Source organism: Halanaerobium sp., from assembly GCF_003070835.1.
The window spans coordinates 1-43,877 of the sequence record NZ_QBLR01000007.1; the positions used below are offsets into that span (position 1 = coordinate 1).

Here is a 43,877-nt window from a genome sequence, read left to right on the forward strand (position 1 = left end):
TCTTTAATTTCCTGAGTATTACCTGAGGTCTCACCTTTATGCCATAATACCTGGCGAGAGCGGCTGTAAAAAACTGTTTCACCCTTTTCTAAACTCAAGTTAAGTGACTCTTCATTAACATAAGCTACCATCAGCACATCTTTAGTCTGATAATCTTGAACAATAGCAGGCATTAATCCCTGCTCATTATATTTGAAATCAATCTCTTCTATTTTTTCAATTACTTCTAACACTCAACCACCTATCCTTTCTACATTAAAATATTTAAACTCTATTTAAATCTAAATTTCTATAAGCACTTAATCTTTATTTTCTTTTTTCAATTCTAACCGGTATTTCTGCTTTCACCAGCTCAGATTTGACATCCCTAATAGCAATTTCTCCAAAGTGAAAAATGGAAGCTGCTAATGCTGCATCGGCTCCTGTTTTCTTAAATACATCAATAAAATGCTGAATACTGCCGGCACCACCGGAAGCAATCACTGGAATATTAACTGCATCTGTCACAGCTTTTAACATTTCCAGATCAAAACCATCTTTGGTTCCATCAGAATTAATGCTGGTCAGCAAAATTTCTCCTGCTCCCAGCTTTTCCAGTTCTTTGACCCATTCAATTAAATCAATTCCAGTTTCTTTACTGCCTCCGTGAACAAAAATTTCCCAGCCCGCACCAGAATCTCTTTTAGCTGCATCAACAGCTCCGACAATGCACTGTGAACCAAATTTAAGTGCACCTTCGCGAACCAGATCTGGATTTTTGACTGCAGCCGAATTTATTGAAACCTTATCCGCTCCTGCTCTTAAAATAAACTGCATATCTTCTACTGTTCTGATTCCACCACCAACTGTCAGCGGAATAAAAACTTGGGCCGCAACCTTTTCAACCAACTTAGCTAGTGTTTTACGCTTTTCCTTGGTTGCGGTAATATCTAGAAAAACAAGCTCATCTGCACCTAAGTCGTTATATTCTTTAGCAGACTCTACCGGATCACCAGCATCTCTTAACTCAACAAAATTTACACCTTTAACCACCCTGCCGTCTTTGATATCCAAACAGGGGATAATTCTTTTTTTAAGCATTTTTTTCACCCAGCTTTGTTAAAACTTCTTCTAAATCTACTTTATTCTGATAAATAGCCTGGCCTGTAATTGCTCCATAAAAATCTGCTGCTGCTAAATCATATAAATCCTGATTGGAGCTGATTCCACCTGAAGCAATTATATTTAAACTAGTTTCTTTTTTTAATTTTTTTAAACCTACAAAATCTGGTCCACTGAGCATACCGTCACGACCTATATCAGTATATAATATATATCTGACCCCCAGAGCTTCCATTTCTTTGGCAAAAGCAAGCATATCTTTTTCACTTGCTTCCAGCCAACCTGAAGTTGCAACTTTACCATCTCGAGCATCTATGCTTACTAAAATACTTTCTGCTCCAAATTCTTCAATTATTTCTGATAGAGTATTAGGATCCTTAACTGCCAAAGTGCCAATAATTGCTCTTTTTACTCCTAGCTCAAGCAGGTGTTTGACATCCTCTTTTTTGCGGATTCCGCCACCGGTCTGAATCTTGAGCTCAGTCTCTGCTGCAATTTTTTTGATTACATTAAAATTTTTGCTTTTACCTGCAGAAGCACCATCTAAATCAACTAAATGAAGCCACTCTGCTCCTTTAGCTGCAAAGTCCTCTGCAATCTGAAGTGGATTCTGGCTGTAAACAGTTTTGCGATCAAAATCTCCCTGCTTCAGCCTGACCACCTCTCCTGCCTTTAGATCAATTGCCGGTAATACTATCATCTATAACAGCTCCCTAAAATTCTCTAAAAGTTTAATTCCATTATCTCCGCTTTTTTCAGGATGAAACTGAAAAGCGATAACATTATCTTTTTTAATAACTGCTGGAACAGTAGTTCCATATCCAACTGTGGCCAGCACCTCATCTGTAACTTCAGCTAACTGATAGGAATGAACAAAATAAAAATGAGGATTTTCGGGCAGGCCATTAAATAATGGATCATTTTTAATTATTTCCAGCTGATTCCAGCCCATATGTGGAATCTTATAGTCCGTCTCCATTTTGATAACATTTCCTTTGAGCAGACTCAGACCAGCTGTTTTTTGATCTTCAAACCCCCACTCAAATAAGAGCTGCATTCCCAGACAGACCCCTAAAAATGGTCTACCTGTGACTACAAATTTTTCTATAAAATCAACAAAATTATTTTCTTTTAATCTTTTCATTGCGCCCGGAAAAGCACCTACACCGGGTAAAACCAGACCTGCATATTTATCTAGATCTGCATTTTTTCCTTCTTCTAAAATAACTGTTTCTTCCCCCACAAATTCAAGAGCCTTTTGAATGCTTTTTAAATTTCCGGCTCCATAATCTATAATAGCAATCATTTAAAGCACACCCTTTGTGGAAGGTATTTTATCTGATTCTATTTTAACTGCCAATTTTAGTGCTCTAGCTAGAGCTTTGAAAACAGCCTCAATCTGATGGTGGCAGTTTTCCCCGTGCAGTATCTCTAAATGAAGTGTAATCCCTGCATTAAAAGCAAAGGCCCGCATGAATTCAACTACCATTTCCGAAGGGAAATCTCCAACTATTTCTCTTGTAAATGGAAGCTCAGTATATAAATATGGACGGCCGCTGATATCAACAACTGCCCTCACCAGTGTTTCATCGAGCGGAACTAGAGCACTGCTGAAACGAGCAATTCCTTTTTTGTTGCCAAGAGCCTTAGCAAAAGCTGTACCTAAAGCAATACCTGTATCTTCTATACTGTGGTGAGTATCAATATGGATATCTCCTTTAACAGAAAGCTCCAGATCAATATTACCGTGCCGGGCAATCTGTTCCAGCATATGATCAAAAAATCCAATTCCAGTTTTAATTTCACTCCTACCTTCTCCATCTAAGTTTACACTTGCAATAATTTCCGTTTCCTTTGTTTTACGCTGCTCTACTGCTACTCGATCTCTACTCATTATAAACCACTCCTAATTTTGCTCTTTAAATTCTGCAAAAGCTTCTAAGACAGCCTCATTTTCTTCTTGACTGCCGACAGTAATTCTAATTGCTGCCGGCTCAGTATCATAAGATCTGATCTTAATTTTTCGCTGATTCAAAATCTTTTTGAATTCGAAAGTCTTTTCACCTTCTATGTAAATAAAATTAGCCATCGAAGGATAAAGCTGCCAGTTTTGATACTGATTCAAATTTTGATAAAGCTTCTGCCGTTCTTTTTTAATAAATTCAATTCTTTCTTTTATAATATCATCATTATCGAGTATTAAACAAGCCAGCAGATCAGTTAAAGAGTTTAAATTATATGGTTTTAATACTTTTTTTAACTCTTCAACTAAAACTTGATTCCCATACAAATAACCAAAACGAATACCGGCCAGCCCAAAAGCCTTAGAGAAAGTTCTAGTCACTGCTAAATTAGGGTAGTCTTTGATATCAGGCATTAGATCAATCTCACTAAAATCTGCATAGGCCTCATCTACTATCACTGGTCCAGCAAAATAATCAGCTAGCTTTAAAATCAGCTCACGTTCAATGATTTCTCCAGTCGGATTATTTGGAGAACAGAGAAAAATTAGTTTGGGTTTCAATTTATCTATTTTAGCTTTAAGTTTCTTAAAATTAAATTCTTCATCTAATGAAATTTCTTCATATTGACCACCGTTTAATTTAGTAAAATATTTATACATCGAAAAAGTTGGAGCTTGTGAAAGTACTAAATCTCCGGGTTCAACAAAAGTTCTGATCAGCATATCAAGAATTTCATCTGAACCATTACCTGCTATAACTTCTTTGGTGCTTACATCTTTATCCAGCTCTCGGCTTAAATAATCAGCCAGAGTTTGATGCAGGCATTCCGAATAGATTTCTGGATAGCGATTTATATCATACTGATCAAATTTTTTCTTAAATCTTGTTTTAATCTCTTGAGGCAGATCAAAGGGAGATTCATTACCTGAGAGATTTATTTCAACCTCAAAATTTTCTTCTTCTCCATAGTAAGGAGAAATCGCTTTAACTTCTGGCCGCAGCAGCTCTTTTAAGTTTTGCTCTTTTTTATTCAAATTATTACTGCTCATAATTTCCTCCTTTAGTTTTTAACACTTTTGCAACAAAAATCTTTTTTTAAATCAGCTATTTTTTTCTAATCATTTATTTTTGTTTTCTAATCCTAACTGAATTTGCATGAGCGTCAAGTCCTTCTCCTTCTGCTAGACAAATCACATCATTACTTGCTTCTTTAAGTGCCGCTTTACTGTAGTGAATAAAGCCTGAGTACTTAACAAAATCTCGCACAGATAGTGGTGAAAAAAATCTAGCTGTAGAATTAGTAGGCAGTACGTGGTTTGGACCAGCATAATAATCACCTATTGGTTCAGGAGTATATTCTCCTAAAAAGATTGAGCCTGCATTTTCTACTGCCGGCAGCAGCTCAAATGGATTTTTAACTGCCAATTCCAAATGTTCAGGTGCAACTAAATTAATCATTTCCATTGCTGCTTCCGGATTTTTAACTTCAATCATCAAACCAAAATTTTCCAGGGATTCTTTGATAATTTCTTTATTACTCATCTTTTCAATTTGCTTTTCTAGTTCTGCTTCTACTTTTTCAATCAGCTCCGGTGCATCTGTAACCAAAATTGAAGATGCCAGTGGGTCATGTTCAGCCTGACTCATTAAATCAGCTGCTATGTAAGCTGGATTGGATTCTTTTTCTGCCATAATCATAATTTCACTAGGACCAGCAATCATATCTATTTTCACTTGTCCAAAAACCAATTCCTTAGCCATTGAAACATAAATATTACCAGGGCCAACAATAATATCAACACCTGGAATTGTTTCTGTTCCATAGGCAGCTGCAGCTACTGCCTGTGCTCCACCGACCTTAAAGATTCTATCAGCACCTGCAATTTCTGCCGCTGCTAAAATCACCGGACTTACCTTACCCTCTTTGTCAGGAGGAGTAAACATTATAATTTCTTCAACCCCGGCTACTTTAGCTGGAATAACAGTCATTAAAACAGAAGATGGATAGGCTGCCCTGCCTCCCGGTACATAAACTCCTGCTTTTTTAAGCGGCCTACAGACCTGACCGGTAATAATTCCAGGCTTTTTCTGCTTCTGCCAGGATTTATCCTTTTGTTCAGCATGAAATTCTTCTATATTAGCAGCTGCATTTTTTAAAGCTTCTATAAAATCAGCATCAACTTCTTTTAAAGCAGCTCTAATTTCTATCTCAGTTACTTCTAGTTCTGAAGCTTCAAATTCAATGCCATCAAAACGAGCTGTATAATCTAAAACTGCCTGATCTCCACTTTCTCTTACCCTCTTAAGTATATCTGCGGCAACATCTCTATATTTCGCTAAGTTATCACCGGATCGACTATCTAGTAATTCTTTAACTTGTTCAACATTTTTTCGGCCATCTTTGATTCTTTTAATCTTAAGCATTATTACCATCTCCATTAACTACTTTATCTAAAGCTTCAATAATAATTTCAATTTCTTTTTGTCTTGTTTTCATACTTACTTTATTCACAATCAAACGTGCAGATAAATCTCTAATACTCTCATAAACAACAAGTCCATTCTCTTTTAAGGTTCTGCCTGTTTCTACAATATCTAAAATAGTATCAGCAAGTCCGGTCAATGGAGCCAGTTCAATTGATCCATTTAGTTTAATTATTTCTACTGGTTCACCTTTATTTCTGAAATACCGACGAGTGAAATCAGGATATTTAGTCGCAACTTTTCTCTCCAGTAAGCTATCTTTCCGATCTGGTAGTCCTGCTAATGCAAATTCACAGACCCCATATTTTAAATCTAAAACCTCATAAAGATCACGATTTTCTTCTAATAATGTATCTTTACCTACTATTCCTAAATCAGCTGTACCATATTCTACATAAATTGGTACATCCGCTGGTTTTACAAGTATAATCTCTAGTTTTTCACTTTCTATTTCAAAAATCAATTTGCGTGATTTTAGCATTTTCTCAGGTAAATCATAATCAGCCTGGCGGAAGAGCTTAACTGCTTCTTTAGCCAGTCTTCCTTTAGCCATGGCAATACAGAGATTATCCATTATTCCCACTCCTCTATTTTATTTAAAATAAGATACTCCAATGCTTCCTTCTTATTTTTTTGAATTATAGCTTCTTCTCCATTATTTTTTCTTAATTCTAATTCATCAACTTTTAGGTAAATCTTATAATCCACCTGCTGAAAATCTATATATTCTCTATCAGCCCTATTATATACTTCTGCTACAAAGCCAATATTTCTTAAATCTTCTGCAAGTTCATAAGCAAGTTTAAAATCTTTTTCTTTTTCAAAGGAAATCAAAAACCTTTTTTGTGATTTTTCATTGAAATTATCGGTTTTATTTAGATAATCAAGAAGGTTTTCTATTTCTAAGGCAAAACCAACTGCTGGTTCTTCAACTCCAAATTTTTCTGTTAAGTTATCATAACGACCTCCACTGGCAAGCAAATTACTATAGCCTTTTGCATAACCTTTAAATATAAGGCCTGTATAATAGCCATGACGAGAAATCAACATCGGATCAAAAGTGACATATTTAAGAGTGTTAAAAATTTCTAATCTATTAAATAATTCTTCCAATTTCTTTAAAGCTTCCTTTGTATCTCTTGATAAAGGCATATTTTTTAATTCTTTAACAACTGCTTTAGGATCACCAAATAATGAAGGCAATCTCAACAATACTTGTTCTGCATTTTTAGTAAGCTCAATATCGTTAATATAATTTTTTATTCCAATTTTATTTTTGGCAGCCAACAGCTGTCTCAAATCTCTTTTTTCGTTTTCCTCAATTTCTAAGTCTGTAAATATTTCATTTATTAAATCAGCATGACCTATATCAATCATTGGTTTTTCTACTCCGACTTTTTTCATTGTTTTGATTAGAAGTAAAATCATTTCTAAATCAGATTCCAAACTTGCTGAACCAATCAGTTCAACTCCAGCTTGAGTTTTTTCTTTAAGGCTTAAGCTTTGAGAGTTTTTAGATTGAAAAGCTGAACTTAAGTAAGAAAATTTTAATGGACGTGGACTATCCTGAAAACGACTTGCCGCCAACCTAGCAATTGGCATTGTCAAATCAGGTCTTAAAACTAAAATTTGTCCTTTATCATCAACCACTTTAAACATTTCACTTTTATCAACCAGACCCTCAACATCTGCATATAACTCTAAAGACTCAAGAGTCGGAGTAATTACTTCTCGATAGGCATTTGCTTCAAAAACCTCTCTAATTACTTTGTAAATAGTTCTTCTCTTTCTTAACTCTGCTGGTAAAATATCTCTGACACCTTCTACAAATGCATTCATCTATGTTGCCTCCCGTTTATTATTTTAGTTCTTTACCGTATTAAAGTAATAAAATGTTGTATTAATTATAATTATATTTTTGTCAGCTGTCAAGTTATTTAAACAATTTCTTGTGATATCTTAATTTTAACACTATTTAACAAAAAAAAAAAGATGAAACTAAATTCTGATCTGATAAATTAAATCATTCTAATCTATCAAATTCAGAATCGTTTCATCTTTACTAATATCTAAACTTTATTTATAATAAATTTTCTAAAATATCTATAATATCTTCTTTACTTACAGGGCGTGGATTACTTTTTAACATTACTTTTTCTTCTAGAGCAAGTTCTGCAATCTCTTCTAGATTTTTAACTCCAAAATCACTTAAAGTACTATGGATCGAGATATCAGAAACCAAATTACGTACTTCTTCTATTGAGCGATGAGCTGCTTCCATTTCAGTCATTTGACTTGTATCTACACCCATTAAACGAGCGATATTGGCAAATTTAGCTGGATTAGAGATTAGATTAAAATTCATAACCTCAGCTAAAATCATAGAATTAACTAAGCCATGAGGTATTTTATATTTACCTCCTAAAGGATGAGCAATAGCATGAACTAATCCTAAACCACAATTACTAAAAGCTATTCCTCCAAAAAGACTAGCTAAAGACATTCCTGTCCGGGCATCCATATTATCAGGATTACCAACTGCTGGTCTTAAATTATCATTAACCATCTGAATTCCTTTAGTTGCAATCATTTCAAAAGGTAAAACTGCATCTTTAGAAGTATAAGCTTCTACACAATGACTTAAAGCATCCATTCCACCAATAGCAGTTAAACTTGCTGGTAAGGTTCTAGTTAATTCTGGATCCACAATACTTATTTCAGGCGCTAACTCATCTGAGGTAGCTGCAAATTTATGTTTGTTATGCGAATCAGTAATAACTATAGTCTTAGTTACTTCACTTCCAGAACCAGAAGTTGTGGGAACAGTAATTAAAAGACATTGGCGGCTAACTAATTCAGCCTCAGTATCCATTTTTTCGCTTTCTAAAGCTGATCTAATTGCTTTAGCACTATCAATTGGACTACCACCACCAACAGCTAAAATTGCATCAGCCTCTTCTTCAACTGCATATTTTACACCTGCACTAACAATTGCTAAAGTTGGATCAGGCTCTACTTGATCAAAAATACAATAATCTACTTGATCAGCTAAAACATCTGTGACCTTAGCTAAAATACCAGCTTGTTTAATTCCTTGATCAACTACAATCATTAATTTTTTTCTATTTTCTTTTTTTAAAATGGCAGGGATTTCTGTAATTTTATTTCTACCAAATTTAATTTTTGTCTTAATTTGAAATTCAAAGTTATAAGCGTTCATTTTTTTCTTCCTCCCCTACTTATAATAATGTTTTAAATAAATCCTTATCTGGAGAAGAAATCATTATCTTATTATACAGCATACCATTATTTTCATTTGCTGCTGCTCCAGCTTCTAATGCCTGTTCAACTGCACCAACATCACCACTAAAGGTTACATATGCTTTACCTCCAAGTCCAGTTGCTAATCTGACCTGCATTAAATTAATTTCTGCTGCTTTAACAGCTGCGTCGGCTCCAAAAATAGCACTGGCAACACTAAAATATTCTAAAACTCCGACTGCATTTACATCTCCGATCTCAGTTGTTCCATTCATTGCACTTAAGAGCTGATGATGAATTCTTGGTATCACCATATGATCTACTAAAAAAGGACCACTACCTGCAACTCCACTCTCAACTGAAGCATTAACCGAACTAACACTACCTGAAATTAAAACAGTATATTTACCAGGACAGGTCGGTTGGGCCATAATAATTTCAATATCTGCTGCTTTTTTCATTATGTCTGCGACTTTAATTCCTTGACTTATAGAATTAAATTCGAGCAAGCCAATTGCTATAATCATGATACCACCTCATCCTTAGCTTTAAGTTTAATATATTGATCATTAACTTCTACTATTTGAGCATCTAAACTTGCATGAATATTAACACTTAAACTATCTGCTTTTGCTGCTGCCAAAAGCTCTCCTTTTTTAACAACTGCTCCTTTTTCTAAATTAAAAACAGCGGGCGCTCCAATATGTTGTTTTAAAGGAATCTTAACTTCTTTAACATCTACTTTTAAAGTTTCTGCTAAAGCTTGATGATCATATTTATCTAAATCTAACCTGGCTGTTTGTCTAGCAGTAGGAATTTTACGATAATCACGCATTGGATGAGCTTTTAATTGATCTTGACTGCTCTCAAATTTTTCTTTAATTTTATTTTTAAAATAAACATTAACTAAGCGTGGTGAAAGTCCCATTGGACAGGCATACAATTCGCAAATTCCACATTCACAGCAGATTTGAGCTTCTTTTAAAACTTCTGCATCTTCATTATAAGATAAGGCCCTCATAATCCGATGTGGTTCTAGCTCATGTCCAATTAAATAGCGAGGACAATATTCAGTACATAAACTACACTGAATACAGGCTGCCTTAGCTTTATTTTTAATATGCTCAATACTCTGCTTATTTCTTTCTATGACAAAATTATTCCGAGGCACTACAATTATTGCCCCATCAGTTTTAGTAATTACTGCCTGATCTATTTCAGAACCAACTAAATTAGTTCCCATCATTGGCCCTCCAACTATAACTGCATAATCATTAATTGTACTGCCACCAGCAGCTGCTATACAATCTTTAACTGAAGTTCCAAGTGGAACCTGAATAATTCTTGCTTTACTTACTTCTCCTAAAACTGAAACATATTTATCAGTTACTGGCACATCTTTAACTGCCCGATAACTATTATATAAAGTACCTACATTTGTCACTACTACTCCAACTTGAAGTGGAATTCCACCTTCAGGTACAATTCTTTCTGTAACCTCATAAACTAAAATTTGCTCATCACCAGCTGGATAATAACTATCCATTAAAAATAATTCTATGTTTTTATAATTTTTTTCTGCAATTATTTTTTCAAGACAAGTAATTTCTTTAGTATATTTCTTTTTAGTAGCAAAAACTATTTTTTGAGCTCCAATGTTTTCAGCAATCATTACTATTGCTTCCAAAATTTCAGCTGCAAATTCTCGCATCAAAAATTTGTCTGTCTGTAATAATGGCTCACACTCAGCCCCATTGATGATTAGATATTCTGCTTCACAATCATATTTAATATGGGTTGGGAAGCCGGCACCACCGGCTCCCACAACACCCGCCTTAGCTATTTTTTCAATTATATTCATAAAAACTACTCCTTTTATGAAAACTAATTTATGTTTTCAGAAACTTCACTTTCACTTTCAGTCTCAATCTCTACTTCTACCTTATTGGCAATATAGAGAGCAAGCATTACAGCTGTAACACCAGCTACTAATTTACCAACTATCATTGGAAATATCATTTCTCTATTTACCCCAGCAGTAAAACCTAAGTGATCTCCGAAAACAAAGGCAGCACTTACAGCAAAAGCTACGTTTAATACTTTACCTTTATCTTCCATCTTATGCATAATTTTAAACATTGGAATATTATTTGCCATGGTTGCAATCATCCCAGCTGAACCATTTTCTTCCATACCAATTGCTTTACCAGCTTTAAGTAATGGCTTTTTAAATACTTTAGTGATAAAATGAACCATTGGGAAAGCTCCAGCTAACATAATAGCTATACTTCCTACAATTTCAATTCCATCCCAAACAGGTGCCATACCAGGGATAATAACAATCCCTGTTAAAGTTTCAGTAATAATAGCAGCTGTTCCAATAGTAATAACAATTACTACTCCTCTACCAAAATGAGTAAAACCTTTGATCATTTTTTCTGGCATTCTCCAGAGTCCAATTGCTATTAAAGCCGAAACTAAAATAATAGGCAATAAGTTACTAAGGATCATTGACATATTAAAACCAGCTACAAAACCACCAACTAAACAACCGATTGGAATAGTGATAATACCAGCTAAAACACCTTTAGCTAAAAACTGGTGATCTTCTTTATCAATAATTCCTAAAGCTACAGGAATTGTAAAAACAATTGTTGGACCAAGCATAGCCCCTAAAATCAGACCAGAAAATAAGCCAGCTTCTTGAGTCTGTGCTAACTCCATAGCCAGAGGATATCCACCCATATCATTAGCAAGTAAAGAACCAGCAAACATAGCTGGATCAGCACCTAAAAATGAATAAAGAGGAACAACGATTGGTCTTAAAATATTAGCTAAAACTGGAGCTAGAGATACTACACCAACCATAGCTACTGCCAGAGGACCCATAGATTCTATACCTTCATCAAATTTAGCACCTAAACCATACTTATTCCCAATAATTTTGTCTAAGGCACCTAAGATCATGAACAATACCATAATATGGACAATAATTTCATTTATACTCATATTTTTTTCTCCTTTTTACTGTATTTTGTGATTTAAATTAATTTTAAAGTTATTCAGCACTTTCAGGGCTTTGAGGTAAAATTGCATCAAGTTCAGAATGTGGTCTTGGAATAACATGCACAGAAACTAACTCTCCAATATTAGCTGCTGCTGCTGCACCTGCATCTGTAGCTGCCTTCACTGCACCGACATCTCCTCGAACCATAACTGTTACATAACCACTACCAATTAATTCTTTACCAATTAAAGTAACATTTGCTGCTTTAACCATTGCATCTGCTGCTTCAATTGATGCTACCAAACCTCTTGTTTCTACTTTTCCTAACGCTTCTCTAGAAGCCATAATAAATTCCTCCTTAAACTATTTTAGCTAAAATACTTTTTGTGATTTTTTCTTTTTTTTCTGCACTAAACTGCTCTGTAGTTAGTTCTTCAATGATTTTTATAATTTCTGCTTTTAATTCTTCTTTTTTAATGTATTTACATCTTAATTTTTTTTCACGAATTAAATCTTTAGCTCCTGGGGTAATTAAATCATCTGCGAAAATATAAATCAGTGATGACTCAGCTAAAGCTTTTTTATTTAAAGTTTTTTTAGTAGTTAAATTTTTTGCCACTTTTATCCCCTCACTTAATTTCATTCGGCTAAAGAAAATTTTTAGTCATCTTTAAATTCTGGACTAATCTCAACTTTGTCTATAATTCCAATAATTGAAGCATCAACTGGTAGATCTTCTTGACATAGACTACGACGTGCTGAACTACCATTAACAACTAAAACAGTTTCGCCAACTCCAGCTCCGATTTGATCAACAGCTACAAAAGTAGATTTGTTAATTTCACGGCTGCTGTGATCTAAAGGCTCAACGACCATAAACTTAAATCCATTTAAGTTTTCGTCTTTTCTAGTTGCCCAGACATTACCAATTACTTTACCAATAATCATTGTACACTACCTTCCTTCTATATATTCTATCTCAATTTTTTGATCTTTAATATAGTCTTTTGCCAGTGCGGTTACTATACTACTTTGGGAAATTTCAAATTTAGAATGATTTTTTTGATAAAGTTTTTGAATTATAGATAAGTCAATCAATTTTTTATCAAGTCTAAAATATTCGCTCTTTGTTTTAGTTTCTAAATGATTAGGAGTAGAATTTTTAGACTCTTTTTTAATTTCTAATTCAGCTGCTAATTGATTTAAGCCTAGAAAAACAAAGCCATAACTTTTTAATTTTTCCTCAGCTTTAATTAATTTATCATATAAGGCTTGAGGTACATTACCATGATAATTGCGGTAACTTAGACCCTCTTCAATTATATAAATATTTTTACCCTCAAACAGAAATTTAACTATAAATTCAAGTTGAGCCTCAACTTGAATTAATTCTGAAAGTTCAATTAAGCTTTTAAGATCCAGCTGGGTAATAATTAAATTTTCAACAGCTGCAAAATCAGTAATTTCATTTTCTGCTTTTAGTTCAATTAATTCATATTTTTCTCTAAGAGACTGAGCAAATTGAAAATCTGCTTTTTGACTTAATAAAATCTTTTCTTTCTCGAATTCATTTTTTGAGTTGTCAGATTGATCATTCAATTTTTTTAAAACTTCTTTCACAATAGTTTCAATAAATTCTTCTTTTTGCAAAGATAATCACCTCCGACTTTAAAATTAAAAACAGTTTAAGGCTATACCAAGTGGGGTCACTAAAAAGGGATTTTCTGGTTTAAAGCTTTTAATTGCTGTTTCTGATTCAATAGCTTTTTCTATTCCCTTTAAACAGCTAGTACCTCCAACAAGATATAATTCTTCAACTTGATGCTCAGCTGCTTTATCTTTTACTATACTTCCAATTTTGTTGAGCACTGGCAGTACAATAGAATAAACATTTGCTTGTTTGGCTGGATCTACTTTTAATTTATCTGCTTCTGCAAAATCAATTTTATAGTTACCAGCTATAGTTAAAGTTAAATGAGTTCCACCTGTTGCTTCATCAGCAGTTTTTGCTAACTCACCATCTTCGAAAATAGAAATACCAGTTGTGCCACCACCAATATCAACTACTGCTCCATTTTCTACATTTAAAACAGAGTTAGCTGCTGATGGCTCATCTAAAGTATTTAAAACTTCCATTCCTGTTGCCTCTACAACATGTTTATGAGTTTTACTATCAGCTTCAGATGTTTCTGATGGAACTGCAATAGCAGCTTGTTGAAGTTCTACTCCAAGTCTGTTTTCCAGTTTTTCTTTTAGTCTTCTAACTATAGTAATTGCTCCCATATAGTCAACAACTAAACCATCTCTGACAACTTCGGCTGCTTCTAATTCGCAAGCTAAAGGTTGATCGTCAGCATTTAAAACAACAATTCCAATATATGCTGTTCCAAGGTCTACCCCTACTTTAAGCTCGGCAGCATTTAATTTTTTTCCATCACAATTGAGGTTCTGATGTCGACTTGCTTCAACTTTTTTTACTAACTCATCTACTCTCTTTAAATCAATCATTAGCATGTTTTCCTGTTTTAATTACTTTACCACAATCACCTTTTTGTAATAAACAGGCATTAGCTTCATCATAATCTAAATGCATATTCAATTTGTAATTTTCATTTACCCTTACTAAAACATCTTTGAAAATTACAGGTCTGCTTGTTAATGCCTCAACATTAACAATTTCTCCATCTTCTACATCTAGTTTAGCTGCGTCTTCTGGAGTCATGTGAATATGTCTTTTAGCAATAATTGCACCTTCCTCAAGTTTAACTACATTTTTAGCAGATGCAATAAAAAGAGAGGCTGTATCTTCAGTATTACCAGATAATCTTAAAGGTGCTTTAACTCCTAGACCAACTGCATCAGTCTGAGAAAGCTCTACCTGTGTTGACTCTCTAGCTGGTCCTAAAACTGCAACATTTTCAACTACACTTTTGGGTCCAATTAAACGCAGTTTCTCTTCTGCCAAAAATTGACCTGGTTGAGAAAGTTCTCTGCGAGGATTTAATTGATAGCCTTCACCAAATAATTTTTCAACATCTGCTTGACTTAAATGTATATGTCTACCTGAGGCCTCAATGGGAATTAAATTTTTCTGATTGTCTTCACGCATTTTCAAAATCAAGTTTTTAATTTCTTTTCTTAATGAATGCTCTTCCATCAAATCACCTCTTTTTCATATTTTCCAGCTTGATACTTACACATCATTACATAAAAAACACTACTCATCCTATTTAAAGCTTTAATAATATCTGGACGCTTAATTCCTTTTTCATCTCTAAAAGCTTTAACTGCTGCAATTTCTACCTCACGTACAGAACTACGCAAACTATTTAATTTAATTAAAATTTTTCCTAGATCTGGACTTGGCAAAATATGTTTAACAGAAAAATATTTTTGTGGATTATGCGATCTTGCCCTTATTTCAGCTGCTGTGAGACCAATTATAGTTTCTAACTTAAATTCCTGATCTCTTACTTCAGCTGCTAAGATGTTTCTCATAATCTCTAGGCTTTCTTCTAAGTCCTGATAAAGCCCAGGAATTTCTTCTGTTTTAACTACTAGCATCACTTCTAAAATTTGAGATTGGAAACTATCCAATTTACCTCGGTATTCAATAAGTGGATGATCTTTGTAAACTAATTTATTAGCAAATATCTGAGTCATAGCTTCCGGTTTTTCTTTAAAATAAGCTCCAGAATAATATGATTGATATTTAAAATCAGCTGACTTTTTATCAACTTTAGCTCTACCTTTGCTAATTTGATCTGAATCATTTGTTTTTGTTTCTGACTGATCTTTAGTTTTTTCTTGATTAAGTTCTGCTTTTTTTTGCTTTTCACCAGGTAATTCTATTTTTTTATCTCTTAAATACTGGCGAGCAGAAGGTGTAATAATAGTGTTTTCTTTGATCTCTAAATTTTCTAAACCACTTTTTTTAGCTAGTTCTCTAAGTTTACTTTCGGTTATTAAATCCACAGTAAATCATTCCTTTTTTAATCCGGGCCAAACAACTTAATGCTGGCCCGGCTAAAGTATTATTTATTATTTTTGTGGTAAAATAATTTCAACTTCATTGTGTGGTCTTGGAATTACATGAACAGAAATTAATTCTCCAACTCTTCCTGCTGCTGCTGCGCCAGCATCTGTTGCTGCTTTAACTGCACCAACATCACCTCTAACCATTACAGTTACAAGTCCGCCACCTACGTGCTCTTTACCGATTAAAGTAACATTAGCTGCTTTCACCATTGCGTCTGCTGCCTCTACTGATCCAACTAAACCTCTTGTTTCGATTAATCCTAATGCGTTTGAATTTGCCATTATATATTCCTCCTAAATTTATTTTTGAGTTAATTTTTCTAAAATCTTATCAATTATTATTTCTAATTCTTCATCCCCACTATTTTTTAAATCAAAATCAGTAATTTTAGTCTGCTTAGTTTCTAAATCTCTAACTCCATAAGCAATGCGTCTCCGATCAAATAAGTTAAGTGGTGTTATATTATCAGAAGTTGCATTACCACCTTTAGAACCACAACCTAAGGTCATTGAAGGTGCAAGATTAGTTGTTGCTCCAGTTGCTCCAAGAGCTGTAGGTGTATTAACTAATATTCTGGAAGTAGGTTTTTTTAAAGCGAAAGCCCTAATAACCTCTTCATTTTTACTATGAATTCCTAACGAATGTCCAAGTCCACCATAGTTTAAAATATCTATTGACATTTCACAGCCTTCTTCCCAATCATCTACTGTATAGAAGCCTAAGAGTGGCGCTAATTTTTCTCTAGAAAATGGATGAGCTTGACCAACACCATCAGTTTCGCTAATTAAAACACGGCAATTATTGGGAACCTTAATCCCTGCTAATTCAGCAATTTTTTTAGCTGACTTACCAACTATAGCTGGATTAAGCCCACCGTGCGCCAGTTGGATAGTTTTTTCCACTTTTTTGCTTTCATCTGCATCGAGAAAGTAAGCATTTTCTTTTTTAAATAGTTCAACTACCTCATCTTTAATGCAGCTTTCTACTACAACTGACTGCTCAGAAGCACAAATTGTTCCATTATCAAATGTTTTACTCTGCATGATTCTCTGAACTGCTTTCTCTAAGTCAGCACTTCTTTCAATAAAGACTGGCACATTACCAGGACCTACACCTAAAGCAGGAGTTCCAGAGCTATAGGCGGCTTTTACCATTGCTGAACCACCAGTAGCTAAAATTAAGGAAACATCTTCATGACTCATTAATTCACTTGTACCTTCTAGACTAACTATATCGATACAATTTATCAAACCTTCTGGAGCACCTAATTCTACTAATTTTTTATTTAAAACCTCTACACTTTTTTGAATACACTTTTGAGCAGAGGGATGAGGACTAAAAACAATGGAATTAGCTGCTTTTAAAGAAATTAAAGATTTATAAATAGTTGTTGAAGTTGGGTTAGTAGAAGGAACTAAAGCTGCAATTACTCCCATTGGACTTGCAATCTCAGTTATTTTCTTTTCCTTATCATCCCTAACAACACCTACAGTTTTCATATCTTTAATATAATCCCACAGTTTAGTACTAGCCAGTAAATTTTTTTCTATTTTATCTTCTACTATACCCATTCCTGTTTCTTCAACTGCTAATTCAGCTAGTGGTTTTGCTTCTGCAGCTGCAGCCTTTGCTAATTCAGCCACTAGGTTATCTATTTCTGCTTGACTATATTCAACCAATTTTTTTTGTGCTTTTTTTGCCTTTTGAACTAAATTCCTTGCCATCTGAATTGACTTTAAATCTCTATCCTCTAACACTAAATATCACTTCCTTTTCTTTTAGCATCTAATATTGCTTCAATTAATTCTTTTTTGCGGGCATATTTAATTTCTTTATTAGTTAGTTTAATATTTTTTATTTCTCTTGCCAAAGAACGAAGCTCAACTACCTTATGCTCTTTTAATTCTTTTTTATTCTGCTTAGATTCTAAACTAGAATCTTGCTGATCATTAGCTTTAGCTTTATTTTTACTTTTAACTTCAGTTTTATTCTTTGCTTCTAATTTTTTGTCAGTTTCAACTTCATTTTCGGCTTCAACTTCAGCTTGATCTGACTTTTCTACTTTTTGTTCTTCCTGCTCAGTTTCAGAGCCAGTTTTTGATTTAAAACTGTTATCTCCTAAAATAGAATCGAGCTCTGCTGCCGGACGTGGAATTACATGAGTTGAAATCAATTTTCCAACTCTGGGAACTGCTGCTTCTGCAGCATCAATTGCTGCTTTGACAGCACCAACATCTCCTATTATTTCAATTGTAACCAATCCACCTCTAACTTTTTTGCAGGCTGAAAGGCTAACATTAGCAGCTTTTAAGCAGACATCTGCAGCCTCTACTGAAGCTGTGTAACCATATGTTTCTATTAGTCCAAGTGCAGTATTGCTCATTTTAACCTCTCCTTATAATTAGTAACTTACTGGATTATCAGCAACAGATTTTACTGCTGCAGCAAATGCATCACAAGCTGCTTTACAGGCTGACTGACTTCCAGTTAGTAAACCTCCACCAAAGTTTGTTTCAGATGGGGGACCAAAGAAAGTTACCATTTCAACATTAGCTGCTTTTAATGCAGCATCTAAAGCATAAATTGATTCAATCGGTGGTGCAATTAAATAAGCAATTGCCTGGCCTTCTGGAATTCCAGCAGTTTCTGATAAATAGGTACCAGTTCTAGAAACACAGTGATTATAATAGCAGATGCTTCCATCTTCATTAGCACTATAAAAGCAAGCATCATTTTCAATGAACTGAACAGCTGCATTTAAACCACTTTTCACTTCAGCAGGACTAGGACCAGCAAGAATTCCGATAAACTCACCTGCTAATTTTTGGCTTGCATTATCTGCCCCACCATAAAATGAGGTAGCATAAACAACATCTACCATTGCTTTTTTAGTTGCTTCATCAATAGCTGTATAACCAACATCATCAATATCACAGGTAATCATACCTACACTGCGCTGCTCATCATTTAACTTTAATTCTTTTTTTAAATCAGGACTAACATTAGGAATTAATTTAACACTTAAAACTTCTCCATATAAGGGATCATTTCTCATAACTAATTTTCCTCCTTTAATTAAATATCTAAATCAAGTCCACTTGCCTTTTGATCTAACATAGCTTTAATAACATCTGCAATATGTGCTCCTGCTTCAACTGCTGGAGTACCACCAGAGTGAATATTAGAAATAACTGTTCTATTTGCTTCTGGCATACCTACTTTTGCATCATAAGCCATATAACAGCTCATACTTTCGGCAGTTGCTAAACCAGGGCGCTCACCAATAAGAACACAACTTACATCAGCATCTAAGCATTCTGAAATTGCATCCATAGTTGCTACTCTACCGTATTTAACAAAGAAAGGAGTTCCAATTTCTAAGTTATAACCTTCTAGACCCTGCTTAATTGCTGGGAAAACATCTCTTAAATTAGCTTCAATTGCTGTAGAACTTAAACCATCCGCTACATAAATTTGTACTTTAGGCTTGTCTTTACAATTTTCTTTAATCTTAGCTAAGTTTTCTTCATCAAATTGACGACCTAAATCAGGTCTAGTTAAAAACTCATCTTTATCCTGACACTTAGTCTGAACTCTAAATAAGTCCATTTCTTCGATGATTTCATCTGAAACATCAGTAAATACTGCATCCATTGCAGCTGCATGGTCAGATCTAAATCTTAATAATGTCTGAGTTTTGTAACGAGGTCCGGTTCTCCAAACACCAAGTCTAGCAGAAGTATTAGCTTTTAAATTTAAAATTGCTTTTTCATCTGCAGGGTTTGGTACTAAAAGTTCCTTCTTTAAATCTACTTCAGTAATATCAGCAATAACTCCACTTTCTACTTCAGTACTTGTACCTGAAACTGCTGATTGTACTTCATTTTCTACTTTTTCAACTGTCTTAGGATTATCTGCTCCAACCTCTTTTAAAACTTCTTTAACAATATCTCTTAAATCTCTTTCAGATATCATTTACTTCACCTCTCCATTTTTCAAAAATATAGAAGCATCGCCAGCTTTATCTGTTAATTTACCATTTTTCATAATTCCCATCTTTTCTAACCAAGCTTCAAACTCAGGGATAGGTCTTAAGCCAACAGTTTCTCTAATTGCTTGTGCTTCATGGTAACCAGCAGACTGATAATTAAGCATAATATCGTCACCAACAGGTACTCCAATTAAATAGTTACAACCAGCATTTGCTAAGAGTACACCTAATCTTTCTAAATCATTTTGATCTGCTTTCATGTGGTTTGTATAGCAAACATCTACACCCATTGAAATACCACTTAATTTACCCATAAAGTGATCTTCTAAACCAGCTCTAATCATTTGTTTACCATCATATAAATATTCTGGTCCAATAAATCCTACTACTGTGTTAACAATAAATGGATCAAATCTTTTAGCAAGACCATAACATCTAGCTTCCATAGTTAACTGGTCTGCTCCAAAGTGAGCATCTGAAGAAAGTTCTGCTCCCTGACCTGTTTCAAAATACATTACATTAGGACCAGTTGCAGTACCTTCTTTTAAAGCAAGCTGTCTTGCTTCTTCAATTAAATCTGCAGTTACACCAAAAGCTTCATTTCCTTTTTCAGAACCAGCAATACTTTGGAAAATTAGATCAGCTGGTGCTCCAGCTTTAATTGCCTTCATCTGAGTTGTCATATGTGCTAAAACAGATATTTGGGTTGGAATTTCCCATTCTCTTTTAAATTCATCAAATTTATTTAAAATAGTAGTAACACTACTCTGACTATCATCAACAGGGTTTAAACCTAAAACTGCATCTCCTGCACCATAAGAAAAACCTTCCATCATTGAGGGAATAATTCCATCAATATTATCTGTTGGGTGATTAGGCTGTAATCTAAAAGATAAAGTTCCCGGCTTACCAATAGTAGTATTACAATGAGCTGTAACTACTATCTTCTTAGCACCATAAATTAAGTCAAGATCAGACATTAATTTTGTTACTGCTGATACTATCTCACTTGTTATACCACGACTGATTCTTCTAATATCACTTCCATTAACCTCATCACTTAAAATCCATTCTCTTAGTTCAGAGACAGTCCAATTTTTTATTTCACCATATATTCTTTCATTAACATCATCCTGAATGATTCTAGTTACTTCATCTTCTTCATAAGGAACAACAGGATTATTTCGAAGGTCTGCTAAGCTTAGATTTGCCAAAACTGTTTTAGCTGCAATTCTTTCAGTTACAGACTCAGCTGCTACACCTGCTAATTGATCTCCAGATTTTATTTCATTAGCTTTACCCAGCACCTCCTTTACACTATCAAACTGATAAACATCGCCAAATAATTTACATTTTAATTTCATATTCTCAAACACTCCTCATTTTATTATTTGCCAAAAATTAAAGTCTTAATTATTACTGGCACTACTTTTCCTTTAGCCAAGGGTTTACCAATATCAATATAATCGCCATTATTTACTTTAATCCCATCTAAAGAGATAACATCTTCTTTTTGACCCAAAAGACGATTAATTGTCTGCCCTAAAACTTTAGCAGCATCATTTTCTAAAATTATAATTAAAGGAAGTTTATTTGAAATAATAGTATCCATTCCACTAACTATAATTTTGGCTAATTCGGTAATTTCTTTAAAAGAAAAATTGCTTTTTCCTTTTAAAGCTAGAGCAACTGGCTGTAGTTCTTCTTCTAAATCAAACCAATCAAGTTTTTTCTTGATTATTTCAACTAAATCAGCTGGCTTATTTGCTTCTTCTTTAGCTGTGATTTTCAAGATCGGAACATTCTTAAGCGGAAACACATCTCCATTATAAGTAATAGTACTACCGCTAATATCAGTAGTATGACTCCCAGCTCCTACTACTGTAGCTCTAATTGTCTCTTCTGCTTTTACTATTTTATAATCTTGGTAAAGTGGAGAGTGAGTTATTTGTTGGGCCAAAAGTATACCAATATCATTAAAAGCAAAGATGTTTTCTTCTGGCTCAATTTCTTGGCCTATATAATCAGCTACTCCTCCAGAAAATGAGATATAATCTGGCTCAATTTTCTGGCTTAAACCGTGATTAGTTATTAAGTACTGATAAAGGTCACTTTTTTCTTCTGCAGCAACTGTTTCGACTAAGATTGCTGCCATTTTTTCGGTTATCTTCTTCAGCTCAGACTGTTTTAATTGAGTATTTTCTTTAATTTTAATCCCAATTTCAGCAGCTAACTTTTTGATTTTTTCGGCTACATAAATTATTTGATTATCTTGATCAAATTTAATTAAACGACCACCAATATCTAAACAAGTTGTATCAATAATCTCACCTGAATCAAAAACGGCTATGTTTGTAGTACCACCTCCTATATCAAAATTAATAACTATTCTATTTTCTTTTTTTGATAACTGGGCTGCTCCTGCTCCTTTACCAGCAATAATAGATTCTAAATCTGGACCAGCAGTTGCTACCACAAAGTCTCCTGCTAAATCACTAAGCTGCTCAGAAATCAAGCTAGCATTCTTTTTTCGAGCTGTTTCACCAGTTATAATGACAGCTCCAGTACTAACTTTTTCTTTATCAACTCCGGCCTCTTTAAATTCTTTTTCCACAATTTCTTTTATCTTTTCACCATTGATTTCAGTTTGAGAAATTAAAGGGGTAAAATAAATATCACTTTTATAAATAACTTTTTTATCAATAATATTAATTCTAGGGACGGTAAATCCTGAAGCCATATTTTCTAAAGTTATTTCACTAAATATAACTTGAGTTGTTGAGGTACCAATATCAATGCCAACACTTAAAATTTTATCCAAGTTCTCACCTCCAAATTTAACTAGGGTTTTAACTTTTTTTATAAAAAATAGGCCAGCTTAGGATAACATCTAAACATAGTTATCCCTAAACTGGCCCCATTGCCTTTGCAAAACACTTCATCGTGTTTTGTCATTATTTATTTGTTAATTTTATAATTTAAATTAAATTTCATTTTTAAAATCAAAAACAATTTTAGTGCCTTGTTGACTAGATTCCAAATCTAAATGCCCATCTAATTTATCAGCAACAATTGTTTTAACAATTTTAAAACCTAAACGATTTTTTTTGATTTTTTGAATATCGAAACCTATACCATTATCAATAATTGAAATATTAGAATAATTGTTACCATGATAAATTTTAACTTTAATTAAGCCATTTTCCTGTTTTTCAAAAGCATGTTTTAAAGAATTTTGCAAAAGCTCATTGACTACTAAAGCAATTGAAGTTGCTTTTTCAGAATCAACAATAAAATTATCTCCTAATAATTTAATCCTAATATTTTTCTGTTCATTCAAAAAATAAGCAGATGTGTTTTCAATAATTTTATTTAAAATACTTTTAATACACACTTCATTTATTTCATTTTGCGAAAGTATATCATGAGTAACTGCAATACTTAAAATTCGATTAATACTTACGATTAAAGCCTGTCGACCTTCTTCATTATCCACTCGACGTGCTTGTAAACGAAGCAGACTAGCTATCATCTGCAAATTATTTTTTACTCGATGATGAATTTCTTCTAAAGCTACTGATTTTAAAACTAATTTTTTTTCTTTTTTCTTAACCTCAGTAATATCCTTAATCAACATTACCAAACCAGCAATTTGCTTTTCACCATACATCATAGAATAATTAACTTTTAAAATCATATTACTTAAACTAACCTCAAACGTTTCGGTTGAATTTACCTCAATTGCTAACTCTCTAAACTGCTTTTTGCCAAGAGTTATATTATTAAAGTGCATTCCTTTAATCTTATCTTTATAACCGAGATCAGAATATAATTTTTGGGCAACTGTATTGGCATATTTAGCATAACCTTGATTATTAAAAATAATAATTGCATCATTAATATAATTAGCAATCACATCTTCAGATTCATCTAGTGAGAGCAAATCTGAAAGCTGTTCTGTTGTTTCGGTTAAAATTTCCATCTGCTTATTCTTTTTAATATCAGCTGTAATATCGCGCTCCATAATTAAAACTGCTATTATCTTACCTGCTTCATTTTTTATTGGTTCTACGTTTTGCTTTACTTTTTTATTTTCCTGAGTCAAAGCTTTTAAATCTCTAGTAGCGACTCCTGTTTCCATTGTTCTAACAGCAGCTGGCTCGTTAGTTCTAATTGCTAATTCACCAACAACAGATCCCTTATAATTCGAAATAGTTTTTGCTCCCCGTGGTTTTGCCTCAGCTACAACTAAGATAGCATCAGGATCATCAATTGGACAATCAATAAAAACATCAGCTTTAACTAAATTAGCAATTCTCGGTAATTGCTCAGCCAATTTTTCTAACTGTTCAATATCTTGTTTACTAAGCCGAGTCTGCTCTTGACAAAGCTTTCTTAGCATATTATTCACCCATGCAATTACTATTTATAATAATCACATGCGCTATCTCCTTCATTGAACAGCGTTTATCCATACTTAATTTTCTGATTTTATTATATGCTTCTTCTTCTGAGAGGCCATCAGAATCCATTAAAATCCCTTTGGCCCTACTAATTAATTTTCTTTTTTCTAACTTGCTTTTTAAAGCCTTTATATTTTCTTTGATATTGATCATTTCTTCGCCTTTAGCAATGGCAAGTTCTATTACAGGTAATAAACTTGCTCTATCTATTGGTTTAACTAAATAACCCATTATACCTACCTCTTTTGCCTGACTTATAAAATTTTTATTACTATATGCCGTTAAAAATACTATTGTTTCAGCTAACTCTTCTTCTTTAATTATTCTAGCTGCCTTAATCCCATTTAGAAGTGGCATTTTAATATCAAGTAGAGCAAGATCAGGTTTGTGTTGACGACAAGCTTCAATAGCATCAAAACCATCCGAGACTTCAGCTACCACATTGTAACCTTCCTCAGTTAAAATCTCTGAGATATCCATGATAGTAATAGGTTCATCATCGGCTATTACTATTTTCTTCCCCATAGTTTTCCCCTTTCTTACCTAGTTCATTTTATTTTTAAATATTTTTTTAAATATTTTAACCCTTCTTGACTTATAGAGCTAATCTTGAAAATCTTATTAACCCCGGCTCTTTTTAAACTTTTTTCTGCGTTTTCCAGATCAGCATTTTCTTTATCTATTTTACTTATAACTCCAAAAACCTCCTGATTAAAAGTTTTAGCGAAATTAGGCGGAAATACACTACCTCTATCAGTAGCATCTTGCACCAAACCAATTTTCTGACATTGATCTACTGAAGAAATGATAGCACTATAATAACGCCTGCTTTCTATATATTCACCGGGTGTATCTATAAAATCTGGATAATATTCCATTGCTTGTGTTTTATTATACCTTATTTCTTCCGAACTTAAAAACTGAATTAAAGTAGTTTTACCACTACCACTTTTTCCAATCAACATTGCTTTTTTCATTTAAATACTCACCTATTATTATGTCCGAGTAATTTTAGCTGGTGTAAAATCAAGTATATTTTCTAAAATATTCATGATTTCCACAACTGATGACTCTACACTTGCTACATCTCCAGTAATTACCAAAGAACCACTAAATCGATCTATAAATCCTATTTCTATTCCAGCTGCCTTTGTAGCAACATCAGCTGCAATTATTGAAGCTTCACTGGGAGTGATAGTCAAAATTCCTATTGCATCATTTACCTGATCAACTAGCCCCAATTTTTGATAAATACCCTCTTGAGGATTAGCAATTATATGTGCTAACGTTACCTGTTTACCAGGGACAAATTCTTGAATTATCCTCTGTTTTTCTACAACTTCTTTTTTTTCTCCCATAAAAACCCCTCCATCTAAAAACTATTCCTTAAAATAGTAAAAGCCTGTATAAAAAGGACATGAATATCCCTTTTCTACAAGCTTCTTTGCTTTATAGTTTAAATCACACACCATTGTGTAATCACTTATTAATTTTTCTTAAAAAAATTGTATCACAAGTAACAAATAAAAGCAAGAGCAAAAAATAATCTTCTGAATAACAAAATAATCTCTGCTATAAAAATGATAAGTTACGTTTATCTATATTAGAACATTAGAACAATTAGCTCTAATACTCCAACTTAAATTCTTTCTGTTTAAAATATTAGAGCTAAGCTCTTGCACAATAGCATAACTATTTCATTTGGATTAAGTAATCTATTTAAAAATAATTTATATCTTTTTGTTCTTCTAATCTGTCTGTTGCAGGTGGTGGAGTAATAGACAGTTCTGTTATTTCATTTCTCCATTGCTCAGTCATTTCTATATCAAGTGCTCCGAGAGATCCTTCTAATTGTTCTAAATTGCGGGCTCCTATAATCGGAGCAGTAATAACCGGATTAGACATCACCCAGGCTATTGCTAAAGAAGCTGGCACAACACCTTTCTCTTCAGCATGATTGCTGAAATCTTCCGCAATTTGATAATATTCTTTTAACCCATAGCGGGCTGCATAATCTTCTCTTTCTACTAATCTTCCTTTATCTGGTCTCTTAGCTTTACCATATTTGCCGGTTAAAAGTCCGCCACCTAAAGGACTGTAAGAAACAACTCCTAAATTTTCTGCCTCAGCCATTGGTAATATTTCAACTTCTGCCTGCCTTTTAGCAAGATTATACATTGGCTGTACACATTCAAAACGAGCCAAACTTTCCCTTCGAGAAACTCCCAAAGATTTTTCTATCTGCCAGGCTGCCCAGTTGCTGACTGCTGGATATAGTATCTTACCTTCTTTAACTAAATCATCCATTGTTCTTAAAGTATGAATCATATCTGTTTTAGAATCAAAACTATGTACAAAATAAAAATCTATCCGATCAGTCTGTAATCTTTTTAAACTTTTTTCTACGCCTAATTTAATATGACGTCGAGAAAGTCCTTTTGCATTAACATCTGAAGCAGTTTTTCCAAAAATTTTAGAAGTGATAACTAATTCATCTCTACAATTATTTTCCCTCATAAATTTACCTAATAATTCTTCAGAGCGCCCCTCATTATAAACATCTGCTGAATCAAAAAAGTTAATTCCTCGCTCAAGTGCGGCTTTAAACATTTTACGAGACATTTTTTCATCAGCAATTCCACCAAAAGGCATTGTTCCAAAACAAAGTGGAGAAACCTGGACCCCTGTTTTACCAATAGTACTATATTCCATTATTTACCCCTCCCAATTTACTAATTACTATTACCATTATATTCAATTTGATCTTTGATTACAAATTATTCTCTTTTTAATTTTTTAATAATTATTTTTTAATTACTTCATTTGATTTTCTAACTTTTTATACTTTATATTATTTTAATAATCTTAAAAATTATGCTATGATATTAATATATTAATTATGCAAATAAACTAGTTGCCTAACTTTTAGCATTTATAAAAAGGAGAGATTACTATGTTTTTTGATTATCACCTGCACTCACATTTTTCAGCTGATTCAGGTATGAAAATGGACGACCTCTGTCAGGCTGCTATATTAAAAGGCTTAGATGAAATAGCTATTACTGACCATCATGATATTGATTATCAAGATAACAAAATAGAGTTTTTAATAGACAAAGATAAATATTTAAAAGAAATAGAAAAAATGCAGAAAAGATATGAAGGTGAGTTGGTTATAAAAAAAGGCATAGAAATGGGGATTCAGTCTCATATTCTTCAAGAATGTGATAACTATCTGGCTAATAATTTTGACTTTGTTATTGGGTCTTTTCATACTGTTGAAAAATCTGACTTATATAATGGCGATTTTTTTGAGGGCTACAGTCAATGGGAAGCTTATATTAAATATTTAAAAGCTGTACTTAAAGTAGTTAAAGAATATGATAACTATAATGTTATCGGCCACCTGGATATTATTCGTCGTTATGGCAATTTTGAAAAGCAGCCAGACTTGATGGAAAATAACGAAGCTGCAGGGTTAATTAAAGAAATTTTAAGAATGATAATAAAAAAAGAGCGGGGCTTAGAGGTAAATACATCTGGTTACCGAATTGATGGCAAAAACCCACTCCCCAGTTTTGATATTTTAAAACTCTATTATAAACAGGGAGGAAAGATTTTAACTATAGGTTCTGACAGCCATAAAACTGCCACCATTGCTCAAAAATTTGATTTTACAGTTTCCAAACTTAAAAAAATTGGATTTAAGTATTTAACAACTTTCAAAAACATGAAACCTAAATTTCACAAAATATAAAATCGCAGGAGATTTAACTCTCTCCTGCAAGACTTTTTAACAATTTTGCTGTATCTTCTGGATCTCTAAGATAATATTCTGCTTCTGTATTTAAATCATCTTCATTCTGGACATAGATTGTGATTCCATCTTTTAAAACTTTAAAAGCATCTTCATCAGTCCGATCATCCCCAATATAAATTTTTAAAACCTCATTTATATCTGATTTCTCTCTGATCTGATCACTAATATAATTAACAGCTTTTCCTTTATCCCAGCCCTTAGGCCTGATTTCTATAACTTCCCGGCCAGAAAGCAAATGATAGGCTGTGTTTTCAAATAAAGCTTTCAAATCTTTTTCTGCTTCAGCCTGCTTCTTTTCAGAATCAAAATGCAGGGCCAGCCCAAAATTTTTGTCTTCTAAACGCACATCTACCGCCTTTAAATATTTTTCTTTAGTCATTTGATAATTTTTTTTGCTTAAAACATCAATCTCTTTATTCTGATGTGGGATAATTATTCCATCTGCAAAAGACATCTCGATTTCTAAACCATGACTGCCTGCATAATGACATCGATTTAAATCAATCATCTTTTTTAACTCACTTAATTTTCTACCTGAAATCAGACTCATATGAATTTTTTTATTTTCTGCCAACTTTTTTAAGCTAGCTTCTACTTCCGGTAAAACAAAGGCAGAAAGAGGATCAGCTTTAAAAGGAGCCAGAGTCCCATCATAATCAAGAAAAAGCAGAATATCATCTGCTCTTTCTATTCGTTTTTTAACTTTACTTAACTGCTTATTTGCAAGAATAAATTTTTTATTCATAACAATCAAGCCACATTTCAATGAAATGATCTCGCCACCAGTTAATATCATATTTCTTAAGAGCAGCTTGAGCAGTCTGCACTCGCTCTTTCCTATCTTTTTCGGGCATTTCAAGCCCCTGATAAATACTATCAGCTAAAGCTTCAACATCATAGGGGTTTACTTTTATTGCACTATCTAAGTATTCAGCTGCTCCAGCAAACTCAGAAAGCAAAAGCACTCCTGAATCCTGTACTGCCAGATATTCTTTGGCCACCAGGTTCATCCCATCTATCGAAGCTGTAATTAACCCTAAGTCAGCTGCATTATAATACGGTAACAGCTCATCCTGAGGGACAGAACCATAGAAATATTTAATCGGCTGCCACTCATCCTCTTGATATTTACCATTGATTTCTCCAACCATTTTCTCAATACTATCTTTCATCTGCTGATACTCTTCAATTCCTGTCCTACTGGGAGCAATTCTTTGAACAAAAATTACTTTACGCTGATATTCGGGATATTTTTCAAAAAATCTACGAATAGCTTCCAGCCTTTCTTCAATCCCTTTTGTATAATCCAGGCAATCAACTGCAAAAACAAGCTTTTCGGTATTATAATTTTCTTTAATTGTTTTTGATTTTTCAAGATATTCCTCGTCCTGAGAAAGTCCGTGCATTCGCTGATAATCAATGCCCAGAGGGATATTTTCTACCCTAGTCTTTGAGCCTTGATAATAAACTTCTCTGGCAGAAAAATCAACTTCTGCCCCTATTTTTTTGGCACAGTTTAAGAAATTGTAAACAAAGGAATCAGTGTGAAAACCCAAAAAATTGGTCGACAGCATTCCTTCTAAAATTTCCTGACGCCAGGGTATAGTTCTAAACGCTTCCCAGGCAGGCCAAGGGATATGCCAAAATAGTGAAGTTTTAGCATCACTTCCTGATAGAAACCCAGGAACTAATGCTAAATGATAGTCATGAATCCAGACTAAATCATCTTCCTCGAGCTCTTCCATAATATTATCAGCAAATTTTTTATTCACCTTTTTATAACTATCCCAGTATTCTTTTTTAAAATTGGCCTTAGAGATAAACGTATGGCAGATCGGCCACATTACCTCATTTGAAAATCCGCAATAAAATCCATTTTTTTCTTCTTCACTTAGTTTAATTCTCTTTAATGTATAACCGTTATCATCAGGTACTTTAACTTTATTTTCCTGATCAACTACTTCAAAATCAGCTTCACCTCGGCCCCAGGCAATCCAGAGTCCATCGTCTTCCTGCATCATCGGGTCCAGTCCGGTTGTTAGGCCTCCTACAAGTTTTTCTTGCTTTATTTCCTGATTCTGATATATATGTTTATATGGTTCCCCATTGGAAACAAGAACAAGTCTATTTTGCTTTAATTCTGCTCCCATAATTATTACCTCCTATTTTGTGTACTTATCTATTCTCTTATTATAACATAACAAATTATGAAAGTAATTAAAGTAATTATTTAACAAGCTCGAGTTGAACTTGGTTTCGATTTTCAATTAGATCAATAAATTCCGTGACCAACAGAGGATCAAATTGAGTCCCTGCACATTTTTTAATTTCGTTTAATGCTGCTGCTGCAGAACTTGCTTTTTTATATGGTCTCTCATGAGTTATAACATCATATGTATCCACAATAGAGATGATTCTAGCCAAATATGGTATTTCTTCTTTTTCTAATCTTCTAGGATAACCCCTGCCATCCCACCTTTCGTGATGTGCTAAAATTATATTAGCTACATTTTCTAGAGCTGGCATTGATTTAATTATTCTGTACCCTATGTTAGTATGTTCTTTAACCTTTTTGTATTCGTCCTCAGTCAAAGCTTCTGGTTTATTTAGAATATAGTCAGCAATAATTATCTTGCCTATATCATGTAAACGAGCAGCAATTTTCAATTCGTCAATCTGATAAATAGGAATTTTCAACTTCTCTGCCAATTTAACAGAGAGCAGCTCCATTCGGCGAGCATGAGCTACAGTTTCTCCTGTTTTTTCTCCCAGCATTCTCTCAAAAGCAGAAAAAATTTCAAATTTAAAACTACCAGTTCCAGAAATCTTATTTCTGTACATTCTATCATTTGCAAGCTGATAAACGTCAGTAAGTTTCTGTTCTTTAGTTGATCTGGAGGCTATCCCAAGCGCCAGTGTCATTTTTTGATATTTTTCATTGAGATAATTGTAATTTTTTGTGATTTCTTCTGAAATTTTCTCTGCTTTTTTAATATCACTTTTCGGAAGTAAAATAACGAATTCATCTCCACCACTTCTTGCTACTATGTCATTTATTTCGCAAAAAGAACTTAATATTTCTGCTGTTTTCCTAATAAATAAATTACCACGTTCATAACCCTGGTTCTTATTTATTTTCTTTAGATTATTTAAATTTCCCAGAATAATACTAAATGGATATAGCTGTTTTTGATCAAATTCTTTTATTTTCTTTTCGAAATAATGGCGATTATAAATTTCTGTCAGTTGATCACGATATTGATTTATTTTTATATTATGCATATCCCTCACCTCATAACTTAAGTCATTTCAAAAGGTCATTTAAGGGGACATCCAGAGCCTTAGATATTTTTTCTAAGCTTTTTAAGGAAGGACTCTGTAGTCCATTTTCAATATTACTTAAAAAAGATTGGGCAAGCCCAGCTCTCGCCGCTAATTTTAGCTGAGTTAGCTCTCTTTCTTTTCGGAACCTTTTGATTTTTCTTGCTAATTTTGCTGACATAATCTCTCCTCCCTTAATAATATATTAACTATATATTATATTATCACTATAATGAACTATATTCAATGATTATAATGGTTATAATGTCTATTAACAGATAATTTTTATTATTTTAAAAATTAAAATTAGAAAATTAAGTTTTTTACTATTTTTTGTCAGAAATAACTGGTATAATAGTATTAAATTATCATTATAGTGATATAATATATATTGCAAATTTTGAAATTATTAGAAGATAATATTTTGTAGGGAGGTATTTATTATGAATATCGGAAAGCGTTTGAAAAAATATAGAAATCAGAGGGGTTTAAGCCAAAAAAGATTATCTAACCACACCGGTATCAGCCAGTCATTTATCAGTTCCATTGAGTCCAACAAACAGTCACCCACAATTACAACCTTAGAAAGGATCTGTAGAGCTCTTGGAATCACAATTGCAGCTTTTTTTTCTGAACCGAATAATGCTGTTCCTGATTCATTGAGACCTCTGCTTGATAATGCTAGACAATTAAGCCCAACCCAAAGAGAGAATCTAAGTCTTTTTTTGGAAAGTTTAAATAAAAATGAATAAAACTTACATAAAAGCTCTCAGGATAATTAATCTTACTGAGAGCTTTTCTCTGTTCCATAAATTTAACCAGAAATCTTGTTAAATCTTAATATGAATGAATCAGACTATTAAACATCAAATTCTTCACCAATTTCTATAATCTTAGATTTGCATCCAATCTGTTCAAATTTGCTGGATAAACCCTTGGCCTGCAGCAATTCCTGCCTTTCTTCCGGATCATAATGATATGGTATTGCCATTTTAGGATTAAATTTAATTACTTTTTCTAGATAATCAGAAAAATGATCGTTGAAACAGGCTGTAAATAATAACTTTATCTCTTCATCTGGATCCGGATAATCAGCAGCATCTGCTGTCTGATAAAGACCCTTATAAAAATAAGCTACAGAGCCTTCTGAGTTGTAACAATCAACATCTAAGACCTTTATCTGATCTTCGATCAAATCTCCAGCTTGTACAACTTCTCCTTCAATATCAAATTTATTGTAAACTGATTGAGGTGCATAAATTTTTGTTTCATTATTGCTAACTGCTGCAAGATCATCTAAATTAATATGATCATCATGCTCATGTGTAATCAGTACGATATCTGCCTCAAAATCAGCTTCAATTTCAAAACTGGGATCAATTACAATTTTTTGCTCAGCATCAACCAACAAAGCTGAATTACCTAACCACTTAACTTTGATAATAATCATCTCCTATTGCTTTAATTATTGATAACTATCTTAATTTTAGCATAGATTGTTTAATAAATAAAATAAGCCCCCTCAATTAAGAAGGGGCCACTATATTTAACTAAGCAAATTTTAAGTATTTAATTCTCTAACATGAATTTCGTCTCCAGCAGCTACTTTTTCTCCTATTTCAGAAGTTATTGTACTACCACTAGGAATCTTTTTATTATCAAAATCCTCTACACCAACATAAGAGAAAATTCTACAATTTCTACCGATGGTTGTTCCCTCTGGTATTGTAGCTCTTTTAGCAATTACATTTAAACCATTTTCCAATAGATCAGGCTCATCTTTGTTTGGGGTTAAATCATCACCATAACCAATTTTACAATTAGCCATAATCTCAACTTCTTTATCAATTATAGCCTTTTCTACAACAGTATTACTTCTAATTACTGTATCATTAAAAATAATTGAGTCTTTAACAACAGCACCTTCCTCAATATATACCCCAGGACTAATAATAGAATTTTTAACTACTCCATTAACTATAGACCCATTAGAAATCAAACTCTTAGAAGCAGATGCATCTTTACCAAATTTAACAGGTGGTTTTTCTTCACTTCTGGTGTGCAGTTTCCACTCATCATTATAAAGATTAAGACTTGGAATTGGATCAGTTAATTCTAGACTACTTTCCCAGTAGGCAGCAAGTGTGCCTACATCTTTCCAATAATCATCAAACTCATAAAGATATACACACTCTTTTTCAATCATTGGTGGTATAATATGATGTCCAAAGTCTGAATCTTCTTCAGTACAGTATTTTTCTAGAACTTCTAGTAAAACTTCTTTTTTAAAAACATAAATGCCCATTGAAGCTAAGTTACTGGGTGGATTTTCAGGTTTTTCCACAAAATCTGTAATTCTCATTTCATCATTATAATCTAAAATACCAAACCGATTTGCATCCTCATATGGAACTGGTTGAGCAGCTATAGTTAAATCTGCATCTTTTTCTTTGTGGTACTCAACCATTTTGCTATAATCCATCTCATACACATGATCACCGGATAAAATAACTACATCATCTGGATCTTTACTCTCAATAAAACTCATATTCTTATAAATTGCATGAGCTGTTCCTTCATACCAATCAGTTGATCCTGGTTTGCCTCTAAAAGGCTGTAAAATTGTAACTCCACCCATTCTGCGATCTAAGTCCCATGGTTTTCCAATACCTATATGATTGTTTAAGGATAATGGTAAATACTGAGTCAAAACCCCAACATTATAGATACCAGAATTAACACAGTTACTTAAAGCAAAATCAATAAGTCTAAATTTACCTGCAAATGGTACACTTGGTTTAGCTCTGTGTGCTGATAAAATATCAAGTCTAGTTCCACGCCCACCGGCCAAAATCAATGCTAATGTTTTCATAGAATACCCCCTATTTCTTAAAAACTATATATTTTTCTACATCTCATATTTATATATTAGGCAAAATTAGGTAAAACCCTTTATTTTTCTGTTGAATTTTTAATAATTTAATGCACAATTATCTATTTCCTTAATTTTCTAAAATTAATAGTTTGTCACTATCATTTATGCTATAATATTATTATAGAAGGAAGGTGTCTTTGATGCAAATAATAACTATTTCAAGGCAAACAGCAAGTGGTGGTGAAGAAATTGCTAAAGAATTATCTAACCGTCTCGGCTTACAATTAATTGACCGCCAATATGTTTTAGAAAACTGGCTGCCTGAAGTTGCTGATGAACATCAGCTGCATATGCTGGAACAAAGCTCTAAATTTTATACTAAAATATTAAATCCAGATGCCAAAAAAAATGAACAAATTAGTTTCGCCGACTATATTGCTCAAAAATTAAAGGGAAAATCTGAAACTACAGATCTACTTATTTTAGGATTAGGATCTCAAATAATTTTTGAAAATAATCCTTATGCTCTTCATTTTAAAATAGTTGCTTCTGAAGAATACCGCTGTCAGCAGTTAAAAAAAAATTATGGGCTGCATCATGATGAAGCCGCTAGAGAGCTTGAATTAGCAGACCGCAAACATCGACGTTATGTTTGGAGAATACATAATCAGGACTGGGAAAAAACAACTCTTTATCACCTGACATTAAATAGAGATGGCCTTAACTTAGAAGATAGTTTATCTGTTATAATGAATATTGCTGATCTAAAAAAAGAAAACCCTCAGGCACTAATTAATAATAAAGAAGTCACCGAAAAAACAGTTGAAAATAAAAGTCAAAGAAATTTTGGTCATGAAAGTGAGAAAGAATTTGCTAAAATACTGGATATGCATCATATTGAATGGGAATATGAACCCAGTGAATTTCCTTTAGAATGGGATCCAGAAGGGAATGTAATTATGGCTTTCAGACCTGACTTTTATTTATGCGAACATGATACGTATGTTGAATTAACAACTATGAAACAAAAATATACAACTGAAAAAAATAAAAAAGTTAGATTACTGCAGGAATTATATCCACATATTAAAATAAAAATTGTTTATAAAAAAGATTTCGAACAACTAGCGGAAAAATTTGACCTTAATGGGAGTGAAAAATAAATGAATACTCAAAATTTAGAAAAAATACTCATTTCTGAAGAAGAAATTTCTAACAGAATTAATGAATTAGCAGCACAGCTGAACAAAGACTTTAAAGACAAAGAAGTAATATTAGTCAGCATTTTAAAAAGTTCCCTTTATTTTATGACAGATCTCAGCCGCAAGCTCAAATTTCCAATTAAACTTGATTTTTTAGAATTAAACCATTATGCAGATGAAGATAATTCTGGGGTAATTAGAGTAACTAGAGATTTGGAATTTAGTATTTCTGGGAAAAATGTTATAATTATTGAAAATATTATTAGAACCGGTTTAACTCATAGTTATTTATTAAAAAATCTTAGTGCTCGTAATCCCAAAAACATAAGCATCTGTACTCTTCTCCATATTTCAGATAATAAGCTTTTGGATTTGCCTGTTCATTATACTGGATTTGAAATTGAAGATAAATTTGTAGTAGGATATGGGCTTGATTATAAAGAAAAATATAGAAATTTAGCATATATTGCAGAGTATAAAGAAAATCCTCAGTCCTAAGATTAACTGAGGATTTTACTTGTTTTACTTTAATTTATTTAATTCTGTTTCAATTTTTTTCATAGCTGTACTTGCTTTTTCTTTAATAAATATTTCTGTTATATCATCCGTAAAATTAGACTTTTTAATATTAATTTCTACTATTTTAGCACCTTTACTGTTGGCAACTACAGGAATTAACGAGGCTGGCTGAATTTCTCCAGTTGTACCAATTATAATAAACAGCTCTGCTTTTTCCGCTTCTTGAAAAGATAACTTTTCTTCACGTTCTGGTATAGCCTCACCAAAAAAAACAAAATCAGGTTTTAAAACATCACCACATTTTTTACATTTTGGAGGCAGTTCTGATAATAGTTTTTCATTAACAGAATATTTTTCTCCACACTCAGTACAAATTAAATTACGGGAATTACCATGAAATTCAAATACATTTTTACTCCCCGCATTCTGATGAAGATTATCTATGTTTTGAGTAATCACCGCTTTAATATATCCATCTTTTTCTAATCTAGCAATAACTTTATGTGCCTCATTTGGCTCAGCTTTACCAAAATAGTCATAAAATATTTCTTTAATCGTATCCCAGCTTTTTTCTGGATGTTTATAAAAGTTTTTAAGATCTAAAATGATTGGATCATAATCATTCCAGAGACCATTTTCACATCTAAACGGAGGTACACCACTTTCGACTGAGACCCCAGCACCAGTAAAAACTGTTGTATGTTTAGAATTCTTTATAAGCTCAGCTACTTTTCGGTATTTATTCATATTCTTCACCTCATAAGTATTATACCATACTTTTTAACTGAATATTAGTTAATATTATGAATAATTTGTTTAATCTAAAAAATAATCTTTATCATCTTCAAAAGTTCTCATGAATTTAACAGCTTTTTTGCTAATTTCAAAAAATTCTCCCTGCTGTCTTTCACGAAAGTAACTGCTCTGCTTAAAGCTAACAAAATTATTTTCATCAATCTGATATATTTCCATCAGGCTCCAGCCCCATTCAAACACATTTCCTATTTCTTGTCTAAATATTTTTTTAGAGTTTAGAATCTGCTGTACAGGATAATTGCTGTGGTTAAAGGGCTTTACTTTTTCATCACTATTATAAGTTATTAATTTCTTAATATCTGCTTTGTTGGTATCGATTAATCTTTCAAATTTTATATGTTCTTTATGTTTTTCAACTGCTTCTATTTCTTTTTTGTTTAAATAATGCAGATTAAAATCATATAATACTTTCATCTTAAAATAGATATATTCTTTTACATCAGAAAAGCGTCCTTTAACTTTTTTAACCGGATAACTTACAGCTTTTCTTTGTTTTAAATTATCATCTTTATTATTTTTTAATAATAGAATAATATCTCCTATAACTGCAGAATCTTTAACCTCATTTTTACTTAATAAAAGCTCATCATTTTTATAGCCTAATAAACTACTTATTTTTATTTTGTTATCTATATCTTTGATTACATATAAATTAACTTGATTTAATAAACTCATATTCTTCACCTCGAATTTAATTATATCAAACCACAGAAAAAGATAAACCCCGGCATTTAAGCCAGAGTTTAATAATAAAGTTGATTTAAGTTTATAATTTAATTTCAATTATCTAATAAATTACCTAATATCTTTTTTTCTGCGAATAATGCATTAGTACCTCCTGTATGCCAGAACAAAAGATCAGAACCCTTTTCAATTTTTTCTTTTTCTAAATAATCAATCATTCCCGCTGCTGCTTTTCCAGTATAAACTGGATCAAGGAAAATACCTTCATTTTCCGCAAAAATCTTTACTGCCCGATTGGCTTTAGTTGATGGAATTTCATATCCCTCACCCACATAATTATTATTAACTATTATATCACTGCCCTCTAATTCAAAATCAATATCTAAAAGATTTAAAGCTGCTGTGGATAACTCAGCTACTTCTTTTAAATAACTTTCATCTTTATGACTTACATTAATCCCATTGACTTTAAGATCATCACTTATAAATTTATTAACAGCTGTTAAACCAGCAAGAGTTCCACCGGTACCAGTTGCATGAAAAATGTTTTTAAAATTCAAGTCTTTCTTAAATTCTTGTGCTTTCATTTCTAGATAAGCATTAACAAATCCTAAAGTACCACGAGGAGAGGCTCCTCCTGGAGGAATTAAATAATAATCATCTTCATTTTCAGAAATTTCTTGAGCATATTTTTTAGATTCCGCTTTAGCTCTATACATCGCTTCAAATTCATCTTCATTTTCTTTAAAATCAATGATTTGAATTTCAGCTCCGAGGATTTGATCAAGTAAAATATTAGCCTTAGGATCTGAAATTCCTTCACCAATAACATCAACCAAATATAATATAGGGTTTAAATTATATCTACGGCAGGCAATAGCTGTCTGTAATGCATGATTGGACTGAGTGGCTCCATAAGTAAAGATGTTTTTTGCACCCTGTGCTAAAATTTCGCCAAATAAAAATTCCAATTTTCTTATCTTATTCCCACCAAAAGTACTAAAACCACTTAAATCATCTCTTTTTAAATAAATATTTACACCATATTGAGCTGAAAGATTCTCCAATTTATATATTTGAGTCGGGAAGAACCCCAATTCAGCTCTTTCTATTCTATTAATTTTATCTTTTACTATCTGATATTTTTTTAAATTATACATAAATTCACCCTTTTCATTTACTCATTCTTTTTTAAATTTATTAAGTCAAAATATTTATTTTTAAAAGTTAATTATAATCATTGAATAAGCTAATCAAATATTAAAGCCCGTAAATGATCTCTTGTTTATATTCTGATTTATTGCTTTTTCTTAGTTCTTTTAATAATTTAGCTGTAAATTTTTCTAAATCATAATTTTCTACTTCAGTCAAATCAATCCATTTATATGACTGAGCTTCTTCATTTAAAATTACATCTTTCGAATTACTACGGCAGATATAATCAACAAAAATAAAATGCTTTTTATTTTGAAATGATTCAGAATAGATACTCTCATTAATAGCTAGTAGTTCAATATCAAAAATATCCAGTCCAGTCTCTTCTTTCACTTCTCTTATTAAAGCTGCTTCCATACTTTCTCCAGCCTCAATATGACCACCCGGAATTACATATTTGTGGTTCCATTTGTTTGATTTGCAGATTAAAACTTTATCTTCGGAATTTAAAATAACCGCACCCACTGTAGCTTCTGGATATCTCATCTTATTCTCCTATAATTTTGACTAAAACTCTTTTTTCTCGCTGACCATCAAATTCACCATAAAAAATTTGCTCCCAGGGCCCAAAATCAAGTTTACCCTCTGTTACAGCAACAACTACCTCACGCCCCATAATCTGTCTCTTTAAATGAGCATCAGCATTATCTTCAAATCCATTATGAGCATACTGTGATATTGGCTCATGAGGAGCTAGTTCTTCCAACCATTCCTTATAATCTTGATGCAGACCACTCTCATCATCATTAATAAATACACTGGCAGTAATATGCATTGCATTAACCAGGCATAAGCCTTCCTGAATACCACTATCTTTTAAAACTCCTCTGACCAGATTAGTAATATTGATCAGTTCAACTCTCTCATCTGTGTTAAAGTATAGATATTTTCTGATTGATTTCATTTAATCCACTCCCTCTTTAAATTGAATTAGTCGTGTTAAACTTTTCTATTCTTTAAAAGTTCAAAGCAAATATTACTGCAGCTCCAAAAGAAATTAAAGGCGCTATAACAGTAACTATGTAGTAATCAAAATAACTTTCTCTAAATTTAAGACCAGTATAGGCAAGCATTGCCAGGTAAGAGCTGTTATGAGGTAGTGTATCTAAACCAGTTGAAGCAATAATTATAATCCTATGTAGTTTTTCTGGATCAACTAACTGAACAATGTTTTCCCCAACTGTACTTAGTGTTAAAAGTATTCCACCAGATGCACTTCCTAAGAGTCCAGCTGCAATATTTGTAATTAAACCAACTAATAAATAAGGATGCAAAGGTAAATTTAATAAAGTCTCCAGAAAATTTTTAAATACTGGTAATGAAGAAATAACTTGCCCAAAACCCATTGCAGAAGCAGCAAACATCAATGGTAAGACTGCATTAGATATACTATCATTTAAAATTTTAAGCAATTCTATTTTTCTAAAGTTTTTAATTATCGAAACTATAACTCCTAAAAATAAAGCCAGCAATGGATCTTTTGATAAAACAGCAAGTAATATAAAAACTGTTAATAAAGGAAGCATTGCTGTAATAAATTTGATCAACTTAGCCAGATCAGGCTTCTTCAAAACACTTTCATTTGTCTTCGCGTTACTTTCAGCCAGAAATGAAATACTTCTGTATCTTAAATATAAAATAGCTGCTGCTGCTCCAGTTGAAATACTAACTAATCCTAAAGCTAGACCAGCTAAAGCAGAAGTGTTTAGATAATCCATCATGATTAAATTATGAACCTGGGGACTTCCTGGTAAAGGAAGTCCAACAACCACAGTTCCACCTGCTATTGCAGCTAAAATAAGAGACCTTGGTAAATTAGCTTCTTCAAAAACAGATTTAGCTATTGGATAAATAGTAAAAATTAATACAAATCCAGAAATTCCACCCAGTGATAAAAGTGCACTAGCAAAAAAGATACCTACTGCCGCATATCTGTATGATAAAACATCTAAAACAAATTCACCAATAGAAGCAGCATCATCAGATTCTTCCATTATTTTCCCTAAAATCGCACTCAATAAAAATATAAACAAATAATCCTGAACAAAAGCAGCAAAACCAGGTAAATAGTGGATATTCAGGATTTCTAAAATATTTAAGTTGTTCAAGTATAAAATTACTATAGATGAAAGTGGTGCAGCAATCACTATACTAACTTTTAGAATAATGAGGGTAATTAGAATAACAAATCCAATCCCAATACTTAACAAAGTTATTCTCCTTTCAAAACAACAGAATAAAAAACCTATCAGGATTAAAATATCATGATAGGTTAAAACTCAACTATTAATTAAAGAGTAATAATCTGGTATCCCTGCTCTGTAAAAGCTTCCATGGAAGGATGTCCACTCATATCTCCCTTTAAAGGAATATCAGTACTCTGATTATATTCCAGTACACCAAGAATGGCTGAACAAGCTTTACAGATGCAGTCAATTAATCCTCTTTCCTTTGCTTTAAAATAATGTTTGTTCTTAGACTCTTCTAATTTTTGAACTAAAGTTACTGCTTCACCTTCAATAATTATTTTAGCTTCCTTACCTTTATCAGCTAGATCTAAAGCATTAAGTAAGATATGCTGAAAACACATCATATTACCATTGAAAGCAAAAAAAGCAAATTTATTCATTTTATACACCTCCACTTTAATATAATTCTCTATTTAATTATAAAACCCTTTAATTGAAAAGTTAAAATATCTGTTAAAATTCTATTAAAATGGAAAAGGCATCTATTAGTAACTAAAATAAATTTAGCAACAATAAATGCCTTAAAAATCTATTTAATTATAAATGATTATCTAGCTTACAATTGCTTTTGTGTCTTTAGCAATTACTAACTCTTCATTTGTTGGAATAACCATAGCTTTTACTGTAGAATCACTGGTTGTAATAATTTGTTCTTTACCACGAATATCATTGGCGTTTTTATCAATTTTAATTCCCATGTATTCTAAACCTGCAAGAATTTCTTCTCTAGTTTCAATTGCATTTTCACCAATGCCAGCTGTAAATACTACTGCATCTACTCCACCCATAGCAGCAGAATAAGATCCAATATACTTTTTAACTCTATAATTAAAGATATCTAATGCTACCTGAGCTTGATTATTTCCTTCATCAGCAGCTCCTTCAATATCCCTCATATCACTGCTAACTCCAGATACTCCATAAAGACCACTTTCTTTATTTAGTACACTATCTATTTCTGAAGTTGTCATATCTTCCTTATCCATGATAAATGGTACAATTGCTGGATCAATATCTCCACATCTTGTTCCCATTACTAATCCTTCAAGTGGAGTAAAGCCCATACTTGTGTCTATAGATTCACCATTTTTTACTGCAGCAATACTTGCTCCATTTCCTAAATGACAGGTGACAATTTTAAGATCGTTAATATCTTCATCCATCATCTCAGCAGCTCTATTGGCTACATAACCATGAGAGGTACCATGAAATCCATATCTTCTGACTCCATATTTTTCATAGTATTCATAAGGTAGAGCATAAGTATATGCTTCTTCTGGCATAGTTTGATGGAAAGCTGTATCAAATACTGCAACCTGAGATGTTTCAGGCATTAATTCTTTACAAACTTCAATCCCCATAAGATTTGCTGGATTATGAAGTGGGGCTAAATCAGAAATATCTTCGATTTCTTTCATCACTTCATCATCAATTAGAGTAGAGTGCGCAAATTTTTCTCCCCCATGAGCCACTCTATGACCAACTGCTTTAATTTCATCCATATCTTCTAATACACCGTGTTCATCAGAAAGAAGTGTCTCAATTAATAATTCTATTCCTTCTTTATGAGTTGGTATTTCATGCTCAATTTTAATATCTGTACCTTCTTTTGTTTCATATTTCAAAAATGAATTTTCAATACCAATTCTTTCAATAATTCCCTCAGCTAAAACATCTTCATCTCTCATATCAAATAATTTATATTTTAAAGATGAACTTCCACAGTTAATAACAAAAATTTTCATTAATATCACTCTCCGGTTGCTTTAATAAAACTAAATAATATACATGGACATATAAATATTAATTTTATTAACAATTAAGTTTCAAATTTAGCAATTAATTTTTCTAAATGTGAGGCTTTTTCAGTTAGATTGGTAGAAATAGATGATAGTTCTTCTACAGAAGCAGTTTGTTCTTCACTAGACGCAGCAACTTCCTGAGCTGAAGCTGAAGTTTTTTCTGCTATATTAGAAATATTTTCTGCATTTATAGCAATTTCTCTACTATGCTCAAAATTAGCTTCTATTATTTTTGAAGTCTTTTCCATACCTATATTAACTCTAGAAATTTTATTAGTTATAGAATCGAACGTTGAATTAACTGAATTAACAAGTTCTTCGCCATCAGAAATTTCTTTTTCACTAATTTCCATTTCATCTCCTACAATTTCTGTTTTTTTAGTTACTTTATCAATCAATTTTTTGATTTGATCAGCTGAACTAGATGATTCTTCTGCTAAATCTCGTATTTCATCTGCAACTACTGAAAATCCTCTACCAGCACTTCCAGCTCGAGCAGCCTCTATAGCAGCATTTAAAGCAAGTAAATTAGTTTGATCTGCTATACTATCTATTATTGCTATAATACTCCCAATTTCATTTGATATATCTTCTAATTCTTCAATATCTGCTCCTACATTTCTGATAGAAATAATAATATTATCCATTTGTTCATTTAGCTTTGTCATCTTTTGCTGGCCTTCAACAATAACGTCATTCATTTCGTTTGACAAACCTTCAACTTCATTACTAGTATTTGTTAAGTTATTTAAACCACTACTAAATTTTTTTATTTTATCTGATACTTGCTCAACATTTTTAGACTGTTTTTCAGCCCCAATAGCAACTTCTTGAATAGATATTGCTACCTGTTCTGAAGTTTCTCCAACCTCTTTGGAACTTGCTTCTAAATGTGAAGCAGTTTTTAGTACCTCTTCTGAAGTATTCATCATATTATTTACTAAATTTCTTAACTCTTTTATCATCTTATTAAAAATATTGGCCATTGTACCAAGTTCATCATTTCTATCCAGCTCTAGAGATACATTTAAATTTCCATTGGCAACTAACTCTATTTTCTCTCC

The 43,877-nt window shown here is 32.6% G+C and carries 51 protein-coding genes; 4 read left to right on the top strand and 47 right to left on the bottom strand.

Annotation, left to right across the window (positions count from 1 at the left end; genetic code table 11):
• The 32 genes from CI949_RS01585 to CI949_RS01740 all read right to left on the bottom strand — a co-directional run.
• Positions 1–173 (bottom strand): phosphoribosyl-AMP cyclohydrolase (locus CI949_RS01585; protein ID WP_365941419.1); only part of this gene is annotated, 173 nt, incomplete at its 3' end.
• Positions 174–306: 133 nt separating this feature from the next.
• Positions 307–1,080, bottom strand: coding sequence for an imidazole glycerol phosphate synthase subunit HisF (gene hisF, locus CI949_RS01590; RefSeq protein WP_073160725.1), 774 nt, complete (start codon positions 1,078–1,080; stop codon positions 307–309).
• On the bottom strand, positions 1,073–1,801 hold the full coding sequence (hisA, locus tag CI949_RS01595; RefSeq protein ID WP_073160723.1) for a 1-(5-phosphoribosyl)-5-[(5-phosphoribosylamino)methylideneamino]imidazole-4-carboxamide isomerase: 729 nt from the start codon (positions 1,799–1,801) through the stop codon (positions 1,073–1,075). The genes hisF and hisA overlap by 8 nt, the downstream gene beginning before the upstream one ends.
• Positions 1,802–2,407 carry an imidazole glycerol phosphate synthase subunit HisH gene (hisH, locus tag CI949_RS01600; RefSeq protein ID WP_073160721.1) on the bottom strand — a complete coding sequence of 202 codons (606 nt, stop codon included), beginning with the start codon at positions 2,405–2,407 and terminating at the stop codon, positions 1,802–1,804. It lies immediately after the preceding gene.
• Complete coding sequence (gene hisB / locus CI949_RS01605) at positions 2,408–2,995, bottom strand: imidazoleglycerol-phosphate dehydratase HisB (RefSeq protein WP_073160719.1); 588 nt, start codon at positions 2,993–2,995, stop codon at positions 2,408–2,410.
• Between the two features lie 12 nt (positions 2,996–3,007).
• Positions 3,008–4,114 carry a histidinol-phosphate transaminase gene (hisC, locus tag CI949_RS01610; protein ID WP_073160717.1) on the bottom strand — a complete coding sequence of 369 codons (1,107 nt, stop codon included), beginning with the start codon at positions 4,112–4,114 and terminating at the stop codon, positions 3,008–3,010.
• Between the two features lie 73 nt (positions 4,115–4,187).
• The gene (hisD, locus tag CI949_RS01615) at positions 4,188–5,504 is read right to left on the bottom strand and encodes a histidinol dehydrogenase (RefSeq protein ID WP_166667718.1); all 1,317 of its coding nucleotides are present in this window, start codon (positions 5,502–5,504) and stop codon (positions 4,188–4,190) included.
• Positions 5,482–6,123 (bottom strand): ATP phosphoribosyltransferase, encoded by a 642-nt coding sequence (gene hisG, locus CI949_RS01620; RefSeq protein ID WP_081374634.1) that lies wholly within the window; start codon positions 6,121–6,123, stop codon positions 5,482–5,484. The genes hisD and hisG overlap by 23 nt, the downstream gene beginning before the upstream one ends.
• On the bottom strand, positions 6,123–7,388 hold the full coding sequence (gene hisZ, locus CI949_RS01625) for an ATP phosphoribosyltransferase regulatory subunit (protein ID WP_089655400.1): 1,266 nt from the start codon (positions 7,386–7,388) through the stop codon (positions 6,123–6,125). Before hisZ ends, hisG begins: the two co-directional genes overlap by 1 nt.
• A gap of 241 nt (positions 7,389–7,629) precedes the next feature.
• Positions 7,630–8,769, bottom strand: coding sequence for an iron-containing alcohol dehydrogenase (locus CI949_RS01630; protein ID WP_073160711.1), 1,140 nt, complete (start codon positions 8,767–8,769; stop codon positions 7,630–7,632).
• 19 nt (positions 8,770–8,788) lie between these two features.
• A complete protein-coding gene (locus CI949_RS01635; protein WP_073160709.1) occupies positions 8,789–9,337 on the bottom strand; it encodes a BMC domain-containing protein in 549 nt (182 codons plus the stop codon).
• Positions 9,334–10,671, bottom strand: coding sequence for a 4Fe-4S dicluster domain-containing protein (locus CI949_RS01640; protein WP_089719857.1), 1,338 nt, complete (start codon positions 10,669–10,671; stop codon positions 9,334–9,336). Before CI949_RS01640 ends, CI949_RS01635 begins: the two co-directional genes overlap by 4 nt.
• A gap of 23 nt (positions 10,672–10,694) precedes the next feature.
• On the bottom strand, positions 10,695–11,819 hold the full coding sequence (gene eutH, locus CI949_RS01645; protein WP_089719859.1) for an ethanolamine utilization protein EutH: 1,125 nt from the start codon (positions 11,817–11,819) through the stop codon (positions 10,695–10,697).
• Between the two features lie 49 nt (positions 11,820–11,868).
• Positions 11,869–12,162, bottom strand: coding sequence for a BMC domain-containing protein (locus CI949_RS01650; protein ID WP_073159476.1), 294 nt, complete (start codon positions 12,160–12,162; stop codon positions 11,869–11,871).
• Positions 12,163–12,175: 13 nt separating this feature from the next.
• Complete coding sequence (locus CI949_RS01655; RefSeq protein WP_073159474.1) at positions 12,176–12,436, bottom strand: hypothetical protein; 261 nt, start codon at positions 12,434–12,436, stop codon at positions 12,176–12,178.
• A gap of 41 nt (positions 12,437–12,477) precedes the next feature.
• A complete protein-coding gene (locus CI949_RS01660) occupies positions 12,478–12,765 on the bottom strand; it encodes a EutN/CcmL family microcompartment protein (RefSeq protein ID WP_073159472.1) in 288 nt (95 codons plus the stop codon).
• A 6-nt stretch (positions 12,766–12,771) separates the two neighbouring features.
• On the bottom strand, positions 12,772–13,467 hold the full coding sequence (locus CI949_RS01665) for a hypothetical protein (protein WP_134060033.1): 696 nt from the start codon (positions 13,465–13,467) through the stop codon (positions 12,772–12,774).
• A gap of 24 nt (positions 13,468–13,491) precedes the next feature.
• The gene (gene eutJ, locus CI949_RS01670; RefSeq protein WP_290762504.1) at positions 13,492–14,325 is read right to left on the bottom strand and encodes an ethanolamine utilization protein EutJ; all 834 of its coding nucleotides are present in this window, start codon (positions 14,323–14,325) and stop codon (positions 13,492–13,494) included.
• Positions 14,318–14,974: a phosphate propanoyltransferase gene (locus tag CI949_RS01675; protein ID WP_290762506.1), complete on the bottom strand. Its 657-nt coding sequence runs from the start codon at positions 14,972–14,974 to the stop codon at positions 14,318–14,320. The genes eutJ and CI949_RS01675 overlap by 8 nt, the downstream gene beginning before the upstream one ends.
• Positions 14,974–15,792, bottom strand: coding sequence for a hypothetical protein (locus tag CI949_RS01680; protein ID WP_290762508.1), 819 nt, complete (start codon positions 15,790–15,792; stop codon positions 14,974–14,976). The genes CI949_RS01675 and CI949_RS01680 overlap by 1 nt, the downstream gene beginning before the upstream one ends.
• 66 nt (positions 15,793–15,858) lie before the next feature.
• Positions 15,859–16,137, bottom strand: coding sequence for a BMC domain-containing protein (locus CI949_RS01685; RefSeq protein WP_089719861.1), 279 nt, complete (start codon positions 16,135–16,137; stop codon positions 15,859–15,861).
• Between the two features lie 18 nt (positions 16,138–16,155).
• Entirely contained in the window at positions 16,156–17,613 is a 1,458-nt protein-coding gene (locus CI949_RS01690) for an acetaldehyde dehydrogenase (acetylating) (protein ID WP_290762511.1), read from the bottom strand.
• A complete protein-coding gene (locus CI949_RS20890; protein WP_073159462.1) occupies positions 17,613–18,239 on the bottom strand; it encodes a BMC domain-containing protein in 627 nt (208 codons plus the stop codon). The genes CI949_RS01690 and CI949_RS20890 overlap by 1 nt, the downstream gene beginning before the upstream one ends.
• 18 nt (positions 18,240–18,257) lie before the next feature.
• The gene (gene eutL, locus CI949_RS01700; protein WP_073159460.1) at positions 18,258–18,911 is read right to left on the bottom strand and encodes an ethanolamine utilization microcompartment protein EutL; all 654 of its coding nucleotides are present in this window, start codon (positions 18,909–18,911) and stop codon (positions 18,258–18,260) included.
• 20 nt (positions 18,912–18,931) lie between these two features.
• Positions 18,932–19,828, bottom strand: a complete 897-nt coding sequence (gene eutC, locus CI949_RS01705) for an ethanolamine ammonia-lyase subunit EutC (protein ID WP_174254496.1) — start codon at positions 19,826–19,828, stop codon at positions 18,932–18,934.
• Positions 19,829–19,831: 3 nt separating this feature from the next.
• Positions 19,832–21,211, bottom strand: a complete 1,380-nt coding sequence (locus CI949_RS01710) for an ethanolamine ammonia-lyase subunit EutB (protein ID WP_073159456.1) — start codon at positions 21,209–21,211, stop codon at positions 19,832–19,834.
• A 23-nt stretch (positions 21,212–21,234) separates the two neighbouring features.
• Positions 21,235–22,668 (bottom strand): ethanolamine ammonia-lyase reactivating factor EutA, encoded by a 1,434-nt coding sequence (gene eutA / locus CI949_RS01715; protein WP_089719867.1) that lies wholly within the window; start codon positions 22,666–22,668, stop codon positions 21,235–21,237.
• Between the two features lie 162 nt (positions 22,669–22,830).
• Complete coding sequence (locus CI949_RS01720; RefSeq protein ID WP_089719868.1) at positions 22,831–24,249, bottom strand: sensor histidine kinase; 1,419 nt, start codon at positions 24,247–24,249, stop codon at positions 22,831–22,833.
• A 1-nt stretch (position 24,250) separates the two neighbouring features.
• Positions 24,251–24,835, bottom strand: coding sequence for an ANTAR domain-containing response regulator (locus tag CI949_RS01725; RefSeq protein WP_089719870.1), 585 nt, complete (start codon positions 24,833–24,835; stop codon positions 24,251–24,253).
• A gap of 23 nt (positions 24,836–24,858) precedes the next feature.
• Positions 24,859–25,287, bottom strand: a complete 429-nt coding sequence (gene eutP / locus CI949_RS01730; protein ID WP_089719872.1) for a EutP/PduV family microcompartment system protein — start codon at positions 25,285–25,287, stop codon at positions 24,859–24,861.
• Positions 25,288–25,305: 18 nt separating this feature from the next.
• Positions 25,306–25,668: a BMC domain-containing protein gene (locus tag CI949_RS01735; RefSeq protein ID WP_089719874.1), complete on the bottom strand. Its 363-nt coding sequence runs from the start codon at positions 25,666–25,668 to the stop codon at positions 25,306–25,308.
• Between the two features lie 361 nt (positions 25,669–26,029).
• Entirely contained in the window at positions 26,030–27,022 is a 993-nt protein-coding gene (locus tag CI949_RS01740; protein ID WP_073159446.1) for an aldo/keto reductase, read from the bottom strand.
• Between the two features lie 241 nt (positions 27,023–27,263).
• Here CI949_RS01740 and CI949_RS01745 point away from each other — a divergent pair, with 241 nt between their 5' ends.
• On the top strand, positions 27,264–28,067 hold the full coding sequence (locus CI949_RS01745) for a histidinol-phosphatase HisJ family protein (protein WP_073159444.1): 804 nt from the start codon (positions 27,264–27,266) through the stop codon (positions 28,065–28,067).
• Between the two features lie 13 nt (positions 28,068–28,080).
• Here the strand turns inward: CI949_RS01745 and otsB are convergent, their stop codons facing one another.
• From otsB to CI949_RS01765, 4 genes are all read right to left on the bottom strand, one after another.
• Positions 28,081–28,875: a trehalose-phosphatase gene (gene otsB / locus CI949_RS01750; protein ID WP_089719876.1), complete on the bottom strand. Its 795-nt coding sequence runs from the start codon at positions 28,873–28,875 to the stop codon at positions 28,081–28,083.
• Positions 28,868–30,280, bottom strand: coding sequence for a trehalose-6-phosphate synthase (locus CI949_RS01755; protein ID WP_089655414.1), 1,413 nt, complete (start codon positions 30,278–30,280; stop codon positions 28,868–28,870). Before CI949_RS01755 ends, otsB begins: the two co-directional genes overlap by 8 nt.
• Positions 30,281–30,356: 76 nt before the next feature.
• The gene (locus tag CI949_RS01760) at positions 30,357–31,412 is read right to left on the bottom strand and encodes an HD domain-containing phosphohydrolase (protein ID WP_073159439.1); all 1,056 of its coding nucleotides are present in this window, start codon (positions 31,410–31,412) and stop codon (positions 30,357–30,359) included.
• A 22-nt stretch (positions 31,413–31,434) separates the two neighbouring features.
• A complete protein-coding gene (locus CI949_RS01765) occupies positions 31,435–31,632 on the bottom strand; it encodes a helix-turn-helix domain-containing protein (protein ID WP_073159437.1) in 198 nt (65 codons plus the stop codon).
• A 262-nt stretch (positions 31,633–31,894) separates the two neighbouring features.
• On the opposite strand from CI949_RS01765, the gene CI949_RS01770 reads away from it, so the two are divergent.
• A complete protein-coding gene (locus tag CI949_RS01770) occupies positions 31,895–32,203 on the top strand; it encodes a helix-turn-helix domain-containing protein (RefSeq protein WP_073159435.1) in 309 nt (102 codons plus the stop codon).
• A gap of 107 nt (positions 32,204–32,310) precedes the next feature.
• On the opposite strand, the gene CI949_RS01775 is transcribed toward CI949_RS01770, so the two are convergent.
• Together CI949_RS01775 and CI949_RS01780 are read right to left on the bottom strand one after the other, a co-directional pair.
• Positions 32,311–32,901 (bottom strand): MBL fold metallo-hydrolase, encoded by a 591-nt coding sequence (locus CI949_RS01775; RefSeq protein ID WP_073159433.1) that lies wholly within the window; start codon positions 32,899–32,901, stop codon positions 32,311–32,313.
• A gap of 111 nt (positions 32,902–33,012) precedes the next feature.
• A complete protein-coding gene (locus tag CI949_RS01780; protein WP_073159431.1) occupies positions 33,013–34,323 on the bottom strand; it encodes a glucose-1-phosphate adenylyltransferase in 1,311 nt (436 codons plus the stop codon).
• Between the two features lie 203 nt (positions 34,324–34,526).
• Here CI949_RS01780 and CI949_RS01785 point away from each other — a divergent pair, with 203 nt between their 5' ends.
• The gene (locus CI949_RS01785) at positions 34,527–35,489 is read left to right on the top strand and encodes a cytidylate kinase family protein (protein WP_073159430.1); all 963 of its coding nucleotides are present in this window, start codon (positions 34,527–34,529) and stop codon (positions 35,487–35,489) included.
• Positions 35,490–36,026 (top strand): hypoxanthine phosphoribosyltransferase, encoded by a 537-nt coding sequence (hpt, locus tag CI949_RS01790; protein ID WP_073159427.1) that lies wholly within the window; start codon positions 35,490–35,492, stop codon positions 36,024–36,026.
• A gap of 24 nt (positions 36,027–36,050) precedes the next feature.
• Here the strand turns inward: hpt and CI949_RS01795 are convergent, their stop codons facing one another.
• From CI949_RS01795 to CI949_RS01835, 9 genes are all read right to left on the bottom strand, one after another.
• The gene (locus tag CI949_RS01795) at positions 36,051–36,794 is read right to left on the bottom strand and encodes an NAD-dependent deacylase (protein WP_089719878.1); all 744 of its coding nucleotides are present in this window, start codon (positions 36,792–36,794) and stop codon (positions 36,051–36,053) included.
• Between the two features lie 69 nt (positions 36,795–36,863).
• A complete protein-coding gene (locus CI949_RS01800) occupies positions 36,864–37,538 on the bottom strand; it encodes a hypothetical protein (RefSeq protein ID WP_073159423.1) in 675 nt (224 codons plus the stop codon).
• A gap of 104 nt (positions 37,539–37,642) precedes the next feature.
• Positions 37,643–38,707: a 1-aminocyclopropane-1-carboxylate deaminase/D-cysteine desulfhydrase gene (locus CI949_RS01805; RefSeq protein WP_073159420.1), complete on the bottom strand. Its 1,065-nt coding sequence runs from the start codon at positions 38,705–38,707 to the stop codon at positions 37,643–37,645.
• Positions 38,708–38,807: 100 nt separating this feature from the next.
• Positions 38,808–39,248, bottom strand: a complete 441-nt coding sequence (locus CI949_RS01810; RefSeq protein ID WP_073159418.1) for an NUDIX domain-containing protein — start codon at positions 39,246–39,248, stop codon at positions 38,808–38,810.
• Position 39,249: 1 nt separating this feature from the next.
• Entirely contained in the window at positions 39,250–39,666 is a 417-nt protein-coding gene (locus tag CI949_RS01815) for a secondary thiamine-phosphate synthase enzyme YjbQ (RefSeq protein WP_073159416.1), read from the bottom strand.
• A gap of 52 nt (positions 39,667–39,718) precedes the next feature.
• On the bottom strand, positions 39,719–40,972 hold the full coding sequence (locus CI949_RS01820) for a GntP family permease (protein WP_073159414.1): 1,254 nt from the start codon (positions 40,970–40,972) through the stop codon (positions 39,719–39,721).
• 80 nt (positions 40,973–41,052) lie between these two features.
• Positions 41,053–41,391, bottom strand: a complete 339-nt coding sequence (locus tag CI949_RS01825; RefSeq protein ID WP_089719880.1) for a cytoplasmic protein — start codon at positions 41,389–41,391, stop codon at positions 41,053–41,055.
• Between the two features lie 171 nt (positions 41,392–41,562).
• Complete coding sequence (locus tag CI949_RS01830; RefSeq protein ID WP_073159410.1) at positions 41,563–42,756, bottom strand: acetate/propionate family kinase; 1,194 nt, start codon at positions 42,754–42,756, stop codon at positions 41,563–41,565.
• 74 nt (positions 42,757–42,830) lie between these two features.
• Positions 42,831–43,877 (bottom strand): methyl-accepting chemotaxis protein (locus CI949_RS01835; RefSeq protein WP_290762541.1); only part of this gene is annotated, 1,047 nt, incomplete at its 5' end.

Excerpts from the sequence above, each read along its gene's own strand:
- hisF (WP_073160725.1), bottom strand. The coding sequence starts at position 1,080 with ATGCTTAAAAAAAGAATTATCCCCTGTTTGGATATCAAAGACGGCAGG.
- hisA (WP_073160723.1), bottom strand. The coding sequence starts at position 1,801 with ATGATAGTATTACCGGCAATTGATCTAAAGGCAGGAGAGGTGGTCAGG.
- hisH (WP_073160721.1), bottom strand. The coding sequence starts at position 2,407 with ATGATTGCTATTATAGATTATGGAGCCGGAAATTTAAAAAGCATTCAA.
- hisB (WP_073160719.1), bottom strand. The coding sequence starts at position 2,995 with ATGAGTAGAGATCGAGTAGCAGTAGAGCAGCGTAAAACAAAGGAAACG.
- hisC (WP_073160717.1), bottom strand. The coding sequence starts at position 4,114 with ATGAGCAGTAATAATTTGAATAAAAAAGAGCAAAACTTAAAAGAGCTG.
- hisD (WP_166667718.1), bottom strand. The coding sequence starts at position 5,504 with ATGGAGATGGTAATAATGCTTAAGATTAAAAGAATCAAAGATGGCCGA.
- hisG (WP_081374634.1), bottom strand. The coding sequence starts at position 6,123 with ATGGATAATCTCTGTATTGCCATGGCTAAAGGAAGACTGGCTAAAGAA.
- hisZ (WP_089655400.1), bottom strand. The coding sequence starts at position 7,388 with ATGAATGCATTTGTAGAAGGTGTCAGAGATATTTTACCAGCAGAGTTA.
- CI949_RS01630 (WP_073160711.1), bottom strand. The coding sequence starts at position 8,769 with ATGAACGCTTATAACTTTGAATTTCAAATTAAGACAAAAATTAAATTT.
- CI949_RS01635 (WP_073160709.1), bottom strand. The coding sequence starts at position 9,337 with ATGATTATAGCAATTGGCTTGCTCGAATTTAATTCTATAAGTCAAGGA.
- CI949_RS01640 (WP_089719857.1), bottom strand. The coding sequence starts at position 10,671 with ATGAATATAATTGAAAAAATAGCTAAGGCGGGTGTTGTGGGAGCCGGT.
- eutH (WP_089719859.1), bottom strand. The coding sequence starts at position 11,819 with ATGAGTATAAATGAAATTATTGTCCATATTATGGTATTGTTCATGATC.
- CI949_RS01650 (WP_073159476.1), bottom strand. The coding sequence starts at position 12,162 with ATGGCTTCTAGAGAAGCGTTAGGAAAAGTAGAAACAAGAGGTTTGGTA.
- CI949_RS01660 (WP_073159472.1), bottom strand. The coding sequence starts at position 12,765 with ATGATTATTGGTAAAGTAATTGGTAATGTCTGGGCAACTAGAAAAGAC.
- eutJ (WP_290762504.1), bottom strand. The coding sequence starts at position 14,325 with ATGATTGATTTAAAGAGAGTAGATGAGTTAGTAAAAAAAGTTGAAGCA.
- CI949_RS01675 (WP_290762506.1), bottom strand. The coding sequence starts at position 14,974 with ATGGAAGAGCATTCATTAAGAAAAGAAATTAAAAACTTGATTTTGAAA.
- CI949_RS01685 (WP_089719861.1), bottom strand. The coding sequence starts at position 16,137 with ATGGCAAATTCAAACGCATTAGGATTAATCGAAACAAGAGGTTTAGTT.
- CI949_RS20890 (WP_073159462.1), bottom strand. The coding sequence starts at position 18,239 with ATGAGCAATACTGCACTTGGACTAATAGAAACATATGGTTACACAGCT.
- eutL (WP_073159460.1), bottom strand. The coding sequence starts at position 18,911 with ATGAGAAATGATCCCTTATATGGAGAAGTTTTAAGTGTTAAATTAATT.
- CI949_RS01710 (WP_073159456.1), bottom strand. The coding sequence starts at position 21,211 with ATGAAATTAAAATGTAAATTATTTGGCGATGTTTATCAGTTTGATAGT.
- CI949_RS01720 (WP_089719868.1), bottom strand. The coding sequence starts at position 24,249 with ATGCTAAGAAAGCTTTGTCAAGAGCAGACTCGGCTTAGTAAACAAGAT.
- CI949_RS01725 (WP_089719870.1), bottom strand. The coding sequence starts at position 24,835 with ATGGGGAAGAAAATAGTAATAGCCGATGATGAACCTATTACTATCATG.
- eutP (WP_089719872.1), bottom strand. The coding sequence starts at position 25,287 with ATGAAAAAAGCAATGTTGATTGGAAAAAGTGGTAGTGGTAAAACTACT.
- CI949_RS01735 (WP_089719874.1), bottom strand. The coding sequence starts at position 25,668 with ATGGGAGAAAAAAAAGAAGTTGTAGAAAAACAGAGGATAATTCAAGAA.
- CI949_RS01740 (WP_073159446.1), bottom strand. The coding sequence starts at position 27,022 with ATGGAATATAGTACTATTGGTAAAACAGGGGTCCAGGTTTCTCCACTT.
- CI949_RS01745 (WP_073159444.1), top strand. The coding sequence starts at position 27,264 with ATGTTTTTTGATTATCACCTGCACTCACATTTTTCAGCTGATTCAGGT.
- otsB (WP_089719876.1), bottom strand. The coding sequence starts at position 28,875 with ATGAATAAAAAATTTATTCTTGCAAATAAGCAGTTAAGTAAAGTTAAA.
- CI949_RS01755 (WP_089655414.1), bottom strand. The coding sequence starts at position 30,280 with ATGGGAGCAGAATTAAAGCAAAATAGACTTGTTCTTGTTTCCAATGGG.
- CI949_RS01760 (WP_073159439.1), bottom strand. The coding sequence starts at position 31,412 with ATGCATAATATAAAAATAAATCAATATCGTGATCAACTGACAGAAATT.
- CI949_RS01765 (WP_073159437.1), bottom strand. The coding sequence starts at position 31,632 with ATGTCAGCAAAATTAGCAAGAAAAATCAAAAGGTTCCGAAAAGAAAGA.
- CI949_RS01770 (WP_073159435.1), top strand. The coding sequence starts at position 31,895 with ATGAATATCGGAAAGCGTTTGAAAAAATATAGAAATCAGAGGGGTTTA.
- CI949_RS01775 (WP_073159433.1), bottom strand. The coding sequence starts at position 32,901 with ATGATTATTATCAAAGTTAAGTGGTTAGGTAATTCAGCTTTGTTGGTT.
- CI949_RS01780 (WP_073159431.1), bottom strand. The coding sequence starts at position 34,323 with ATGAAAACATTAGCATTGATTTTGGCCGGTGGGCGTGGAACTAGACTT.
- CI949_RS01785 (WP_073159430.1), top strand. The coding sequence starts at position 34,527 with ATGCAAATAATAACTATTTCAAGGCAAACAGCAAGTGGTGGTGAAGAA.
- hpt (WP_073159427.1), top strand. The coding sequence starts at position 35,490 with ATGAATACTCAAAATTTAGAAAAAATACTCATTTCTGAAGAAGAAATT.
- CI949_RS01795 (WP_089719878.1), bottom strand. The coding sequence starts at position 36,794 with ATGAATAAATACCGAAAAGTAGCTGAGCTTATAAAGAATTCTAAACAT.
- CI949_RS01800 (WP_073159423.1), bottom strand. The coding sequence starts at position 37,538 with ATGAGTTTATTAAATCAAGTTAATTTATATGTAATCAAAGATATAGAT.
- CI949_RS01805 (WP_073159420.1), bottom strand. The coding sequence starts at position 38,707 with ATGTATAATTTAAAAAAATATCAGATAGTAAAAGATAAAATTAATAGA.
- CI949_RS01810 (WP_073159418.1), bottom strand. The coding sequence starts at position 39,248 with ATGAGATATCCAGAAGCTACAGTGGGTGCGGTTATTTTAAATTCCGAA.
- CI949_RS01815 (WP_073159416.1), bottom strand. The coding sequence starts at position 39,666 with ATGAAATCAATCAGAAAATATCTATACTTTAACACAGATGAGAGAGTT.
- CI949_RS01825 (WP_089719880.1), bottom strand. The coding sequence starts at position 41,391 with ATGAATAAATTTGCTTTTTTTGCTTTCAATGGTAATATGATGTGTTTT.
- CI949_RS01830 (WP_073159410.1), bottom strand. The coding sequence starts at position 42,756 with ATGAAAATTTTTGTTATTAACTGTGGAAGTTCATCTTTAAAATATAAA.